This window comes from Solemya pervernicosa gill symbiont, from assembly GCF_002020875.1.
Classification (GTDB): Bacteria; Pseudomonadota; Gammaproteobacteria.
Genome location: NZ_MPRL01000009.1, coordinates 1 through 57,671, shown reverse-complemented (window position 1 = coordinate 57,671; position 57,671 = coordinate 1). Strand labels below are relative to the sequence as shown.

At 50.6% G+C, this 57,671-nt stretch carries 45 protein-coding genes, 3 tRNA genes and 1 pseudogene (1 of these 49 running past the window's edge); 21 read left to right on the top strand and 28 right to left on the bottom strand.

The window, feature by feature from the left end:
• From BOW52_RS03735 to BOW52_RS03710, 6 genes are all read right to left on the bottom strand, one after another.
• Window positions 1-794, bottom strand: partial view of a flagellar hook protein FlgE gene (locus BOW52_RS03735; RefSeq protein ID WP_078482746.1) — the 5' end (the start) only. The gene continues 1,192 nt to the left of window position 1, outside the view; the window shows 794 of its 1,986 coding nt (coding positions 1-794); the start codon lies at window positions 792-794; the stop codon falls past the left edge of the window.
• Between the two features lie 22 nt (window positions 795-816).
• Window positions 817-1,515, bottom strand: a complete 699-nt coding sequence (locus BOW52_RS03730; protein ID WP_078482745.1) for a flagellar hook assembly protein FlgD — start codon at window positions 1,513-1,515, stop codon at window positions 817-819.
• A gap of 14 nt (window positions 1,516-1,529) precedes the next feature.
• Entirely contained in the window at window positions 1,530-1,946 is a 417-nt protein-coding gene (gene flgC / locus BOW52_RS03725) for a flagellar basal body rod protein FlgC (RefSeq protein WP_135622000.1), read from the bottom strand.
• Window positions 1,946-2,350 (bottom strand): flagellar basal body rod protein FlgB, encoded by a 405-nt coding sequence (gene flgB, locus BOW52_RS03720; RefSeq protein ID WP_078482743.1) that lies wholly within the window; start codon window positions 2,348-2,350, stop codon window positions 1,946-1,948. The genes flgC and flgB overlap by 1 nt, the downstream gene beginning before the upstream one ends.
• Window positions 2,351-2,784: 434 nt before the next feature.
• The gene (locus BOW52_RS03715; protein ID WP_078482742.1) at window positions 2,785-3,618 is read right to left on the bottom strand and encodes a CheR family methyltransferase; all 834 of its coding nucleotides are present in this window, start codon (window positions 3,616-3,618) and stop codon (window positions 2,785-2,787) included.
• Window positions 3,619-3,831: 213 nt separating this feature from the next.
• Window positions 3,832-4,764: a chemotaxis protein CheV gene (locus BOW52_RS03710; protein WP_078482741.1), complete on the bottom strand. Its 933-nt coding sequence runs from the start codon at window positions 4,762-4,764 to the stop codon at window positions 3,832-3,834.
• Window positions 4,765-5,009: 245 nt separating this feature from the next.
• Here BOW52_RS03710 and flgA point away from each other — a divergent pair, with 245 nt between their 5' ends.
• The 4 genes from flgA to BOW52_RS03690 all read left to right on the top strand — a co-directional run bounded on the left by flgA (window position 5,010) and on the right by BOW52_RS03690 (window position 7,485).
• Window positions 5,010-5,747 carry a flagellar basal body P-ring formation chaperone FlgA gene (gene flgA, locus BOW52_RS03705; RefSeq protein ID WP_172840127.1) on the top strand — a complete coding sequence of 246 codons (738 nt, stop codon included), beginning with the start codon at window positions 5,010-5,012 and terminating at the stop codon, window positions 5,745-5,747.
• 87 nt (window positions 5,748-5,834) lie between these two features.
• Window positions 5,835-6,146: a flagellar biosynthesis anti-sigma factor FlgM gene (flgM, locus tag BOW52_RS03700; protein WP_078482739.1), complete on the top strand. Its 312-nt coding sequence runs from the start codon at window positions 5,835-5,837 to the stop codon at window positions 6,144-6,146.
• 22 nt (window positions 6,147-6,168) lie between these two features.
• Window positions 6,169-6,651 (top strand): flagella synthesis protein FlgN, encoded by a 483-nt coding sequence (locus BOW52_RS03695; protein ID WP_078482738.1) that lies wholly within the window; start codon window positions 6,169-6,171, stop codon window positions 6,649-6,651.
• A 99-nt stretch (window positions 6,652-6,750) separates the two neighbouring features.
• A complete protein-coding gene (locus tag BOW52_RS03690; RefSeq protein WP_172840125.1) occupies window positions 6,751-7,485 on the top strand; it encodes a flagellar brake protein in 735 nt (244 codons plus the stop codon).
• On the opposite strand, the gene BOW52_RS03685 is transcribed toward BOW52_RS03690, so the two are convergent.
• The 3 genes from BOW52_RS03685 to BOW52_RS03675 are packed head-to-tail and all read right to left on the bottom strand — an operon-like array spanning window position 7,482 to window position 9,743.
• The gene (locus BOW52_RS03685) at window positions 7,482-8,096 is read right to left on the bottom strand and encodes a TIGR04282 family arsenosugar biosynthesis glycosyltransferase (RefSeq protein WP_172840123.1); all 615 of its coding nucleotides are present in this window, start codon (window positions 8,094-8,096) and stop codon (window positions 7,482-7,484) included. The two genes, BOW52_RS03690 and BOW52_RS03685, sit on opposite strands and share 4 nt — an antisense overlap.
• 1 nt (window position 8,097) lies before the next feature.
• A complete protein-coding gene (locus BOW52_RS03680; protein WP_078482735.1) occupies window positions 8,098-8,775 on the bottom strand; it encodes a TIGR04283 family arsenosugar biosynthesis glycosyltransferase in 678 nt (225 codons plus the stop codon).
• Complete coding sequence (locus BOW52_RS03675) at window positions 8,772-9,743, bottom strand: hypothetical protein (RefSeq protein WP_078482734.1); 972 nt, start codon at window positions 9,741-9,743, stop codon at window positions 8,772-8,774. The genes BOW52_RS03680 and BOW52_RS03675 overlap by 4 nt, the downstream gene beginning before the upstream one ends.
• Before the next feature lie 131 nt (window positions 9,744-9,874).
• Here BOW52_RS03675 and BOW52_RS03670 point away from each other — a divergent pair, with 131 nt between their 5' ends.
• From BOW52_RS03670 to BOW52_RS03645, 6 genes are all read left to right on the top strand, one after another.
• Window positions 9,875-10,078: a hypothetical protein gene (locus tag BOW52_RS03670; RefSeq protein WP_078482733.1), complete on the top strand. Its 204-nt coding sequence runs from the start codon at window positions 9,875-9,877 to the stop codon at window positions 10,076-10,078.
• Between the two features lie 158 nt (window positions 10,079-10,236).
• Complete coding sequence (locus tag BOW52_RS03665) at window positions 10,237-11,172, top strand: aKG-HExxH-type peptide beta-hydroxylase (RefSeq protein WP_172840121.1); 936 nt, start codon at window positions 10,237-10,239, stop codon at window positions 11,170-11,172.
• Window positions 11,173-11,257: 85 nt separating this feature from the next.
• Window positions 11,258-11,334: transfer RNA gene (locus tag BOW52_RS03660), tRNA-Arg, on the top strand.
• A 376-nt stretch (window positions 11,335-11,710) separates the two neighbouring features.
• Window positions 11,711-15,010 (top strand): SPOR domain-containing protein, encoded by a 3,300-nt coding sequence (locus BOW52_RS03655; protein WP_172840119.1) that lies wholly within the window; start codon window positions 11,711-11,713, stop codon window positions 15,008-15,010.
• Between the two features lie 89 nt (window positions 15,011-15,099).
• Complete coding sequence (locus tag BOW52_RS03650; protein WP_172840117.1) at window positions 15,100-15,615, top strand: hypothetical protein; 516 nt, start codon at window positions 15,100-15,102, stop codon at window positions 15,613-15,615.
• 250 nt (window positions 15,616-15,865) lie between these two features.
• Window positions 15,866-17,524, top strand: coding sequence for a sensor domain-containing diguanylate cyclase (locus tag BOW52_RS03645; protein ID WP_172840116.1), 1,659 nt, complete (start codon window positions 15,866-15,868; stop codon window positions 17,522-17,524).
• Between the two features lie 31 nt (window positions 17,525-17,555).
• On the opposite strand, the gene BOW52_RS03640 is transcribed toward BOW52_RS03645, so the two are convergent.
• Window positions 17,556-18,527 (bottom strand): flagella assembly protein FlgT middle domain-containing protein, encoded by a 972-nt coding sequence (locus tag BOW52_RS03640; protein WP_172840114.1) that lies wholly within the window; start codon window positions 18,525-18,527, stop codon window positions 17,556-17,558.
• A 479-nt stretch (window positions 18,528-19,006) separates the two neighbouring features.
• Here BOW52_RS03640 and BOW52_RS03635 point away from each other — a divergent pair, with 479 nt between their 5' ends.
• The 8 genes from BOW52_RS03635 (at window position 19,007) to BOW52_RS03600 (ending at window position 34,045) form a co-directional block, all read left to right on the top strand.
• Window positions 19,007-19,636 (top strand): TetR/AcrR family transcriptional regulator, encoded by a 630-nt coding sequence (locus tag BOW52_RS03635; RefSeq protein WP_078482727.1) that lies wholly within the window; start codon window positions 19,007-19,009, stop codon window positions 19,634-19,636.
• A 52-nt stretch (window positions 19,637-19,688) separates the two neighbouring features.
• Window positions 19,689-20,786 (top strand): efflux RND transporter periplasmic adaptor subunit, encoded by a 1,098-nt coding sequence (locus BOW52_RS03630; protein ID WP_078482726.1) that lies wholly within the window; start codon window positions 19,689-19,691, stop codon window positions 20,784-20,786.
• Window positions 20,783-23,911: an efflux RND transporter permease subunit gene (locus tag BOW52_RS03625; protein ID WP_078482725.1), complete on the top strand. Its 3,129-nt coding sequence runs from the start codon at window positions 20,783-20,785 to the stop codon at window positions 23,909-23,911. The genes BOW52_RS03630 and BOW52_RS03625 overlap by 4 nt, the downstream gene beginning before the upstream one ends.
• Window positions 23,912-24,113: 202 nt before the next feature.
• Window positions 24,114-27,278 carry an EAL domain-containing protein gene (locus tag BOW52_RS03620; RefSeq protein WP_078482724.1) on the top strand — a complete coding sequence of 1,055 codons (3,165 nt, stop codon included), beginning with the start codon at window positions 24,114-24,116 and terminating at the stop codon, window positions 27,276-27,278.
• A gap of 372 nt (window positions 27,279-27,650) precedes the next feature.
• A complete protein-coding gene (locus BOW52_RS03615; protein WP_135621998.1) occupies window positions 27,651-28,649 on the top strand; it encodes a hypothetical protein in 999 nt (332 codons plus the stop codon).
• Window positions 28,650-28,667: 18 nt separating this feature from the next.
• A complete protein-coding gene (locus tag BOW52_RS03610; protein ID WP_078482722.1) occupies window positions 28,668-30,245 on the top strand; it encodes a methyl-accepting chemotaxis protein in 1,578 nt (525 codons plus the stop codon).
• Between the two features lie 495 nt (window positions 30,246-30,740).
• Window positions 30,741-32,060, top strand: a complete 1,320-nt coding sequence (locus BOW52_RS03605; RefSeq protein ID WP_078482721.1) for an ECF transporter S component — start codon at window positions 30,741-30,743, stop codon at window positions 32,058-32,060.
• A gap of 89 nt (window positions 32,061-32,149) precedes the next feature.
• Entirely contained in the window at window positions 32,150-34,045 is a 1,896-nt protein-coding gene (locus BOW52_RS03600) for an ATP-binding protein (RefSeq protein ID WP_172840112.1), read from the top strand.
• A 266-nt stretch (window positions 34,046-34,311) separates the two neighbouring features.
• On the opposite strand, the gene BOW52_RS03595 is transcribed toward BOW52_RS03600, so the two are convergent.
• The 11 genes from BOW52_RS03595 to recA all read right to left on the bottom strand — a co-directional run bounded on the left by BOW52_RS03595 (window position 34,312) and on the right by recA (window position 50,580).
• On the bottom strand, window positions 34,312-40,944 hold the full coding sequence (locus BOW52_RS03595) for a beta strand repeat-containing protein (protein WP_172840110.1): 6,633 nt from the start codon (window positions 40,942-40,944) through the stop codon (window positions 34,312-34,314).
• 355 nt (window positions 40,945-41,299) lie between these two features.
• On the bottom strand, window positions 41,300-41,977 hold the full coding sequence (locus BOW52_RS03590; protein ID WP_078482718.1) for a response regulator transcription factor: 678 nt from the start codon (window positions 41,975-41,977) through the stop codon (window positions 41,300-41,302).
• Window positions 41,978-41,999: 22 nt separating this feature from the next.
• A complete protein-coding gene (locus tag BOW52_RS03585; protein ID WP_172840108.1) occupies window positions 42,000-43,262 on the bottom strand; it encodes a sensor histidine kinase in 1,263 nt (420 codons plus the stop codon).
• Between the two features lie 119 nt (window positions 43,263-43,381).
• The gene (locus BOW52_RS03580; protein ID WP_078482716.1) at window positions 43,382-43,921 is read right to left on the bottom strand and encodes a 7TMR-DISMED2 domain-containing protein; all 540 of its coding nucleotides are present in this window, start codon (window positions 43,919-43,921) and stop codon (window positions 43,382-43,384) included.
• 203 nt (window positions 43,922-44,124) lie between these two features.
• Window positions 44,125-44,201 (bottom strand) — tRNA-Arg (locus BOW52_RS03575).
• A 196-nt stretch (window positions 44,202-44,397) separates the two neighbouring features.
• Window positions 44,398-44,487: transfer RNA gene (locus BOW52_RS03570), tRNA-Ser, on the bottom strand.
• 129 nt (window positions 44,488-44,616) lie between these two features.
• Window positions 44,617-44,799, bottom strand: a complete 183-nt coding sequence (gene csrA, locus BOW52_RS03565) for a carbon storage regulator CsrA (protein WP_078482715.1) — start codon at window positions 44,797-44,799, stop codon at window positions 44,617-44,619.
• Window positions 44,800-44,957: 158 nt separating this feature from the next.
• On the bottom strand, window positions 44,958-46,181 hold the full coding sequence (locus BOW52_RS03560; protein ID WP_078482714.1) for an aspartate kinase: 1,224 nt from the start codon (window positions 46,179-46,181) through the stop codon (window positions 44,958-44,960).
• 68 nt (window positions 46,182-46,249) lie between these two features.
• The gene (alaS, locus tag BOW52_RS03555; protein WP_078482713.1) at window positions 46,250-48,883 is read right to left on the bottom strand and encodes an alanine--tRNA ligase; all 2,634 of its coding nucleotides are present in this window, start codon (window positions 48,881-48,883) and stop codon (window positions 46,250-46,252) included.
• A 46-nt stretch (window positions 48,884-48,929) separates the two neighbouring features.
• A complete protein-coding gene (locus BOW52_RS03550; RefSeq protein WP_236725626.1) occupies window positions 48,930-49,406 on the bottom strand; it encodes a regulatory protein RecX in 477 nt (158 codons plus the stop codon).
• Window positions 49,407-49,539: 133 nt separating this feature from the next.
• Window positions 49,540-50,580, bottom strand: a complete 1,041-nt coding sequence (gene recA / locus BOW52_RS03545; RefSeq protein ID WP_078482712.1) for a recombinase RecA — start codon at window positions 50,578-50,580, stop codon at window positions 49,540-49,542.
• A 183-nt stretch (window positions 50,581-50,763) separates the two neighbouring features.
• Between recA and BOW52_RS03540 the strand changes: the two genes are divergently transcribed.
• On the top strand, window positions 50,764-51,666 hold the full coding sequence (locus BOW52_RS03540) for a WYL domain-containing protein (protein WP_078482754.1): 903 nt from the start codon (window positions 50,764-50,766) through the stop codon (window positions 51,664-51,666).
• Between the two features lie 60 nt (window positions 51,667-51,726).
• Here BOW52_RS03540 and thpR read toward each other — a convergent pair whose 3' ends face one another.
• From thpR to BOW52_RS03525, 3 genes are read right to left on the bottom strand one after another with little or no spacing between them, the layout of a single operon-like run.
• A complete protein-coding gene (gene thpR, locus BOW52_RS03535) occupies window positions 51,727-52,260 on the bottom strand; it encodes an RNA 2',3'-cyclic phosphodiesterase (RefSeq protein WP_078482711.1) in 534 nt (177 codons plus the stop codon).
• On the bottom strand, window positions 52,238-52,723 hold the full coding sequence (locus BOW52_RS03530) for a CinA family protein (RefSeq protein ID WP_078482710.1): 486 nt from the start codon (window positions 52,721-52,723) through the stop codon (window positions 52,238-52,240). Before BOW52_RS03530 ends, thpR begins: the two co-directional genes overlap by 23 nt.
• A 42-nt stretch (window positions 52,724-52,765) precedes the next feature.
• Window positions 52,766-53,074: a PilZ domain-containing protein gene (locus BOW52_RS03525; protein WP_078482709.1), complete on the bottom strand. Its 309-nt coding sequence runs from the start codon at window positions 53,072-53,074 to the stop codon at window positions 52,766-52,768.
• A gap of 865 nt (window positions 53,075-53,939) precedes the next feature.
• Between BOW52_RS03525 and BOW52_RS03520 the strand changes: the two genes are divergently transcribed.
• Both BOW52_RS03520 and BOW52_RS03515 read left to right on the top strand, forming a co-directional pair.
• Window positions 53,940-54,632, top strand: coding sequence for an acyltransferase family protein (locus BOW52_RS03520; protein ID WP_078482708.1), 693 nt, complete (start codon window positions 53,940-53,942; stop codon window positions 54,630-54,632).
• Entirely contained in the window at window positions 54,587-55,927 is a 1,341-nt protein-coding gene (locus BOW52_RS03515; RefSeq protein WP_135621995.1) for an acyltransferase family protein, read from the top strand. The genes BOW52_RS03520 and BOW52_RS03515 overlap by 46 nt, the downstream gene beginning before the upstream one ends.
• Window positions 55,928-56,070: 143 nt before the next feature.
• Here BOW52_RS03515 and BOW52_RS03510 read toward each other — a convergent pair whose 3' ends face one another.
• The 4 genes and pseudogenes from BOW52_RS03510 to BOW52_RS03500 form a co-directional block, all read right to left on the bottom strand.
• Window positions 56,071-56,343 carry a hypothetical protein gene (locus BOW52_RS03510; RefSeq protein ID WP_078482706.1) on the bottom strand — a complete coding sequence of 91 codons (273 nt, stop codon included), beginning with the start codon at window positions 56,341-56,343 and terminating at the stop codon, window positions 56,071-56,073.
• 45 nt (window positions 56,344-56,388) lie between these two features.
• Complete coding sequence (locus tag BOW52_RS03505; protein WP_135621993.1) at window positions 56,389-57,132, bottom strand: HEAT repeat domain-containing protein; 744 nt, start codon at window positions 57,130-57,132, stop codon at window positions 56,389-56,391.
• Window positions 57,133-57,217: 85 nt separating this feature from the next.
• On the bottom strand, window positions 57,218-57,343 hold the full coding sequence (locus BOW52_RS17665) for a hypothetical protein (protein ID WP_269087627.1): 126 nt from the start codon (window positions 57,341-57,343) through the stop codon (window positions 57,218-57,220).
• Between the two features lie 55 nt (window positions 57,344-57,398).
• A pseudogene (locus BOW52_RS03500) lies at window positions 57,399-57,572 on the bottom strand (tyrosine-type recombinase/integrase); the annotation flags it as partial.
• Window positions 57,573-57,671: the final 99 nt, after the last annotated feature.

Below are 57,671 nucleotides of genomic sequence, written 5' to 3'. Positions count from 1 at the left end.
ACACCATCATCCGTTGCATAGTTAGCATTCAGGGTTATAGCGGTGGTTGAACCATTGTCGTATGTGAAATCGATCGTCGCAGTTTCACCCGCACCCGAATAATCTGATTTTGTGATCAGCCCGGTAAAATCTGCACTGGTACCTTCAAAGGCCGTCAGCGACAGGTCAAGATCATGCTCATAACCGTAATCATCTATTACGGTCAGGCCCGCAAAGTTGTTGGTTGCGGTTGGGTCGGTATCGAGATCGCCACTACTAATATCGATACCGGTGGTTGCTGTAGGATTACCTGGAACCGCCGCCGCAGAGTCAACGTTCACCGACACATCCACATCCTGAGTTGCATTAGGCTGGATGTTTGAGGTATCGAGCTGCATGTCACCAATCGCACCGGTGATTGCACCGGTCGCATCGGCCTGGAAACCGATCAAACGCTGGCTGAGGTTGTTGACCACATAGCCATCACGGTCAACCTGAAAACTACCGGCACGTGAGTAGAGTCGTGAACCGTTATCCTCAAGGACAAAAAAACCATCACCGTTGATCGCCAGATCAAGGTTGTTATCGGTGTAAGAGATGGTGCCCTGGGTGAACTGCTGCGATACAGCGGCAAGACGCACACCACTACCGATCGCATTGGATGAGGTACCACTGGAGGAAACGGCGTATACATCGGCAAACTCTGCACGAGACTGCTTAAAGCCGTTGGTGCTGGCGTTTGCGATGTTGTTTGAAATGACGCCCAGATCGGCTGCGGCCGCTTTCAAACCTGACAGTGCTGTATTAAATGACATAGTTAATATCTCCTGAAATCGATTACATAATCTGGCGAATGCGAGAGAATTCCGACTCTCCCAGCCCGTTCAGATTGACTTTGAAACCACTTGTACCTGTACCCAGTGATACGCTTCCAACCGAGTCGGCCATCAGCGGTTCCACTGCCTCTACTTCATTACCAAAACGCGCATTAGCGCTTACCAGATAGCGTCCGGGTGGTGCTGCCTCACCCTGCTCATTGAGTCCATCCCAGACGAAATAGCTAATCCCCTTCTCCACACTGCCGTAGTCAATGCTGCGGACGTGTTGACCAAAGGTGTCGTAAATCTCTACGGTGAGTTTTTCACTCGCCTGCGGCAGCTCAACACCACCGGCCAAGCCAGCCTCATTGAGGTTGCCAACCGCTTTGCCATCAGACATTTGCGGTTCGACCAGCACCGTGCGACCGACCATATTCGATGCCTGAAGCACCTGGTTCGATTGCATCCTGCCGGCAAAGTCGTCGAATGAAGTCTGTAGATCCTGCAGACCGGTGACCTGACTGAACTGAGCGATCTGGGTCAGATACTCACCACTCTCCATCGGCTTGAAGGGATCCTGATTTTGTAGCTGAGTCAGCATCAGGGTCAGGAACTGCTCCTGACCGAGTGCATTGGCATCAACCTCAGCATCCTTACTCGCTGTTTTTGTAGATAGCCCAAGGGCTGAGAGGGTCGATTGATCAATCGCGTTTGTCATTATCAGCTACCCCCCTACTGGCCAAGCTGCAGCGTGCGCATTAGCAGCTGTTTGGAGGTGGTCATCACCTCAACATTGTTCTGATAGGAACGAGAGGCGGAGATCATGTTCGACATCTCCTCCACGGTGCTGATATCGGGGCTGTAGACATAGCCCTGCTCATTGGCGAGTGGATTACCGGGGTCATATTTCATTAGTGGGTCGGCCTGACTCTCGACTACACCATCAACCCGCACACCCTTGGCAGCCTGGTTTGGATTCATCGAGTCGAGAATGGCCGAGAAGACAGGCTGGCGCGGCTTGTACACCTCTTCAGGTGTGGTCGCGACGTTATCGGCATTCGCCAGGTTACTGGCAACGGTATTAAGACGCACCGACTGTGCACTTAACGCCGAACCTGACACATCAAATACATTAAATAGCGACATAATTACTCTCCTCGAATGGCGCCGCGAATCGCCTTGATCTTGTCACCCAGGAATCTCAGGCTCGCCTGGTACTGAATGGAGTTCTCAGAAAACTCAGCCTGTTCAACGTGCACATCGACGGTGTTGCCATCAAGTGATGCCTGATTGGGAACTCGATAAGCCGGTTCCATGCCGACACCGCCTGAACTGGCACTGGTGATATGGTTTGAGTGGGTGCGGTTCATACCTTGCATCCCCAACATCTGGTCCTGCGCCTGCCCCAAAGCGGCCTTGAAGTCGATATCGCGCGCCTTGTAGTTGGGGGTATCGGCATTGGCCAGATTGGATGCGATCAACTCGGCACGACGAGCACGAACCCGTAGCGCTTCTGAATGAATCCCCAATGCTGAATCGATATTTATTGGCATCTTGCACCTCACACATTTCTCTTCTGGACAGAGAAAATGCAAAAGATATGCCACTAGCGTTTATTTCATAGATAACAACTGGTTGTAACATTTTGAAGGTAACAAGAGGTACTAAACGGCAAGAATTCGCCGCCATGCGGCAAGGTTTTAAGGATTACGGCAATCGATAGGTGATGGTTTGTTGACGCGCCCGAACTGTGAACAGAGAGTTGCTCTCTTGCACGCATCTATTGAATGTAAGGTGGGTTGAGCGAAAGCGCGATGAACCGTAGGTTCGAGTCCTATTAGGGAAACCCACCAAGGGTGAATGAGTGTAATTACGTTGCTATGTGGTGGGGGTCGCTTTGCTCGACCTACCCTACGTGTATAAGCGTTACGAAGGTGTTGCCGGGTTTCTTTCCACGTTACCCGCCACTGGCACTACAGCCCTCTTCCTATTTAACCTTATATACGACGCCACGCGGCATACGTACCAGTTCAAAATCATCTGAGTAGTTGGCAATTGACTCCGAACCACCGAGAAAGAGATAGCCACCAGGATTGAGCGCCTTGGCCATTCGCGACAGGATGTCACTCTTCGATTCGGCTGAGAAGTAGATCAGGACATTACGGCAGAAGATGATATCGAAACGACCCAACAGGGTGTAGCTCTGCATCAGATTAAGCTCGCGAAAGCTAATCCGACGTTTAACATCCGGATTGATCTGCCACTTATGCTCCTTCTGGGTAAAGAAGCGCTGCGTTCTCTCCGGGGAGAGACCACGAATTACCGCGAGGTTGTCGTAAACACCCTCCTTCGCCTCTGAGAGAATCGCTGGCGAGATATCGGTACCGGTTACCTGCACATCACCGGGGAGCGCACCGGGGTTTTTCTGCTGAAACTCCTGGGTGATCATGCTGATTGAGTAGGGTTCCTGCCCCGAAGAGCAAGCTGCAGACCACACCTTAATCGGCATGTTGCGCTTGGTTTTCGCCAGCTCGGGCAGTAGCGTCTCCATCAACATATCGTAGGGGTAGTTGTCGCGGAACCAGGAGGTCTCGTTGGTTGTCATCGCTTCGATAATCCGCTCGCGCAGACCTCTTACAATGCCGCTATTAAGTTTGGTCAATAGGTCGCCGAGTGAACCGAGACTGTACTCAGTAAAGACCTTAGTCAGGCGACTCGAAACGAGATATTGCTTGTTGTCACCCAGTACGATGCCACAGGTATCCTCCAGATACTTCTGGAAACCCTGATACTCTTGCTGGGTACAAAACGCCTTGGACACTATCGCTACCTTAACTCTCTCAACTACAGACCTTTCCCTATCTGGATGATAATAAATCGTCCCTGAAAGTCTGTTCTAGACCGGACGCCAGATTACCTGCAATTGACCACGTAAGCCACTAAAAAAGCTGCAATGTTTATCTTTGGAAGAGGATTATAAAGAAACAAGCCGTTGGAGTTCACCACTACCAACGGCTCGATATGAGACAAATTGTTAAGCGTTGTCGACCGCTTTAATCCGATCCAGTACGGCCCCAGCCAGCTCATCGGGCTTAAACTTGGCGATGAACTTGTTGGCTCCTACCTTTTCAACCATGGCATTGTTAAAGACGCCACTGAGAGATGAGTGGAGCAGAACATAGAGGCCGGTCAGGCGCGGATCGTTACGGATTGAGGTGGTCAGAGTGTAACCGTCCATCTCTGGCATCTCGATATCGGAGAGCACCATTGCAAGGCGCTTCAGCTTTGGATCCTCATCCTCCGCCCATTTCAGCAGGATATCGAGCGCCTGTTTGCCATCATTGGCAAGCGTTGTCTCCACACCGATCTGGTCGAGGGTACGTTTAACCTGGTTACGTGCCACGCTGGAATCATCGGCAATCAGCACGTGATGTGGCATATCTCCCACCTCATCAACATCGGAGAGAACCTCCTGAGAAATCTCCTCACTGACGGACATTACCTCTGCCAGAACCTTCTCCACGTCGATAATCTCAACCAGCTCATCATCAACACGGGTCACAGCAGTAAGGTAGGTGCCACGACTCATGCCCTTCGGCGGCGGCAGAATATCTTCCCAATTGGTGTTAATAATGCGGTCAACCGAGCTAACCAGAAAACCAATGGTGGTGCGGTTGAACTCGGTGATGATGACAAAGGCCTCTTTGAGATCATCGATCGGTTTCATCTTGATCGCCATACCAAGATCGACCAGGGGAATGGTATTACCACGTAGATTGGCTACGCCGCGTATCACTGGATGGGAGTGAGGCACGCTGGTGAGCGCAGGACACTGAATAACCTCCTGCACCTTAAAAACATTAATGCCAAAACGTTGTCGCGCACCGAGGCGAAACATCAACAGTTCTAATCGGTTGTGTCCAGCTAGCTGTGTACGCTGGTCTACACCATCCATTATGCCCGCCATGGGACCTCCTCAAGCTTCTTGTTGGCTATCTGCCTGAAACTATCGTCCAATTCAGCAGATTCTTGAACCGATATTTTTGGCACGCCTGTTGCAACGTAGTTATTCAGATGAAAAAAACCGTGCTGAAAAGCTAATGTTGTATGCGACTGGTAGAAGCGATTATGTACAGAAGAGTACAATTTAATCAATCTAAACAAAAAGATAATCATTCCAAACTGGGATGCCGTTTCTTTGACGCAGTGACAATGCCCAAGAGTCAAAAAAATGGGCATAACGCTTATCTACGCCTCTTCACCCTGCTGCTCGCCGCCCTGCCGATCTCTAATAAGATCCACGCGGCCGAACCGGTCAAATATCAGGGGCATGAGTCGATATATAGCAGTGTGCAGCAGTATATAAAGGAAAAGACATCGCACTACTCCATTCCAGCTGAAATTGAGGTGGGAAAACTCGATCGACGTCTTCGGTTGATTGCTTGCGATCAACCTCTGGCCACCTTTCTACGACCGGGTGCAAAGATGAGTGGAACAACTTCCATTGGTGTGAAATGTAACAGCGAAACACCCTGGACGGCTTACCTCACGGCCAACATTCACCTCTATGATAAGATCGCGGTCGCTTCACAACCGCTACCCCGTGGCAGATTGATCTCTGCAACTGATTTTGAACTGGTTGATCGTGAGATCTCTACGCTTTCACGCGGCTTTTTCACCGAGGCCAAGGCGCTCTACGGCATGGAGCTGAAACAGACACTCAAGGCCGACACCGTCATCACGCCTGCAATGGTCAAACAGCCCCTGGCGATCAAACGCCGTGAAGGTGTCACCATACTCGCCTCCAGTGGAGGACTGGTGATTCGTGCCCGAGGAGAGGCAATGGGTGATGGTGCTATCGGTGAACGAATCAAGGTCAAGAACAGCAGTTCTAAACGTGTTATCGAGGCGACAATCATCCGCGCGGGTGTGGTTGAGGTTCGTCTTTAAATAGTTAAAATTATTTCTAAAGGTTTCCCGGTTGCTGCCGACAATTAGTGCAGATAACCTAAAAGTATAAAGTGGAGAGATAAGACAATGGGCATCGAAATCAATGGGTTAAACAACAGGGCTACCCAGGGCGCTGGAACCTCTAAGCAGGATAAGGAGGTTCAGGGTGGCAAGGGTGAATCGGCAGACAAGGGTGCTCCGACTACTCAGGGCGACAGTGTCAGCCTGACCGATACCGCTAGCCGTCTCAGCAATCTTAGTGAGGCGTTGGCCGACACACCGGTGGTCAATACCGATAAGGTTGCCGCATTCCGCGAGGCCATCGCGAATGGGAGCTATCAGGTCAATCCGGAGAAGGTTGCGGAGAAGCTGATGGGTCTTGAAGAGAGTCTGGGCTAAACAGCCAACAGTGGAGTCAATCATGGATCAGTCTCGTCATATCGCAATGCTCGTCGATCTGCTCGCCAACCAGCGAGCCAATGTCACAGCATTACTTGAGTTACTGAATCAGGAGCGCTCTGCACTGAGACAGAACGACACCGCCGAACTGGAGGTGTTAGCCGCTGAGAAAGAGACACAAATCGGGAAAATCGATGCCAACGACCAGAGGCGCGTCACCCTTCTCAAGGCAGCAGGTTACGAAAACAATCAGGCAGGCATGCAGCAGCTGATCGCTCGCCTGGGTAATGAACCGGTTCTTCTCGACACCTGGAATGGATTACTAGACGATCTGACCGAGTGTAAAAAGCTGAACGAGATCAATGGTGGTTCGATCGAACTGGTAAAACGTCATCTCCAGCGTGCCATTTCGATCGTCAACGGCCAGAGCCAGAGCCCTAGCCTCTATAACGACAGTGGTATATCTACCTCGCAGCACACCGGTCACACCATCGCCAAGGCTTAGCGCCTCGGATCATCAGCCAAACGTAGAAAAATCGGGTAGTATTGCGTGCTTAGCGAAATATTTAGACCGAAAGAGAAAAATACGGTCATGCAAGCGGTAATGGCTGAAAAAAACACCCCTAAAAAGAGCGAAGCTCAATATCTCAAAGATCCTGCGCAGATACGTTCAATATTGAAACGTATTCAGGAGTCGCACGCCCTGCTCTCGCTCAGCCTGCCCAACAGTAAGGGCACCTATAGCAGCTCATTGATCAATGTCATACACGATGATGAGACAGATGTTGTTGAGCTTGATGAACTCACCCCATCAATCGGTCACGACCACTTCATCAAATCGAGAGAGGCACGTGTCTATGCCAAGTTGAATGGCGTCGATGTCCGTTTTTCCTGTCACCTTAAAGGCATTAAGCGTAGCGACGACGGTTACCTCTCCTACGTCATCGACCTACCGAGACCGGTCGAGTATCACGAGCTGAGAAGTTATTTCCGTGTACCAATCAGCCTGGCCAGCAACATTCAGGTCACCATCGAATTGGAAGCTCATCACGTCACTGCGCTCATTTCCGATATCTCTCAAGGTGGTTTTGGTGCGGTTATTACCGACTCAGTGGTCAACGTATCTATTGGTGACGTCTATCCCTGCACCATTCAGCTTTCTAAAAAAGAGAAGATCGAGTGTTCAATTGAGATCAGAAACTCTCGTATCAATGACTTTACAGATAAACAACACATCGGTGCTCAGTTCCACAAGCTGACCCGTGCCCAGGAGTTACGCATCTCTAACCAAACCGCTCAGTTGCAGCGAGAGATGATTCGCAAAAACCTGTCGGTCTAATCCAAGCGGCGCATTCGCCTCACATCACGCCAGTAATCCACATCCCAGAGTGGCTTAAGCTCCTTCCACTCCATACCAGAGGCACGCATCAATCGGCGTGTCTGCTGCATCACCCGACCACTCCCCCACTCCACTGCAGAAAAAGGGAGTGAGGCGCCGCGACGCAGACCAACCAACACATAGCCGCCATCTTCAGCAGGACCAAAGACAGCGTCAGCTCCCTGCTCCAATACATCGAAGGCCTGCTGCAGATAGGAGGCATCAATCGACGGACAGTCGGTGCCGATCAACAGTGCATAGGGGGCATCGCTTAACATCACCCTAAAAGCAGATGCCATTCGCTCTCCTAGATCCAATCCATGCTGCACACACAGCTCAAATGAGTAGTATTGCTGTAGTCGTTGTGTAAAGGGGTGCCAACGATTCGGGGCAACCCAAAGCGTCACGGGGGCGAGGTCAGATTGTGAAACGGTTGCAACAGTCTGCACCACTAACTTTCGATGAATACGTGCTGCACCGATGGCCCCAGTAGCAGGTATCAGTCTGGTTTTAACACGCCCCGCCAGTGGCTGTTTCGCAAAGACGGCGATTCGACCCTTAGCAAATTTCACCCTACCGATACCAGCTTGAGAGCCGCTGTGGATCGACACCGATGAGATAGCAGAGACGCAGCCACCACATCAACAGGATGGTTCTCACCACACCACGCTGCAACCAGCGTCGCCCAGAGGTAACGACACGCTCGTGTAGAGCTATAGGCCTAGCCACCTGTCGCAGCCGTTTGCTCAACGCCACATCCTCCATCAATGCAATCGAAGGATAGCCACCAACACGCCAGAAGAGCCTGGTGGTCACAAAGATCGCCTGATCCCCCGTTGCCACTCCAGTCTGTTGTGAACGCAGATTCATCATCTTCTCAACCACACCGATCAGCGCTGTTTTAGGTTCGATAGAGACATCAAAACGTCCCCAGACCTCGGGCGAGGACTGCTGATTGATAGCCTGATGAAGCAGTACCAGTGCCGTTGCGGGCAACACCGTATCGGCATGGATAAACCAGAGTATATCTCCCCTTGCAACGTCCGCCCCCGCATTCATCTGGAGCGCACGACCCGATCTGGTGACTACCACCCTATCTGCTAGCTCATGTGCAAGCGCAACAGATTCATCACTGCTGCCACCATCGACAACAATCAGCTCAACCATCTCATCGCGCTGGTCATTAAGTTGCAATAACAGGGAGTGAAGCGCTATGGCATCGTTCAGCACAGGGATCACTACTGAGATCATGGACGCCTCAGATATCGTTTTTTGAACAGGTTTTTATAGGGCCGATAGGGACATAATAGTTTAGAGTCCAAGCTGATTTTATCTTTGTGTTGTCCCATTACATCAATCTCTGCGAAGGCATCCAGAAGACTCTTCTCTCCTATTGCGAGTGCCTCTCGGCGTAGTGGGGAACGGTGTTTCACACCGACCTTGATGTGGGGATTGGTGTTAATCTCATAGACCTGCATTCGTCCACCAACCAGACCATAGTCAGCCCTGCCATACTCAATACCCGCCTGCTGAAAGATCTTCATCAACTGCTCCGCATGTGGATTCTCGCGTACGTAGGCAATCTCATCACGAAAATCATCATCACTGGCAAGTCCAATCTTGCCGTACTTAACGTTCCAGTTATCTTCAATCACAAAGTGGTGAGCGACGATCCGATCACCCACTCTGAATGCACCATATTTTCGATAAACCGACGGTGATGTCTCCTCGGCACAAAATTCAACCACCAGTAGACCTCGCAAGGGGTAACCTGTCTCTCTAAGTTGCGTCAGAGAATTTTCAAGATCAGCCTGGGTGAGCAGCAGATCTGAGAGCGGCTTGCCGTGGTCGCCCTCCCACCTTACAAACACCGGAAACCGGCGAGGAGCAGGATACTCATCGGCACGATAGACGTCGAAATCATTGACTCCTAGACGGTGCAAACCTTTTAACAGTTCAACGCGACTTTGCGCCCTTGCGGGATTGTTTAGCGGTCGACAACCCTCGGCCTTATTCAAGGAGTGGTAAACCTCACTCGCAATACGTAACTCCCACGGCATCAGACGTTCCAGGTCAGAAAAGATATAGCTACCAGCAGTAAGCGATCGCTTGGCAAAAAGTTCATCGTAACTGGATGTTTTCAGATCAAAACCACCATCAGCCTCACTCAATGCCTCAACTGAATAGTCGTGTCCCGTTGCTGTGATGAAATTGATCATCGCTCCATTTATCCCCTCTCTCCTGCAAATACCCTGTATAAATCATTGATAATACTAGAGCTCTACTTTGACAGCAGAGGCTGATCATAGCTAATCTTCACGGGGTATCTTAATCAAATAAAGGAATAGACATGAACGATTCAAATAATAAGGAAGCAAAAGTCTCGATTGATCCCAGCAAACTCCTTGGCAGCCAATGGCTCGAAACCAGTTCAGACACTAGCGACGACGCAACAAACGGCGTCAAGGTCGGAACAGTCAAAACTAAGAACCTTAAAGTTCGTGGTGGCAAGATCGGTGGTGCAAAACCTGGCATAGATAAATTCACAGCCTGATCTCAATCTAATTCTCTCCGCTCCCCATGCTTTTAAGGGGGGTGGTTGGATTGAACGGTAAAGCGTGAACTAAATCTATGGTCACAGCCTTCAATAACAGCACACTTCCTATCGGTTTTCTCCCCGACCGCAGGCGTGCAGACGCACTTTACTGCGAGATGAAAGCACGGCTAATAGATAGCCTCAGCTATCTGCATCAACAGTTATCAGATACAACCAGCCAGCCTCCCCCAATCGACAGTTGGTTAGCAACACTAAACAAAACCACCTTCATCAAGCCCGGCATTTTTGGCTACTACTACGATCTCGCTTCAGCGTTACTGCAAGATGATATCGAACTGGCCAAACAACTATTTACGAAGCTCTCCAGCTTCGAAGCAGCCGCAGGCGGTCTCTCAGTAATCACCCTCTCTGAGACCGACCTCGATAGAGAGAGTATCGATCTCTATATTCGCAACGTTGAGATTGAACCAGACGTCCCCCTGCACCTGACTGCACCCTCCGCCTCATCTGCTGAGCGAGTCTCCCCCCATATCCACGAGGCCCTTGAGATCATCGATCAGGTTCTGCCAGAACTGGGCGAGGAGATCAGAGCACTGACAACCGAGATCGTGATGGCCAGCAGTGCCAGGAATAGCGACGGCATCACCTTCCACGGTGCCTCCTCGGTCTACCTCTGGGGCACGCTCTTTATCAATGCCGACTACCACAAGACGCTGGTACAGGTACTCGACACACTGATCCACGAGTCGGCTCACTGCCTGCTGTTTGGACTCTCAGTCGAAGGTCCACTGGTCGAAAATCCTGAGGAGGAGCGGCACAGCTCACCACTGAGAGAGGATCTACGCCCCATCGATGGCATCTACCACGCCACCTTTGTGCTTTCGCGTATGCACTATGGAATGCAGAAAATTCTCGACTCGAGCCTACTTGATGATGAGAGTAACAAGGAGGTAGAGAGACTCATCGGACACCATGCCAGCTGCTTCAGAGATGGACTCAACACCATCGAGTCTGTCGGTAGACTCACCCAGCTCGGCAGCACCATCATGCAAGGCCCAAAACAGTACATGCAGAGTGTAGGTGCCATATAAACTCTAACGCGGTGCGCCAGAGCCACAGCACACGATCAATCGCTATAGCCAAATAGTCTCTCATTGTTATACTTCGCAACCTTTAGCGCCCGTGGCACAGCTGGATAGCGCAGCCCCCTCCTAAGGGGCAGGTCAGAGGTTCGAATCCTCTCGGGCGCGCCATACAAACAACAAAGGTCCTCGATAGAGGGCCTTTTTTGTTTGTGGGGTACGACCGAAGGCCTTGGTGAGAACCTCCAGGTTCGACGACCGAGCAACGCGAGGGAGAACGTCACTTGCACTCCAGCGACGGCCCGTAGGAGCAGGCAAAATCGAATCACCCTTTCGGCTCCTTAGCTTCGTTCCAATCTATCCGTTAAACACCGGAACAGGCAGAAATCGATACACCAACCTCATTTGTGGCACGCCGCTTGCTATCTCTTTATTGAGAGAAACTACGGCGAACATGCCTATTATGTTTAATTTCATGCAGTTACATACAACTAGAACACTCCCTGATAATAGTAATGACGGGAGTTTGACGCCTATCAAGCAGAAGGTGAGCCCTTCGCTGCCTGAATTCTGTCGTCTGTTATCGCTCATGTTGCTGACACTCCTCATCATTCCAAACGCGAATGCTGAGGTAACAACACAACAGCGGCTTACGCTAGATATGCAGCTTGATGGTGAGCTGATCGCTACCGATGTCATCGGTTATCGACACCAGCAGAGTCTGCTATTACCGCTTGGGGTCGTGGTCGAAAAGCTCGGTTTTCCGATTGAACTCAACCCCGTTGCAGGTAGCGGACGAGGATGGACGATCAGCCGGGAGCGCGACTTTGAACTCGATATCAACAGTGCAGCAGTCACCATTGATGGCAGTCGCAGTGTGATACCTGCAAACAGCGTCTACTCTGCCAACAACGAAATCTATGTTGAGCTCTCACAGCTATCGAACTGGTTCCCGATCGACTTCTCTTTTAACCAGTCTCGCATGAGAGTTGAGCTTGAGGCCCTGGAGACACTACCCATACAGACGCGACACGAAGGGAAGCACCCAGTAACATTCAATCAGACTGCGGTTCATACGAGACAACATGCACTCCCCTATCCAGCCAGGAGCCTTCCAACAACCGATCTAAGCCTCGACTATCGAGTCAGACGTCACGGCACAGAGAACAAGCCAGACTTCAGCGGTGGTTATGCATTGATTACGAATAATGAACTCCCCTTTATCTCCAGTGAGTTCTATCTCCGAGGTGATGAGAGCGATCTATTGGACGGTGCGCGTCTTAGCGTTAGCCGCACCGATGCAAACAAGGGTCTGCTGGGCCCATTACGCGCATCACGCATCAAGGTTGGCGATCTAAATACCGTAGAGATTCCACTCTATGAGGGTGGCAATCAGGAGCTCGGCATCAAGTTTGAGAATAGTGATCTCGAGCATGAATATAGCTTCGACACCACCGATTTTAGAGGCGACCTGCTACCAAACTGGGAAGTGGAGCTCTATCGCAACAATCTACTCATCGGCTATCTGATGACTCCCGAAAATGGGCGCTACGTCTTTAGCAACATTCCGCTCTACTACGGTAACAACGACTTCGAACTTATCTTCTACGGCCCTAACGGCCAGATCCGACGTATCAGCCGTAGTCACTTTGTCGGCCCAGGCATGCTGCAGAAGGGTAAGGCGATCTATCAGTTCTCTCTCAGTGAACAGGGCGAGCAGCTGTTTGATCTACAGGAGGATGAGGTCGCCAGAAACCCTCGTCTTAGCGCAAAAATCGATTACGGCCTGAACGATAAATTCTCACTGGGCGCAGCTCTTCACAGTGTTGAGCTGGGTGATCGCCGCCACCACTATCTCAACCTCGGCCTTCGCGGCGCCCTGCCCGGCATCTTTGCCAGCCTCGACACCACGCAGGACTCACGCGGGGGTGGTAGCTATCGCCTGCTTCTGCAGAAATCGTTACGGGGCATTAATCTACGTGCCAGCCTTGCCCTCTACGACGACTTCATTACTGAAGAGAGCTATACATCAAATAATCACCTAAAGTCGATCACCTCCATCTCAGCCAGCGGTCAGTTCGCCGGGATACCCATCGAATTCACCCTGCAAGATCGCGACTATGAAAATCATCGTGAGAGCATTTTGAGCAACACGCTCACCGCATATATCAACAGCGCCTATCTCAGCCACGACCTTAGATATATTCGCCTTGAATCAACCGCTGACGAATCGGAGATGGTTGAAGGTACGCTGCAACTCAGCAAACATTTAGCCCCCCTCTTTCTACGTGGTCGTCTCGACTACTCAATCTACCCAGATGAGCGTATCGACTCGCTCTTTATTTCAGCCCTGTTGAATCTCGAAGATCGACTAAGCATGAATTTCGACTTTACCCATAACATCGATGGCGATGATCTCAACCACTACTCTGCGGGCATTAACTGGCGCAGCGATGCACTAATAGTCACCCCCTCTATCGCCTTTAGCAGTGACGGTGACTACACCGGCATGGTCTCTGCCAATCTGGCCCTCGGTTATCAGCCGATTCAGGATAGCGAGATAGACAGCCGTGAGCGGAATCACCACGGAACCATTACAGCAACGGTTTTCGAGGACAGCAATAACAACGGCACACTAGACAGCGGAGAACGCGGTGTTGCGGGCGTCTCGATTCGTGGCGCAGCGGGTGAACAGGTCTCTCGAAGCGATCGCAGCGGCCATCTCTATATGACCAACCTGCCGACCGATACCCCAATCGATATCGAACTTGATATAGCAAGCATCAAGGATGCCTACCTGCTACCTCAACACGAATCACATACGATCACGTTAACCGCTGGAAAGCTGACCAGGCTGGACTTCCCGCTCACACCGACGGGGGAGATCGATGGCACCCTCCTGTTGCAGCAGAGTGATGGCAATCGTTCTCCCCTGCCCAATGTTGTCGTCGAGCTATTCGACGCTAACAACCGCCTGGTTCAGCGTCAGCGCAGCGCCTTTGATGGTTTCTACCGTTTCTACATGCTGCCACTTGGAGAGTACAACGTTAAGCTCGTAGCAAACGATGCCATGCAGATTATTAAGCAACCGACAACACTGGCCATTACAGACAAGGGAACGACACTTAATAACAGTGACATCATCCTCGGAGCCAGCCACCCGAAAGCGACTCAAACTCAATCACCAGGCAAGGCTGCTGCAACAACAGAAAAACAGCCCAACCGCTACCGTCCCATCATCACGAGTAAGCAGGAAACAACCCCGATAACCGTGGCAAAACGTGAACCCCAGCCTCTCCAGGTTAAACGCACTGCAGGCAAAATATCACTGCAACTCGGTTCATTCAGTGCACAGGCCCAGGCAGAGCGCAGTTGGAAAGCCATTCAACAGCGTCACCCTACTCTTACCCAGGATCTTCACGCCTCCATCAACAGCGCGCTGATCAACGGTTCACGTTACTACCGTATTACCACTAAAGAGCAGATGAGTCGTGCCAGTGCCGAGCAGTACTGCGCTCGTTTTAAGGCAGCAAAGCAGGCCTGCGTACCTGCTCTCACAGCAGAAAAAGAACCATCTACAGTACGCAAACCCGATTTAGGAGGGTTCACCCTGCAGCTGGGTTCATACACCAGCCATGCCAGAGCTGAGTCGGGCTGGAGTAGCATCAGTGAGAAGGTAAAGGTCACGCTGAAAAACTACAGTCACCGTGTATTAGCTCATACCGAAGGTAGAGTTACCCTCTACCGACTCACTTTAGCTCCGGGAGGCAGTGAGGCCTCAGCCCGTGATCTCTGCAACCGCGTCAAGGGGCTCGGCCAGCCGTGCCTGCCACTGGCGCTTAAATGAGAGAGAAACCGATGAAAAACTTCGCACTCATAATCACACTTCTCATCAGCTGCTTTCCTGTTACCGGCCCATTAGCCGCCGACGAGGGTATGGAAAGTCCTCAACAGGAACAGCACAGCAATACAGACAACGACAGTCGTGTTGGCGTCATCGCAGGGACGGCACTGGGTGGCGCAGCGACTGCCCATCCCGCTGGCCCGGTAATCGGTGGAGTTATTGGTTATCTGTTCGGTAAGAACAAAAACTTTATCGTCGATGCCTTTAACAAACTGCGTTCAGGCGTCACAGAGGAGAATGAGGAGGAGTCAGAGGTCAGCAAAACAGAACCTTCCATGCCTGAAACCGTTAAAACTGCATCCGCTACATCCGCTGAATCAGAGGCGGAGCCCACTCCCCCCACGCCTGTTGAGATGGTCAACAAACCACTACCTATCCCTATTGTCGCAGGTCCACCCCGCTGCTATGGCCATGCAACCAACATCACGACAAAGATGGAGATGGAGTTAGCTGCCCCCTCACTGCAAACGGAAAGCGGCGTGGTTAAAACATCGGTTAATCCCCGTCTTTCGCTGCGCGACCCTCGCTGTTTCTACTATATGGACTAATACGATCCCTCATATGATAACCAGCTTCATTTTAAGTGAATGCCCTCACTGAGCATCAGTGGTGTCTTGCACTCCTTCATCTATTTAGTTAATAACCTAATCGATCACGCTTTTTTTAGGCCCCAAGGGACACAGAATAATAACCCTCTCAACAGAGCATGATTACTACACCCTAAGAGTAGGTTAATGCCGCTCGACAACGCACCATTTACATTGGATGATGGGAACTATGTCTATCCGATATCGATTGGTGATCATCTCCCTTCTTATCTCCATCATTCCTGCTGGAATGATCGGCATTATTGGTTACAGCGAAGCTAAGGGGGCGCTTGAACGCAGCACACTTGCCGGACTCAATGCAGTCTCTGAATTTCGTGAGGGAGAGCTTTTTCTTTTCCTAAATAGCTTCAAAATCGTCACACGCAACTACGCCTCTGACGGCTACATCCGTGATCAACTGCTTATGACCGCAGATGCACGGACACGTATTTCATCACTAACCCGACTCAACAAACACCTCATTTACAATAAGGTCCCCCTCGATAATTCAATTCTCTACATTGACGTGCTCTCTCACGAAGGAATCGTTATCGCATCCAGCGATGAGAGCAAAATCGGTGTAAGCAAAAAAGAGAAGCGTTACTACACTCAGGGCCTGCAGCGAACCTTCATCAGCGATATCCACGCCCATAAAAATGGTCCGCCCGAGCTTGAGGTCGCCTCGCCCATCTATCCTAACGGTATGAATGAGAATCCAATCGGTGTATTGGTCGTCCATTTCAGTGCCGAGGCGTTCAATAATCTGCTTCGCGGCCAACTTATTGTCGACCTCGGTGCTAAATCTCAGATTCGAGGTATTGGCAAGACGGGTGAGACCTATCTGGTCGATAGAAACAGTCGAATGATCACCGACTCACTCTTTCTGGATAACAGTGATCACGAGCTTCAGGTCAACACCTATCCGGTCGAGATCGGAATCAGTGAACAACAAGAGGTGACCGGCCTTTGGGATGACTATCGCGGTGTCCCCGTTGCGGGTTCTTCTATGGTGATCACTATGGATGATTTCTTCTGCATTCTGATTAGCGAACAGGACCAGGATGAGGCCTTTCAGCCGATAACCCAATTACGTGATCGTGCGATCACACTCTCTGTCGCAATGTTTCTCTGTGTCATTGTCATCGCGCTAGCCACGGCAAGAACCATCTTTACACCCCTGAACAAACTGATGCGTGGTATCGAAACGATTGGTGAGGGAGACCTCTCATCACAGGTCACTGGTGTGAATGGCAACCATGAGATAGGCACCCTGGCTCAGGCATTTAACCGGATGTGTCAAAGTTTAGGCCGAACCCAGGCCAGTCTTGAAGAGAAGAATCGTAAGCTCGAAGAGCTTTCAACCAGAGATGGTTTGACCGGACTCTACAACCACCGCTACCTGAAAGAGAAACTCGAGTATGAGTTCAATCGAGCCCAGCGCTACAAGACACCACTCTGCGTCATGATGCTCGATCTCGATCACTTCAAACGAGTCAACGACACCTACGGTCATCTCTTTGGCGATTATGTACTCAAAGAGAGCGCTAAGCTGCTGACACAGGGTCTTCGTAAGACCGATATCATCGGCCGCTATGGTGGTGAAGAGTTCATGGTCATCTCACCCAACACACCGCTCGATAACGCAGAGTTTCTCGCACATAAACTGCGCAAGCTCTTTGATAATCACACCTTTACCAACGATGAGATCAGCAGCAACGTCACCATAAGTATCGGTGCAGCAAAATATTATGAGTCGATAGAAGACTACAACGGTCTAATCAATGTCACTGATCGCGCGCTCTATAGCGCCAAACAGGCAGGACGAAATCGCGTCTGTCTTGACGGGATGCCCTGCGAGACAGGCAGTTAAGGTCGGTTCTGTTTTGGACTGCTCCAATCCTTTACCAGGCACGAACAATATCACCCGGCCTAAGATCCTCTGCCCTACCTCTCTTCAACTTCAGCGTACCTATAGAGCTGTTGGGGAAGAGGCGTTTTATGGTCAAAGTACCGTAAGGGATCTCTTCAGCAACCATCTTGTCATGCAGATCGTGGGCCGCAATACGCTTTCTAAATATCTTTAATTCATCGTTGGGCCGCAATAGAACATTTGCACCGGCATCAATGTAGACCGTATTACCATCCAATTTCAGAATCCTTGCCTGCATCGGCATACAGGCCAGATCGTTAACAATATCTCGCACCTGCAGCTTGAGCATGTGCGCAACTGCCTGACCATACTCTGACTCGTTGAAACGACCATCAAAGGGGGTGATCTGCTTCATGTCGATACGTCCCTTCACCCTATCTCGATAGAGATGACGCGTAATCAGGCTACCGGAATAACCATCAAAAACCTCAATCTCGACCACCAGTTGCCGTACCGGCCACTTCCTTGCCGTATCGATCAGGTTGTCGTAGTAGGTTGAAGAGAGATCCAGAAAGCGTCCAGAGATCACAAACTGCGCCCCCTGCTCTTCTGCAACCTGTCTTGCCTGCTCTGCAGCCGTTCTCGAATAGTTACCCATAAGATCTAGCGCTGCTGGCACCAGTATCGTGTGGCCTCTCTCGGTGAGAACAAAGCGCCCTTCATCATCTAGCAGCTTGGTCAGTTGACTGGGATAACGCTGTTCAATCTCATTAAGATCATTGGCTTGCGCAGGATCACTGAGGCCAAACCCGACCACAACGACCCGTTTAAGCAGACCATACTCAGCGCCAGCTGAAGGACTACACATCTCAGCCATTGTCGGTTCATTAACCGTGCTCTCAGCAGGTGGTTTGTATTTGGCTGGCGGTACCGGTGGTCTCTGAAGACACCCCATCAACAGGGCTGTACTCAGAAGCAGGATCAGTGGCTGGTGTCTAAACATTGACGTCTTTTCCATCTATTAACTATCTACCGGTGATTAAAGCAAAAAATAGACCAACTTGAGGTTCTCTCGTCATCTCGCACAGCTTAGGGAGAGATACACAAAAGCATTACATGCAATGGCGAGTAACCATATCGGTATCACTAAGCGCCAATCTCATACACAACCACGACTCTTAACTCACTATCTTTCTTCAATCGTTGCGACTAGAAACCTTCCAGAAATTAACCGGACTCGATAATGAAATATCACCCTCTACCTGCGCACCACTCAATTTCATCCACTCTAATCTGGCGCCTAACCAGCTCTACATCCGACTCAGTCATTTCTTATACACCTCAAATAACAACAAGTTACACAAATTTTGATATCAAATAGTTGTTTATTAACCGCCAGCGCATATGACCAGCGTTGCGTTTTGTGACTGACAGTCATATATTTACGAGTAGTCACTGATTGGTAAACAACGAGTATTAAATATGGGTATTCAGGAGAGGAAAGAGCGCGAGTTTGCACGCCGTGAAGAGGAGATCCTCGATGCGGCACTGCACCTGCTCGATTGCGACGACTGGCTTTCGGTCACTGTCGAGAAGATCGCCAATGAAGCGGAGATAGGCAAAGGGACCATCTACAAACACTTCCCCAGCAAAAATGCCCTCTACGCCAAGCTGACGCTCAGCTTTTATGGTGGCCTGATGAGCAGCTTTCAGCAGGTCAGTAGTGATCTACCCGCCGATGAGGCGTTTCGTCACACCGCCACCCTCGCTCTGCGCTATCACCTTGAACACCCGCAGTATCGCCGGGTAGTGCAGTACTGCAACCGAGGTGATTTTAAAAACAGCGCGACACCCGAACTACTGGAACAGTTTCATCAAGTGGACGATCAATTCGACCGGTTTGGTGACGAGCTGGTACAGCGCGGCATCGATCAGGGTCTCTTTGCCAACAGGCCCATTGAAGAGATGAAGTACGGCATTCATGCCTGCTTCGATGGCGCGATCAACACCCTCTGGGAGGGTTACTGCTGGGGGCGTGACATCGATAACGATCGTTTTATCGATGCCACCGTCGAATTCATGCTTGCTGGACTACGTCACGTAGATCAGTAACAGGTCAAACCCAGCACAACGAAACACAGCAGTAATTTCTGAGGATTGAAAGATGAGAAAATCGACTATCGCAGCAATGGCTATCGTTGTAGCCCTGTCGCTCTGGCTCTGGAGTGGTAGCGATGCGAAGCAACACGATGTTGAGCAATCCGCCACAGCGCTAAATACAGCCCCAGTGAGCCTGTTGAAGGTGCAGTATCGCCACTCCGTCGCGAGCGATATCGAGCGCGTGGTAAAGATTCAGGGACAACTTGAACCCTTCCGCAGCGCCGTACTGCGCGCCGAGACGGAGGAGACCATCAAGGAGATTCACGTTGAGAAGGGGCAGCAGGTCAGCAAGGGTGACCTACTCTTCTCTCTCGAATTGGGTGATCGAATGGAGCGACTCGCAGAGGCCAAGGCGCAACTTCTGCAGTATCAAGTCAAACTCAAGGGCATCAAGAAGCTGGGGAAGACCAACCTGAGTTCAGAGAACTCACTGCGCGAGGCTGAGACCAATCTGGCTGCGGCAAATACCCAGTTGGCAGCCATCAAGCTCGATATCAAGCATACCCGAATTCGCGCCCCCTTCACCGGCATCGTCAATGATTATCTGATCGAAGTGGGCGAGCTGGTACAGATGGGCGACAACCTTGCGACCCTGGTTGAGTGCAGTCGACTACTGGCCACCGCACAGGTACCACAGCTTACGGCCGGTAAGTTCTCCCTTGGCCAAGCCCTGGAGATTATTACCGCCGCTGATGAGCGCATCAAGGGCACCATCACCTACATCTCAAGTGTTGCCGATGAGGCCACCCGTAGCTTTCGAATTGAGGCGGAGATCGATAACCGCGACAGAGGCGTGGCTGCTGGAATGAGCGCCACGCTAGCAATCCCTGCCGACAATGTCAGCGCGCATTTTATATCACCCGCTCACCTGACCTTGGGTAACGACGGCTCTATTGGTGTCTACATCGTTGCAGAAGAGGATCGTGTGCAGTTTTTCCCCATTCGCATGCTGCGAAATGAATCGGCTGGCACCTGGATTACCGGCCTCCCTGAAAAGGTTCGGATTGTCACCCTGGGACAGGGTTTTGTTATCAACAATCAAAAGATCATTCCCATTGCTGAACCCGACAAAACAGCGGCTGCCGCAGGGGCAGTACTGTGAAAAGCGTGATTGAAGCGGCCTTTGACCGAAGCCGCATCGTTATTCTTGTACTGCTGTTTGTACTGCTTGCTGGATCACTCTCCTGGCAGGCGATACCCAAAGAGGCCGACCCGGATGTAACGATCCCAATCGTCTACGTTTCGATGTCACATGAGGGGATCTCACCTGAAGATGCTGAGCGCCTGCTGGTACGGCCAATGGAGAAGGAGCTGCAGTCGATTGAAGGGATCAAGGAGATGACCAGCAGTGCGGCCGAAGGCCACGCCTCGGTCACGCTTGAATTCGAAGCGAGTGTCGATAACCAGCGTGCACTCGATGATGTACGTGAGAAGGTCGATATCGCCAAGATCGAACTCCCCAACGACACCGACGAACCGGAGGTGCATGAGGTCAACGTCGCCCTCTTCCCGGTGCTTACCGTGGCCCTTTCCGGCACGGTACCGGAAGCAGGCATGTTACGCATCGCGCGTGAACTGAAAGACCGCATCGAATCACTACCACAGGTACTGGAGGCCGATATCGGAGGGGATCGCGAGGATCTCCTGGAGATCATCGTCGACCCGCAGGTGATGGAGAGTTACGACATCCGTTTCAGTGAGGTGTTTGAGCTGATCAGCAACAACAACCTGCTGGTTGCCGCTGGAGCACTCGATACGGGTGCCGGGCGTATGGTGGTGAAGGTGCCGGGTGTGATCGAGGATCTCAATGACATCCTGAAGATGCCGGTCAAGGTGGCAAACAATAATGTGGTCGTATTCGAGGATGTCGCCTCCATCCGTCTAACCTTCAAGGACCCGGAGGGTTTTGCCCGCGTCGGTAGCCAGTCTGCCATCACGCTCGAGATCAAAAAGCGCGTCGGTGCCAACATTATCCAGACCATCGAAAAGGTCAGAGAGATCGTCGCTGCTGAGCAGAAGCACTGGCCGGAGACACTTCAGGTCGCCTACCTGCAGGACAAGTCGGGCGAGATCAAAGATATGCTCAACGATCTGACCAACAACGTCATGAGTGCGATTGTATTAGTCATGATTGTGATCCTGGCCATCCTCGGTGCACGTTCAGCACTGCTGGTCGGTATGGCGATCCCCGCCTCCTTCCTGGCTGGAATATTCATCCTCTACAACCTCGGTTATACCCTCAATATCGTCGTACTCTTCAGCCTGATTCTGGTCGTTGGCATGCTGGTCGATGGCGCTATTGTCGTCTCCGAACTGGCAGACCGTCGACTCGCTGAGGGAATGCGTGCCCACGAGGCCTACGCGGGTGCTTCAAAACGGATGTCGTGGCCGATCATCGCCTCCACCGCAACAACCCTTGCGGTGTTCCTGCCGCTGATGTTCTGGCCGGGTGTGATTGGTGAGTTCATGGGTTATCTACCACTCACGGTAATCATCTGCCTCAGCGCCTCACTGATCATGGCGCTTGTTTTTATCCCAGTGCTCGGTGGCGTCACCACACCACATAACGAAGAGCGTCAGATCAGGAAAAACCCCGAAGGGCGTATGACCCAGATCTATGCCGAGCTACTGGCAAAATTACTGCGTCATCCCGGTAAGGTTCTACTGGTGGCACTAATGGCGATGATCGGCTCCTACACCGCCTACGGCACACACGGTCACGGTGTTGAATTCTTCCCCGATGTGGAACCTGAGTTTGCTCAAGTCCATATCCGTGCACGCGGGGATCTGTCGATCCATGAGAAGGATGCACTGGTACGTGAGGTTGAGTCTCGCATCCTCGATATGAAATCGCTCAAATCGGTCTATGCCCGCTCCTTCAATAACAGCAGCGGCGAAAACCGTGCTGAAGATGTGGTCGGTGTGATCCAGCTACAGTTCACCAACTGGCAACATCGTCCCAAGGCGTCTGTAATCATGGATCGGATCCGTGAACGCACTGCCGACATCTCGGGCATCATCATTGAGGTGCGCAAACAGGCAGGAGGACCTGGTGGTGAGAAAAAACCGGTACAGATTCAGCTCTCCAGTCGTGAGCCTGCACGTCTTGCCGGTGTTGCCAAGCAACTGCGAGCCGTTATTGACGAGGTAGGAGGTTTTGTTGATGTCGAAGACAACCGCCCTCTTCCCGGCATCGAGTGGCGACTTGAGGTGGATCGCGAGAAGGCGGCACGCTACGGCGCCAATGTGCAGATGATCGGCAACACGGTACAGATGATTACCAATGGTATTCGCATCGCCGGTTATCGTCCCGATGATAGCGACGACGAGGTCGACATCCGCGTACGTTACCCCTTTGTTGAGCGCAATCTGGATCATCTGAGCGATCTACGTGTCGCAACCGCTAACGGCATGCAGCCGATCACCAACTTCGTCACCCTGATACCCGCCGCCAAGACCGGCACCCTGTCACGTGCCGACGCCCGTCGGGTGATTACGGTGCAGGCCGATGTTGCTGAGGGTGTATTGCTCGATGAGCGTGTACAGCTGGTCAAACAGCAGCTGGAGAAAAACCCCCTCGATCCTGAGGTAAAGATTACCTTTAAGGGTGAAGATGCCGATCAGCGCGAGGCCGCCACCTTCCTCTCCAACGCCTTCATGATGGCAATATTCCTGATGGTGGTCATTCTGGTCACCCAGTTCAACAGCATCTACCAGGCACTACTGGTACTCTCTGCGATCATCTTCTCAACCGCCGGTGTACTGCTGGGTCTGTTGCTAACGGCCCAGCCATTTGGTGTGGTGATGGTTGGTATCGGAATCATTGCGCTGGCCGGTATTGTGGTGAACAACAATATCGTTCTGATAGATACCTATAACGGCTATCGGCGCGACGGAATGAGTATCTACGATGCGGCATTAAAGACGGGACGGGTTCGTCTGCGCCCAGTTCTGCTCACGGCCATCACCACGGTACTGGGTCTGATGCCGATGGTCTTTGCCCTCAATATCGACCTGATCGAGCGCACCATCACCTTCGGTGCCCCCTCAACCCAGTGGTGGACGCAGCTCTCGACTGCGATCGCCGGAGGACTCACCTTCGCCACTCTGCTGACCCTGATCCTGACACCTTGCCTACTGGTGCTGGGAGAGCAGAGCTCGGCCAGAATCAAGGCGCTGTTCCTGCGTATTGCCAGGATGATGGGCCACCAACCTACAACAGAGTAAGCCTAATTTTGGAGTGAGATTGATCAGACATATGCTCCCAATGTGTTACCTATTCTGAGCACTGGACGAACACATAAAGAGGAGTGAATTCTGCTAATCTTCTAGTTGGAATCCATCTATTCAGTGCCAAGGGAGTGTAAGACACTGTCCGTTAACCCTCGATGAGGCGACAACAGTCGTCTCGTTTCCGGAATAAGCAGGCATGATCAAAGCACTCACGCTCCGAGACAAGCTGACCACACCATTTATCTGTGTCGATTCTGAAAGCTCAATTGGCGAAGTAACGATACAGCTCCGCGCCGATACAGACTCCCTTATCCTGATCCAAAGAGACGCCACACCTATCGGCCTCATCGAAAGTGAATCGGTCATCGGATTCGTCGGTGATCAGCTCGCAGCCATCACCACCCTGCCCCTGATCGAGATCATCGTCATCAGTGAAGATACCGAACTCGATATTGCAACGGATCTATTGGAGCAACATCAGTGCGACTATCTATTGCTTACCCATGAGGGTGGCAAGGTCTCCAGAGTTCTTAGCAAACAGCAGCTCTGCTCTGCAGATGAACAGCGTGAAAAACAACTCGCCATCTCCAATTTCGTCATGGACCACATTACCGAGGCGACCTTTCTTGTCGCTGAGAATGGGCAGATACACGATGTAAATCGTGCAGCCTGCGAGTCACTCAGTTTTAGCCAAGAGGAGCTATTACAGCTCTGCGTGCCCGATATCGACACAGAGTTCACCTGGGAGCGGTGGCAAGAGCTTTGGAAAAAACTAAAAACCGAGGGTTCGATGACCTTCGAATCGACTCACCGTTCCAAACATGGTGAAACCTTTCCCGTTGAGATCAATACCAATTTCTTTCTCTTCAATGGTTCTGAATATAACTGCGCCGTGGTGCGAGAACTATCCAACCGCAAGGCCTACGAGTTTGCCTTAAAAGATAGTGAAGCACGCTTCAAAGCGATGATAGAAAACAGCTCCGAATGGATCTGGGCCATCGATATTAACGGTATTCACACCTATTCAAATCCCGTCATCGAAAAGATTCTGGGCTATCACCCGGATGAGATCATCGGCACCAGCAGCTTTAGTCTGCTGCATGAGCAAGATCAGGCTAAGGTTCTGGAGAGGCTTCCCGAGTTGATCAATAACCAGCAAGGATGGGACGGCTGGTTATTACGTTGGCGTCACAAAGATGGAAGCTATCGCTACATGGAGAGCAATGCTACCCCCGTCTATGACCTCGAACAGCGCCTAGTTGGCTTTCAGGGGGCTGATCGCGACATGACAGATCGTATTCTGGCAGAACGTGATTCCGCCCGTAATACGGCCGAATGGAATTACGCGATGGATTTCTTTGAGGATCCAATCTACCTGCTTGGCCTGGATCGCAAAGTCATCCGCGCCAACCACGCCTTTTACCAATTCACTCACACCACTCCTGATCAGGTGATCGGTAGTCATATCGCCGGCATCATCCACCCCGATGATGAAGAGGAGTTATGCCCGGTCTGCCTTGCACAGGAAGAGCGGCGCGATGCGGTCATCACCATGGAGGCCCACCATCCGGACAATCCTGCGGGTGCACCGATAGAGGTCATCTCACGAATCACCCGTGATGAGCTGGGGGAAGCAAGTTCCATCCTCATGACCATCCGTGATCTAAGCCGTGCACGCCGTACCAAAGAGCAGCTAAGTCAGTCGCAGGTTGTCTTTGAAAGCACCAGCGAGGGGATCATGATTACCGATATGCGGTTACAGATCGTCGCCGTTAATCCAGCCTTCACCACCATCACCGGCTATACAGAACAGGAGGCCATTGGAGAGAAACCGAGCCTGCTCAAATCTGAGCGCCACGATGAGGGTTTCTATCATGAGCTGTGGCAAGCCGTTGAGTCGACCGGTAGCTGGCAGGGAGAGGTCTGGAACCGTCGCAAGAGTGGTGAGATCTACCCTGAGTGGCTAAATATCAGCACCGTTGAAAATGAAAAAGGAGAGATCATTAACTATATCGGGGTCTTCTCCGATATTTCACAACTCAAGCAGTCGCAATCACGACTCGCCTTCCTCGCCCACCACGACCCGCTGACAGGACTCCCCAACCGGCTGCTGTTCCGTGCACGTCTCGACCATGCCATCGACCGCGCTGACCGTGATAAACGACTGGTTGCGGTTCTGTTTCTCGATCTTGACCGTTTTAAACATGTTAACGACAGCCTCGGTCACACTGTAGGCGATGCCCTGCTGGAAGCCGTTGCCAAACGTTTTGAAAACCTGATCCGCAAAGAGGATACCGTCGCTCGTCTCGGCGGCGATGAGTTTGTCATTCTGATGGAGGGGCTTGCTGATCCAGAGAGTGCCGCCCTGCTTGCAGAGAAGATCAGTTCGGCCCTAAGGGATCCATTCTATATTCAGGAGTATGAACTGTTTGTCGGCGTCAGCATCGGCATCAGCATCTATCCACAGGATGGTGACGGTGTAGAGCAACTGCTCATGAATGCCGACTCGGCGATGTATCGTGCCAAAGAGGTCGGACGCAGCACCTACCAGTTCTACACCGAAGAGCTTACAACACAGGCCTTCGAGCATCTGGTTCTCGAGGGCCAACTGAGACGTGCCATCGACGATGAACAACTCCTGCTCCACTATCAACCGCAGGTCGAGATCGAGAGCGGCAGGGTGCTAGGCTTTGAAGCGCTGGTACGCTGGGAGCATCCAGGACAGGGACTCATATCCCCTGCCCATTTCATTCCACTTGCCGAAGAGACCAATCTAATCATTCCACTCGGTGAGTGGGTGCTGCGCAGAGCGGCACAGCAGGGACGAGAGTGGCTCGATAGCGGCTTAGAGTTCGGCACCATATCGGTCAATATTTCAGGCCCACAGATCAGACTCACCGATCTACGTGAAACTGTGCGTACAATTCTGGAAGAGACAGGGCTACCTGCTTCTCGTTTAGAGCTTGAGATCACAGAAACCTTTATTATGGGTCACAGCAAATCGGCCATTGAACAACTTCACTCGTTACGTGAACTTGGCGTTTCGCTAGCCATCGACGACTTTGGTACAGGCTACTCATCACTCGCCTATCTCAAACAGCTCCCAGTCGACAAACTAAAAATCGACCGCAGCTTTGTCCGTGACCTGCCCAACGACGAGAACGATGTGGCCATATCACGCGCTGTTATTGCATTGGGAAATAGTATGCGATTTACCGTTATTGCGGAGGGTGTAGAGACCGAGGAACAACGCGAATTCCTGTTGAAGGAAGGCTGCGCACAGGCACAGGGATTTCTCTTTAGCAAACCCTTGGAGAGCTTTTCAGTAGTGAGCTATCTTGGCCTCCCCAGCAGTAAATAAACCGCTCAACTCTTCTTCAATTAGCCTTAACGTCACCACCAATATGTGCTCAAGAATAGTCTTGCTGAACTATTCAAACGCCTGTGAGCTGGAAAATCTCATAATCGACAACTAGCATCTATTAAACAATAAATAAGATGTCGCATCATTTGTGATGAGAGCAGCACATACCGCACCACAATAGTGCGACCCGCCAAGCCACAGCAAAGAACTATTGATTTCCCCAGTTAATTTGTAAAGTATTGTGAATCGTTGTCGCTAAAAGACCTTGAGACTCTCTCAATGTGATATACAAAAAGCGGGCTGACTGATTGATTTGGCTAGATCAACAATCTTGTTCATTTTATTTCACCACATTTAATGGATATCCATATGCAAACAACAACTTCAAAAAACACGCATTTTCGTTATTTACTTACCGCTCTGCTCATCCCTGTTCTCACCCTGATTGGGAGTGCTAATGCGGCGCAAAAATACTCTCCCAATGATGTCTATGCGGGGGTGGAGTATGCCAACAGCCTGATAGATAGAATCCTCACCGCCAATGGCGTCACTGAGATCAACATCCCAGTCTCTCGTGAAGCCGGTGCCAAGCCGATGCATGTTTACGAGCTGCACGTATCGGCACTTACAGAGCTCTATGCATACGCGCTCGAAGAAGAGCGACGCCCACCTCCACTTGCTGTATCAACACCGATCACATACACGCCAACCGACGTCTACTACCTTACTCAGCTTGTTATCAACAACCTGGAGGAGGTCTATCGCGACTCTGGGGGATACATCGACTTTTCGATGAATAGTCACAGCGGCAAATCACCTGCCGATGTCTATCAGGAGCTGTTTGAGCTCTACTACCGTCTCAACCTACTAAATGGCAAGAGCAAGGTGAGTCCGAATGAAGTGTACTCACACATCTTTCGCGCCAAAGAGGATCTGCAATTTAGTCTTCTAACTCTCTCAAAACATCTCGCCGATAGTGATGAGATAAAGAAAAGACTACTGGTAACCGCAATCTATGGCATGCACCCTGACGGTTCGACAATGACACCATTAGAAGCCGGTAAAAAACCGGGAGACGTCATTGCCAAGTCGATCACCATTCGTGGCAAGCTCAATCTACTGCGTAAACGCAATAAGTTACCTGAGATCCCTCGCCCTAAGCTTGAAGAGTTCGGTGCAGCCAAACCGATCGACGCATTTCTACAGACACAGTTTATTATCGCTGAGTTAAACCTGCTTAAGATCCCAATGGACATCAGTAGTACAACTAACAGCGCCAAGGCGGTAAGTGGAAAAACGCCTTCAGATGTCTATCAAGAGATGAAACACATCGAATACATGATCGATCGACTCATCCAAGCGCTATAAGAGACGGGGAACTACACCATGTTAAATTCAATCAAGAAAAAAATAATTGTTAGCAACGGCGCACTACTCGTCATCCTGCTACTCGTACTAATCTTCGCCCTTATACAGCTTAAGAGTAATCAACAGCTACTCGCACAAGAGGAGGAGAACGTTACTATTCTCACCGAGATCGCTGATATCGAAGAGCATTTCCTTGAGTTTCGTATAGCCGCCACCGAGTTTGCACTGCTGTTACAGAATAGTAGCAAGCAAAAACGCGATGACGACTACAAACAACTTCGTACAATTTTTTCAGAGTCGGTTCACCCTGAGATCGCTGCTGAGACAGCCACGCTAGAAAACTACTATTCACAGATAGAGAAGGCTGCAACTGCATTCATTAATGATGACAAGATGGAAGGCGGCTTGCTACTAAACACCTCTATTGCCACAGCCGATCAGATTCTTACTGTGCTTAAAAACCAGTACGGTGAACACAAATCTGAGGTTGACGTTATAACCGGCGAAATTCACGAATCGAACAGTGCCGTCACCTTCTCACTCTACGCTCTGCTCGTTGCGATGGTCGTAGCTGGTATCGGAATTTCTCTCTTCCTCGCCAATATGATCAGTAGCGGTCTGATCAAGCTTCAAAGGACCGTTGAGGAGATTGAACAGAATGGTGATCTGCGTCTTAGAGCAGATATTCACTCCAATGATGAGGTGGGAAGTCTTGCTGAGGCGTTTAATCGTCTCATCGACAATCTGGCCAACATCGTCAGCCAGGTCATGGCGCAGGCCGATCAGCTCGCTACAGCCGCTGAACAGCTCTCAGCCATTACTGAACAGACCAGCTCGGGTGTACAGCAACAGTCTGATGAGATCAGACAGGTTGCAACCGCCATGAATGAGATGTCCGCAACGGTCCAGGAGGTTTCGAACAATGCCGAACACGCCTCTCAGTCCGCTGAAGAGGGTAACAGCGAGGCAAATAATGGTAGCACTGTTGTACAGAAGACTATCTCTGCTATTAATGAACTGGCTGGCGACGTACAGAGCTCTGCTGATGTTATAGAGAAGCTTAAGGGCAATAGCGAGAACATCGGTACCGTGCTCGACGTGATCAAAGGCATCGCCGAACAGACCAACCTTCTAGCACTCAATGCAGCAATCGAAGCAGCACGCGCCGGTGAACAAGGACGCGGTTTCGCAGTGGTTGCCGATGAGGTTCGTACTCTTGCACAGCGCACACAGGAGTCGACCAAGGAGATTGAGGCACTGGTCGATGCACTCCAGGGTGGTGCACAACAGGCCGTTGATGTCATGGAGCTTAGTCGTGACAAGGCGCAAAACACCGTAAGCCAGGCACAACATGCAGGTGAGTCGCTCACAGCTATTACCACTGCAGTGAGCAACATTCTCAACATGAACACTCAGATTGCCAGCGCGGCTGAAGAGCAGTCGGCAACGACCGAGGAGATCAACCGCAATATCAACAACATTCAGAACATCTCAGAACAGACAGCACAGGGTGCTGAACAGACTGCGGCTGCGAGTAATGAGCTGAGCCAGTTGGGTGAGAGTCTGCGCAGCCAGGTATCGCAGTTCAAGGTTTGATTGATACCTGAGCGTTGCTTAAGAGAGGGATCGCTGATGCGATCCCTCTCTATCCACAGCATAAATATTGATTCCGAAGGATCAACCATGTCGCTACGACAGACGCCTACACATTTAAACGGCTCTACATTTAATTTCACAATTCGGTACAGCTCTTTTCATCTGCCTCATGCCGGACGAAGTGCACAAACAACTACCAACCAGCCAACTTTTCCCTCCAGTTTGTCTTCACCAAAGATGAGAGTATTTTTCTCTCTGCGTTGTACTAATTGACGATGACTGACTACTCTTTAGCGAGGATTGTTCTGTAGTAAACAAGTGCGTTCAGGATCAACCCGGCCAATTTTACAAAGGTAGAGATTTTGGCTGGAGGCGTTAGCAGGCTAACAATGTTGATAAACTGAGGACGACGAAATAACTACACTCCCAAAGAATCTCACTCTATTTCTTGTTCTGAGTAGTCTTGGCGTTGCCGGGAACATCTACAACATTGAGATGTTCTTTGGCGTAAACCAGATATTCGGCAGTATTTTTGTACTACTGGCCGTCTGGTATTTAGGACCGGCTGCCGGCGCACTCTGCGCGATCATCGTTCACAGCTACACAATCTATCTCTGGGGACATCCCTACGCCTTTATCGGCTTCGTACTCGAAGCTCTCATGGTCGGAGTACTGCTCCGCTGGCGGATTAGGAATATCTTCATTGCCGATATTATTTACTGGCTACTGATCGGTGTTTGGCTGGTACCACTCTTTTATGGACACTATATCGGACTACCCGAGACCCAGGTCACATTAATCATGCTCAAGCAGCCCGCCAACGGCCTGCTGAACGCTCTCACGGCATCCTTAATCATCTTTCTCGCCCAACGATGGCTAAAGACCAGTAACAAGGTATCCCTACGATATGCGCTATTTACATTCATAATGGTGACAGTGGCTTTCTCTCTGTACGCCGCCGCCAACCTGATTACCCGGTATACATTTGAAAACTCGCAAAAAGATGTCACGGAAAACCTCCACACCTTCGGTAGTCATATTGACAATGAACTAAGACACTTCCTTAGGGATCTACCTGCTTCAATGCGGCAGCTTGATCGGACTGCGGCGAGTGGAGATCTACCGGTAAATCTCGACAAGCAATATATAATCGACACACTCTGGCGACTGGAACGTAGTAATGAGAGTCAAGTCATTGCATCTAAACATGAAACCGCTGCACCGTTAACCACACCGTTTCCGTGTAACAACTCGACATCCATCACCCTGCAAGAGAACCAGCTCTATGTTAGTTTTTTAACTGGCGACAGATGTCTGATCGGTTCCCTTCCTGCCAGCAGATTAGAGCAATTTCTAAATCTTCAGGCCGTTGAAGAAGGGGTGGTAGTTTTTGCGGTTATCGACAATCACGTAGTGACTTCAAGCCTGGGAAATCAGGTTGATGCACCATTTGAAGGAACCTCTATCCCACTCAGTAAGAACATCTATCATCTACTCCCCTCCGGCGAGATGCCAAAGATGCGACGCTACAAGCTATCACACTACATCTACGAACTTCCCAAAAACGACATTATCAACTGGCAGACCATTATCAAGCTCTCGTTTTCGAAACATGTTGATGAGCTACAGCGTATTTATATCTTCATCTTCAGCGTCATGCTCGGTGTTATTTTGCTCGTCGCGCTGATCGCCTACCTGCTCAGCAACAGCCTGCTCTACGCACTCACTAGACTGACAACTATCACTGCAGACCTGCCGAAAAAGATCGAGCAGCGTGAAACCATCAGCTGGCCGCAGAGCAATATTCAGGGGTAACCAATCTGACGACCAATTTCTCACAGGTCGCAAATAGCCTGAGCACAACCTTTAACGCCATGGAGGAGCGAATCAAAGAGCTAAGATGTATGTACGGAATCACAGAGGCCATTCGCCACCATAATCAAATCGATGAGATCCTGAGCGCCGTTGTTGAAATCATGCCGATGGGCTGGCAACACCCCAAACACACGACCGCCCGTATTACCATCGATGACATGGTCATCATAGATGAATCGTTTCAGATAACGCCCTGGAAGATGAGTAGCGAAATCACCATTGACGAGCGCAGTCGCGGCCGTGTTGAGATCTTCTATACAAAATCATTCCCGGAAATCGATGAAGGCCCCTTCCTCCTGCAGGAGCGAAATCTACTCAATAGCATCGCAAAGACTGTGAGTGAGGCAATTGAACGCAACGAGGCAGAGACAGCCCTGGCCGATAGTGAGCAGCGACTCCGCGAGGCTCAATCAATGGCTCATATCGGCAACTGGCACTCCAATATGACTACTGGAGATTTAAGCTGGTCTGATGAGGTCTTCCACATCTTCGGCAGAGAGGGAACTACCTATATTCCAAGCCTCAGGCAATACCACGAGTCCATTCATCCAGACGATCTCCAGCTGGTTGAGAGTAACGTGCAACTGGCCCGTGAAAGCGGAAGTTACGACGCCACCCACCGTATCGTTCGTCCAGACGGGTCGGTACGTCACGTCCATGAACTGGCACAGGCGAGTTTCAATGCCAGCGGAGAGCCTGTTTCATTAACCGGCACCATTCAGGACATTACTGATCAGATAGAAGCTGAACAGGCCCTGATCATCGCACGCGATGAAGCCGAACAGGCCAACACCGCCAAATCGGATTTTTTATCTCGAATGAGTCATGAACTTAGAACACCGATGAATGCGGTACTGGGCTTTGCACAGCTACTTGAATATGAGAGTACGCTCACTGAAGAGCAACAATCACACATCCACGAGATTATTATTGCGGGTAATCATCTGCTTGCCCTCATTAATGAGGTTCTCGACCTCGCCAAGGTTGAATCGGGCAAGTTGGATATGGAGTTCGAACCGCTTCAGCTGTTTCCCCTCATCAAAGAGTGTTCTGCACTAGTCAGCACCCTTGCAGAAAAACGCCAAATATCGATATCTATAAATGGCGTGAGTGATAGCGTGGTGGTTGCTGATCGCACCCGCTTGAAACAGGCGCTGCTTAATTTGCTCTCAAATGCAATCAAATATAATTCTGAGAAAGGGAACATCATCATTGAAGTCGAGGCCCTTGCCGATCGACGGATTCGTGTTCTTGTCACCGATAACGGAACCGGTATCCCTGCTGATCGCATCTCAGAGCTATTCGAGCCATTCACTCGCCTCAGTGCTGATAAAACCTATATCGAGGGAACCGGAATTGGCCTGACTCTGACACGCAAGATCATCGAGGCGATGAAAGGCAGCATCGGTGTTTCAAGCAATGTGGGTGTTGGCAGTACCTTCTGGTTTGACCTTCCCCAGGGTACTCCTGAACAATCGGAACGCTTCACGAGGAGAAGCAAACACTCTGACGAACCCCAACAGACGATAGATAAAGGGAGAGTGAACGTACTCTACATAGAAGACAATTCAGCCAACATGCGGCTGGTCGCACAATTCATCAGCAAACGTCCTCAAGTTAGACTTCTGGAGGCCGCCACCCCAAGCATTGGCCTTGAACTGGCCACTGCCCACCACCCTGATCTCATCCTGCTTGACATCAACATGCCAGAGATGGACGGCTATCAGGTCTTGAAGCGACTTCAGAAGAGCGACGAACTCAGGCACATCCCGGTCATTGCAGTTACAGCCGATGCGATGCCACACGATATCAAGCGCGGACTCGAGGCCGGTTTTAGCGACTACCTCACAAAGCCTCTCAATATTGAGGATTTTTTTTCACATCATCGATCAACAAATCACCATCAACGAGACCAGGCTTGGTAAGTAGCCTTCCAGGTAACCAAATGAGGGCCTGCGTAATCAGATTACACAGTTAAAAGTTTAATCTGAAGAAGTGGATTAACAAGAGAGGCCGCACATTCGGCCTTTCTTGTTCTTTATTTAATACCGTATCAGCAGACATCTACTGTACAGCACTCCCAACACTACATTTTTTACTATCTCGCCGTATGGCATAGCGACTATCAAGATCCAAAAGCATTCAGGCCTGCATCAACCACGAGATTGAAGGCTCCAGGGTAGCCCTCATGCTAAACCCACTCCCCCCTTCCCTTTCTCCTGGCCATTAGAGACGACAGTCCAGTCAGACCCAGCAGCAGCCACAGCGGATGAAGAGCACCGCCGCCACTACTACTGCCCTCATTGATAGCCAGCTGCTGCGCTACTCCACCGGGGTCGACCACACTATTATTTGCCTCGCTATCGGCATCATTAGGTCCACCATCCTCAATAGTCAGCTCCACGCACCAGTGCCCCTCGTTAAGGCCACTCTGGTAGGCACTATCACCTGGAGGCGGGCAGAAGCCCGCTTCACCTACGGCCGAGGCAAGGCCATTACTGCCCTCTTCTACAAACGCCTGCCACCCCCCTGGCATCCATTTTCTGTAGACCGCATTGGCAGGAATCGTTACAAACTGAGGAATGACCACCTTGATCGACTGGCCTGCAACGGGCAGCTCGGAGACGATAAAATCGAACAGCTCGGAGGTGTAGTCATACTCGGGGCTATCATCAGTGTCGCCACCACCGTTGCTGACATCCTCCATATTGACCTCCGCCTGACCGTTGCCGGTTTGGAATGCGATCGCACCCAGGCTCAATCGCAAACCCGGTTCCGTCTCAATCAGATAACTAGCCGCTTCACCGCTCTGCTCCTGCAGTACATTGGGAATCGATATCGCATCCAGATAGTCTGCAACACCGTCACCATCACTATCTCCGTAGCCCTCACTCTCATCATCGATACCATCACCGTCACTATCGCTCTGATCAAGACGCGGTGCTGCCGCTACAATATTCAGCGTTATCTCGGTCGCATCACTCGCACTGCCATCGCTAACATCCAGCGCTACGGTATAGATCCCTCTACTCAATCCGGAGGGATCGAAGCTAAAGGTATCCGCTTCGCTATCGCCATCGCCATCGACGAGCGCATTGTCACTGGCTACCCAGTTATAACTGTGTGTGTCACCAATATTGGGATCGCTAACACTACTTATAAGGCTAACAACCCCCCCTCCACTAATAACGGTACGTGTATCCCCAAAACCCTGATTCGCGCTCAGTGTGACTATTGGTGCGACGTTGCCCTCAACCAGGCTAATGGTGTGGGTAGTCATACTCCCCTTCACCGCATTTGTTGGACTGCCCATGGTAACGACAATATTTTCTACACCCTCGCCGGCACCATCATCGATGGTGGCGAAACTCACCGCTAACTCCGTTCCCTCTTCCAGAGTGGCAGTGGCACTGATCAGAGAGTGGTCACTCCCATCGGTAGCAGCACTACCGCCCACGCTATAGGGTACGATGACCGGGTAGTTTGCCGCTTCGCCGTTGAGAATCACGTTAAAGGTAACGCTGCTCCCCTCAGCAGTGAGCTGATCCTTGCTGAAATCAACCATGGGATTAACCATCACCATCTGAATGGCAGAGCCACTATTACCCGCACTATCCGTCGCGCTCCAGGTCACCAGATGCACTCCTGGTTTGAAGTGGCTGGGTGCATCTGAGGTAACCGTCAGGTTGCCATCCATCCCATCTATGGCAATAGCACTACCCAGACTCACCGGGGTGAGAAGCCCTGTGGCATCAACCATCACATCATCCGGTGCTGTAACCAGTGGCGGATTATCATCCACGGCAGGATTGGTCTCAGCGATAAACTCCTCGAGGTTACTTAACCCATCACCGTCCAGATCACCCGCCGCATCACTGGGATCATAAGGGTCGAGACCGTTGTCGCTCTCCCAGTCATTTTCTATCCCATCCCCATCAATATCACTATCGATCCTATCGGAGATGTTGTCATTGTCCATGTCGGCAAAGACCCATACCTTAAAGGCCGACAGGCTACTCTCAAACTCGCCATCACTGACACTAATCACGACCCCCCTCGTAGTGCCTATATCACTGCTATCCGGGGTACCGAACAACGCGCCAGAGCTAGTATCAAAGTTCGCCCAGGCAGGTTTGTTCACGATGCTGAAGGTGAGTTTGTCGCCATCATTATCATTGACCGTAGGAATAAAACTGTAATCAACATCATCACCTACCTTTGTGGCCGGATTACCACTAATGGTTGGCGCGACATTGCCGACAGTTCGGGCAACAGAAGTCGCACTGGTAATGCCACCCTTGCTGTCATTTGCAGTAACCACCACGCTGATGGACTTATGTGCCTCAATGCCGGTCAGCGTGTAACTGTTGCTGTCTGTACCGATATTCGTGCCATCGGCCCTCCATTGATAGCTGTAAACCCGGCCGTCCCCGTCAGCATCACTCCAACTACCGCTACTACTGCTGATAGTGTTGCCGACCTCTACCGTGCCGCTGATAATCGGCAGCACTGTGTTGATCGGTGCATCATTGACATTGACCACGGTACTGGTCGCACTACTAGTGACACTCTCGTCCGTATTTTCCAGGTCACGATAACTCGCCGTTACCGTCATGGTTTGCCCCACATCCGCCTGCTGCAGCGGGTAACTATCACTGGTCGCACCCTCGATCACACTCCCCCCACGCTTCCACTGATAGCCAATCCCGCCAAGACCATCAACGTCCGCCAGGTCATTACTGGCACGTAGGATTTGGAATTGAGTGGGTTTGCCGCTGATTGTCACGCCACCAGTCGGAGTCTTATTCACGGAGGTAGCAGAAACCTTGGTTGTCGCATTAGCGCTACCATTAACCGTGCCATCATTGGGTGTCAGGGTGAAGGTTGTAATGACACTATTACCCGTAATCACCTGATCGGTGGTGGGTGTAAAGATCAGCGCCTGCAGGCGGCTGGTCAACGTAGTGAGATCCGTACTCCCTAGGATATAGCCACCCGCACTTCCGCTCAGTCCTGTGCCGCTCAAGGTGCCGTTGGCAGCACTATAGCCAATCGCGACACTGACATCATTGGATTCAATATCGGCTATCGTCACGCCACTGAATGGTGATGTTGTAGCGTTGTCGTTGACAGTACCAGCGGTAGTAAAGGTGCCTCCCAGCATCGGTGCCGTATTGAAGGGCTGCAGTGCAATCTGACTCAACGCAGGGGAACGCGCTGCCGAGAGCGTTTGTAGCTTGGCCTTCCAGCGCAGGTCATCCGTACCGGTATCGGGGAAGGTGAAGAACTCCCCGGAGATGACCTTGTACCAGTTTGTACCGCCATTATTAGATAGGTAGTAGTCGATCGAGGTGTCTGCGCTGCTTGTCTCCGTCGCTGACAGACGAACCGTCAAGATGTCCGTTTCACTGTCATTGACCTTTTTCGATACCGCCAGCCCCGAGAGTTGGTACTGCTTGGTCTGAAGATAGAGCTTATTGGTCACATTATAGTTGGCGGCAATCAGGTCGAGATAACCATTGCCATCAACATCGCCAAGTGCCATGCCTCTTGTGTCATCCGTTTCCGAACCGATAGCTTCACCTGAAACACTAAAGCTACCGCTACCGTTATTCCAATAGAGTCTGTTGCTCCCTGATGGATTACCGGTCACCAGATCGAGATCACCATCCCTATCGAGATCGCCCAGCACCAGATCCCAGTGCTGATCGGCGTCAATGCCGATAGCCACGCCACTCGCATTGAAGAGACCGCTACCGTTATTACGATAGAGCTTATTGATACCGCCATAGGAGCCGGAAACCAGATCGAGGTCGTTATCACCATCTACATCACCGAGCGCAATCGTGGTGGTGTTATCGCTATCGGTATCGATGGCGGTGCCCGTCGCGGGAAAACCGCCACTACCGTTGTTCAGATAGAGTCGATTGGTCTGGTTACCGACGCCCGTCACCACATCCGGGTAGTTATCGCCATTCAGGTCGCCAACGGCAATGCTCCAGGTAGGATTGGTCTCCGATCCGATGTCACTTCCCGTTGCACTAAAGAGACCGCTGCCATTATTGAGGTAGAACTTGCTGGTCTGACCGTTATTACCGGCCACCACATCCAGATCACCGTCTTGATCAATATCGGTCAGCTCTATACCGGAGGTGTAGTTCGTCTCTGAGCCGATGTCTCTACCACTGGAGGGAAAACCTCCGCTGCCATCATTGAGGTAGAGCTTGTTGGTCTGGTTCTGGTTTCCTACGACCAGATCGAGGTCACTATCACCATCAACATCACCCAGCTTAATCGCTCGGGTGCTGTCTGTATCGGATGAGCCGATAGCACTACCCGTTGCAGGATATCCGCCACTGCCGTCATTGAGATAGAGTCTGTTGGTCTGGTTGTAGTTGCCGATGATGAGATCCAGATCACCATCCCCATCCACATCACCTAGCGCCGCCTTGTAACTGCTCTCCGTCTCAGAGCCGATAGCCGTACTGATAGAGAAGCCATCGCCGCTGTTGTTCATATAGAGTTTGTGCGTGTTGCCATCGCTGGCATTCACCATGTCGAAGTCGCCATCGCCATCCAGATCACCCAGAATGATGGCAAAGGTGGCATCTCGATTTGAGCCGAGTTGGGTGCCGGTTGCTGAAAAGCCACCCGACCCATCGCCCAGGTAGAATTTACTGACATTTCCATGCGCACCGGCGACCAGGTCGATATGGCCATCGCCATTGATATCGGCAACCTCTACGGCGGTGGTGTTATCGGTCTCTGATCCGATGGCGGTTCCGGCACCGGTGGTAAAACCACCAGAGCCATCATTGAGGTAGAGCTTAATGATCTGATTGGCATCACCCGAGATCAAATCCAGGTCACCATCCTCATCGACATCGCTCAGGGTTACATCGTAGGTCTCGCCCAGATCGGAACCGACATCCGTACCTGCGCCAGTGGTAAACCCACCGCTACCGTCATTCAGGTAGAGCTTGTTACGCTCTTGAAAGTTGCCCGCGACCAGATCGGGGAAACCGTCTCCATTGAGATCCGCCAGTGCAATCTCCCAGGTGGTATCTGTATCCGAACCGATGTCAGTGCCTGTTGCCGGAAAGCCACCGCTGCCATCATTGAGATAGTACTTGTGGGTATCGCCCGCGTTACCAGCAACGACGTCCAGATCACCATCGTTATCGAGATCGGCCAGTGCGACAGCTCGAGTGTTATCGGTCTCTGAGCCGATAGCTGTGCCCGTGGCAGAGAAACTGCCACTACCGTTATTGAGGTAGAGCTTATTGATGCCTGGTGCAGTTCCGGTTACCAGATCAAGATCGCCATCCCCATCAATGTCACCCAGCTCAACCGCATAGGTGATATCACTCTCTGTGCCGATAGAGGTTCCAGTGCCAGTGGTGAAGCCACCAGAGCCGTCATTGAGGTAGAGTTTATTGGTGGCGCTTTGAACCGCGACTATCACATCCAGATCCCCATCACCGTCCACATCACCGAGAGAGACATCCCAGTTCTTCTCTACCTCAGATCCGATCACGGTTCCGCTGGCATCAAAGCCACCGCCAGTCGAGCTACTGCTACTCATATAGAGTTTGTTGGTGGCGGACTGTCTTCCCGTCACCATATCGAGCGCACCATCACCATTCAGGTCGCCCATGCTGAGAGAGTAAGTAATATCCGATTCAGAACCGATATCCGTGCTTTCAGAAAAAACGCCACTTCCGTCATTTAGATAATATTTATTTCTCGCACCAACATTAGCCACCACCAGATCAAGGTCGCCATCATAATCGAGATCGATTAAGACCCCCTCTAGTGTGTTTTTATAGGTGTCGCTACTAATGGGTGCACCGTTAGAGGGGAAACCACCACTACCATCATTCAGATAGAGGCGATTACCCTCATAACCGAGTGAGAGAAAATCGAGGTCACCATCACTGTCAACATCACCGAGGAGGGTGTCGTAGGTTAACTCATCCTCGCTACCAATCACGGTCCCTGTGGCCGGGAACCCCCCGCTACCGTCATTTAAATAGCGACGGTTAACCTGTCTCTGATTGCCCACAACCAGATCCAGATCTCCATCACCATCGAGATCACCCAGGCGAACGCTTAATGTATCCTCGGTCTCGCTACCAATCGCCACACCCGTAGCCGAAAAACCACCGCTACCATCACCCAAATAGAGCTTATGAGTTCGACCCATGTTGCCCGAGACAAGGTCAAGCTTGCCGTCGCCGTTAACATCACCCAGGGCGATATCTCGGGTGCTATCAGTATCTGAGCCGATATCGACGCCGGTGGCAGAAAAGACTCCACTGCCATCATTAAAATAGAGTTTGTTCGTTGCATTATAATTGGCGGTCAACAGGTCCAGGTCACCATCACCATCAATATCAATCAGGTGAACCTGCCAGGTCGTGTCGGCCTCACTACCAATGGCCGACCCAGAAAGCGGAAAACCCGCACTACCATCATTCAGATAGAGAAGATTGGCTGATGTATTACCGGCCACCAGATCCAGGTCACCATCACCATCAACATCACCAAGGGTGACCCTTGTCGTGAAGTTCACATCACTATCGATAACCGTGCCTGTTTCGGTATCGTCTGGCAGCCCGATCTGACGCTCGCGCCAGGCCAGATAGACGGTCTGCTCAGTCGTTGACCAGTGGGCATTGCTTAAGCTGGTGTCATTAAGAGTGGCAGCTGAGAAATCTTCCGTAAACGGCAGGCCCGTCGTCGCCGCGCACAGTTGTGTAGAGACGATCAACAGCAGCAACAGGGTAATGGCATTTATAAAATGAACGGGCGTTCTGGTCATAACACTCTCTTCTATACTGGTAGAGAATCCTCTATTGCTAACCACTGTCCTGAGATAGCGCCGATCAGTTACGCAAACCGCCATGCTGCCGACAGAGTCCAATTTCTGGTTAACAACCGAAGATATTCCTGAGAAAATCGCTATGCGCCATCACAAGGTGGCACTCTATTTATGAGGCTTAAATGGGCTACGCCTATCGCCAGCAGGATCTAGTAACGACCAGCCCTCCCCCTCTAATCCGGGGGAAATCACCTATATAGACTCACTACTCAAGAGATTAACAAGAGAGAAAAAAGAAACCCTACGAATCCCTACGGCGGGAACGGGTTAGAACAGAAGGGGGGGGGGTAGCGGCCTAAATAACCGCTATGTCGATGCAAAGCTGATAGCCCTCGTTGCGAATGGCCTTAATGGGCTGATTTGGAGTACCGGCCTGCAAAAGCTTTTTTCGCAGGCGAACGATTTGGACCTCTAGTGTACTCTTGGAGATGCTATCGCTCTTAGAAAGTTCCATCAGCTGCCAGTACGCCAGACGGTGTTCTAATGCACGAGCGAAGGCACAAATTATCATGGCCTCTTTTGATGACAGATTCACACTGTGGTCAGGTCCTTGCAGTAGTAACGTGGTGCTATCCAATACAAAATCATGCTGAATTCCTGATTTCAGCCGGCGTGCCAGCGCCTTCACCGCGGCACCAAGCTCTTCAACCGAGGTGGGCTTGGTCAGATAGATATCAGCGCCCGACTCGTAACCGAGCAGCTTGTCGTTAACCTGGCCCCGAGAGGTAACCATGATGATCCCAACCTCGGGCTGCACCGCACGGACGCATTGAGCAAGGCTAATCCCATCTTCACCAGGAAGATTGAGATCGATCACCATCAAATCAACCGAGAGGCTCTTTAACTCATCACTCAGGGCCTCAGCACAGTCCACTCCCTGCACGCCGTAACCCATGCCTCGCAAAGCCTCAACCGTGACCTCACGCAGTGCATCGTGATCTTCCACCACGACAATATTCAGACTGGCAGCCATAGCTCGAACCTTACCTCTGTTTCTAACGGTCTGTATCGCACCCAGCCATCCAGCCATCCAGCAAGCCAACAATGTTTCTCACCAGATAGAGACCGATACCTGAGCCCGTATTTCCGTGAGCAGCCTGATTTCGGTAGTACTTTTCAAACACCTGCTCGGGATCGGGCATCCCTGCTACCCCAGGAACATTGGTAATACCTAGCAACACTCCCTCTCTTCCCTGATATTCATGGGGTTGTGCATCAAGCTGAACGGGAATATCCACATCCCTATATTTGATGGCATTACCGATCAGATTGCCAAGCACAATATTCAACAGCTGAGGATCGCTGTTTATCCTGGGGAGTGGCGACGACTGAAGCGAAATCTGATGTGTGCCGTTACGTTCAAACTCAACAAGCATCGAATTGATGTCACATAGCTGACGTTTAGGTACCAGCTGTCTCTGTTCCATCTGATCCGCCTGCAGACAGCGTTCAATAATGGCATCGATATCCATAGTCGCCTGTATCGCATGCTGCTTGATCGGCTCGGACTGCTGCTCCATCCCCATCGCCATACGAATCACGGAGAGCGGTGTCTTGAGTTCATGATTGAGCATATCCATAAAACGACTCTGCTCTCTGCGCTGTCGCTTCTCGATTTCGAGCTGTTGTTGGCTCATTCTCAAACTCTGCTGTGCCTGTTCGCTTGCGCGCATCATCTCTTTTGAGCGGCTATGCAGCAGACTAAACATCAAACCGGAGGTCACAATACCCTGAAACAGCAGCACGAGAAGATATATCTTTTGAGGTTCAATCCAGCCCAGCAAGATCAGTTGCTCATCGAGCTGTGCAACGGCAATAAGAATATAAAAAAGCCTCAATGTAGCTATCTTGGGAACGGCCTCACGTTTTGCACTAAAGGCCAGATATAGAAACAGTGGTACGAACAGCAGCTTCACCAGGGCGTTAACATGGAGAGCCATTTGTGTATTGCCATAGAACATGATCCCTAATTCGATCAGGATTAATACCGCCAAGAGATCGAGCGCACGCAACGCCGGTTTCGACGGTGCATAGTCAGCAAACATCGTTCGGTGAAACATCAAGGCAGTCAACGGCATGATACAGACCAGATAGTTCGTAACCACATCGGTTGCACCACTGGGTATGAAGCCAATTATTGGTACTAGACGCCCTGTAATAGCGAGATGATAGAGGATGTAACAACTCTGATAGAGAACAAACCAGGCCACCACTCTCTGGCGACCCGCAACATAGTCACTGACCGCCCAAAACAACAACCACAATCGGGGAGTCGCTATTTTTGCTTCTTCGTCGTTCGCTCGCGCTCTCAACTACGAATATGCAGACGGCGTCGACTATCGCTGACTAACCGCCTTCGCTTCGCTATCCATGGCGGTCAGCGTAAGAGCCCTGCATACAGTGCCTGAAACAGGACAAATCTATAATCAAGGTTTCGTGCATCCGCTGGCTGATGAACATCGAGCAACATAAACGAAGAGCTGGTAGTTTGCAGACGAAGATAATAGACCGTCTCAGGCGCGCTAGGATTAACCACGAACTCCAGCGCCACCATCGTAAAATCGTAGTCATCTGTGTAACTGCGATCACCCAGCACCTGAGTTTTCCAACCATTAACTGAAGCAGGGTCTGGTTCATAGAGGACGACCTGATCCAGAATGGTCGGGTTGATACGTACCAGCAGCTCGCCTGTCTTATCTGGCGTTACAACGAATCGAATCCAGTGCACCGATTCGCTAAAGCCCTTAGACAAGAAATCACCCATTGGCTTGAAATCAGCCTTCGCGACTTCATTGATTGACATCGTACCGAAACGATCCTCAATAACTCCGCGCGATGAGACAAGCTCGCTGCCCCACACGGTCGCAGTGAGTCCAAAGCAGCAGAGAAAGATCAGATATATGAGAATCTTTTTCATCAAATTCAGTATTAATAATCCCGCATCACGCTGGAAAATCCTGCGCTTGCCTAATCCAAGACAGGTAAAACTAGATTGCCTTTACGAATTTTGACAATTGAACATATAACCAGAAATTTTACATGGCAAATTGCCCATAGGACTGGGCAAAAAAAAACAGGCAGTACCGAAATACGGTAACTGCCTGTTTGGTCTTTCCAATATGGTGCGCCCGGCACGATTCGAACGTGCGACCGCCTGGTTCGTAGCCAGGTACTCTATCCAGCTGAGCTACGGGCGCTTTTTAGAGCAGCAGATTATGAAGATCTAGCCTGCTGCTGTCAAGATAAATGACTGAGAGTGAAGAATTTTCGGCTCTCTCAGTTCATTCGTTCAGAGGGTTTCCACCCTCTATCGAAACCTCCTATATATTCGAAGGATTCGAAGTACAATCTTGACGGTTATCTGCCGTCAAACATCAACAACAGATAGGAAAATGGCGGAGAGCGAGGGATTCGAACCCTCGATAGAGTTTCCCCTATACACCCTTAGCAGGGGTGCGCCTTCAGCCACTCGGCCAGCTCTCCTTCTCGTCACTCGGAGGCCTTAACCCCCTCGTTTTGAGCAGGCAGTAGAATACCTGCGTCGCACCAATAAATAAACCCCATGATCGAAGATCATGGGGTTTATTTTGGTTTACTACTTCGCGAAACGGTTTAGAACGATTCGGTCTCTTTCTCGCGTTTAATACGCTCGTAGATCTCTTCGCGGTGAACGGCTACATCTTTAGGTGCGTTAACACCAATTCGGACCTGATTACCCTTAACTCCAAGTACGGTCACAGTAACTTCATCACCAACCATGAGGGTTTCACCAACCCTACGCGTTAGAATCAGCATTATTTATCTCCTTGCCTTGTCTCATCATCCTGAATTGCTTCCTTACTGCTCTGCATCCCACAGAGTCACAAGACAATCCAGTATCGCAAAATGTAATTATCTTTATTATTTGTTGCCATTATAGTCGGGCAGTCCTGCTATAAACAGTTCCACTACAGCTACTGTGGGCTTTTCTCCAGCTCGAACGCCTCATGCAGGGCTCGCACACCTAGTTCGAGGTACTTCTCATCTACCACCACAGAGATCTTGATCTCTGAGGTAGAGATCATGCGGATATTGATCCCCTCTCCAGCCAGGGTCTCAAACATCTTGCTGGCGATACCGGCATGCGAACGCATACCGACACCGACCAGCGAAATCTTGATGATCTTGTTATCACCATTTACCTCACGCGCACCGAGCTCATCGGCACTCTGCTTGAGAATATCGAGCGCCTTATCGTAGTCGTTACGATGTACGGTAAAGGTAAAGTCAGTGGTCGAATCCTCGGCGATGTTCTGCACGATCATATCGACCTCGACGTTGGCCTCTGAAATTGGCCCCAGAATCTTGTGAGCAACACCTGGCTGATCGGGCACACCCAGTATGGTAAGCTTGGCCTCGTCGCGATTGAAGGCGATACCTGAGATCAGTGCATCTTCCATCTCTTCATCCTCATAGCTAATCAGCGTGCCTTCACCCTCTTCAAATGAGGAGAGCACGCGAAGTGGTACGTTATATTTTCCGGCAAACTCAACGGCGCGTATCTGCAGCACCTTCGAACCGAGACTGGCCATCTCCAGCATCTCTTCAAAGGTAATCTTGTTCAGACGACGTGCATCACTAACGACACGCGGGTCGGTGGTGTAAACCCCATCGACATCGGTATAGATCTGGCACTCATCGGCCTTCAGCGCAGCAGCCAGCGCTACGGCAGTAGTATCGGAACCACCTCGTCCGAGGGTGGTGATACTGCCGTGCTCATCGACACCCTGAAAACCGGCCACTACCACAACACGACCAGCGGATAGATCCTTCTGCACGTTCTGATTATCGATATCGAGAATACGCGCCTTGCTGAAGGAGCTATCAGTCAGGATATGGACCTGAGAGCCAGTATAGGAGCGCGCAGGATAACCACGCTGCTCCAGCGCCATGCAGAGCAGTGCAATGGTCACCTGCTCGCCTGTGGAGACCAGCACATCCATCTCACGTGGACTGGGCTTATCGGTGATATCACTCGCCAGACCGATCAGGCGATTGGTCTCGCCACTCATGGCGGAGACAACTACAACGACGTCGTTCCCCTTGTCACGCCAACCGGCTACCTTGTCGGCTACATTGCCGATCCGCTCGGTGGTACCAACAGAGGTACCCCCATATTTCTGCACAATCAAACTCATACACTTATCCCAATGAAAAAGCGTTTCACAAATTAGTTAAATAGGGCTTTGCCGTACGGGGCGCTTATCTATGCCAGCTGCTCGCTAACCCAAGCCATTACAGAGGCGATCGCCTGATCGAGATTCTCCGGCTGGCTGCCGCCACCCTGAGCCATATCAGGTCGACCACCACCCTTGCCTCCCACCTGCTCAGCAACCATCTTCAACAGATCACCCGCCTTGAGGCGATCGGTTGTATCGTTGGAGACACCAGCAACCAGCGAAATCTTATCGCCGTTAACCGCTGCCAGCAGCACGGCTGCCGTACCCAGCTTGTTCTTTAGCTGGTCGACGGTATCGCGCAGCCCCTTCGGATCTGCACCATCGAGACGCGCCGCTAGCACCTTGATACCAGCGACATCGACCGCCTGCTCGGCAAGATCGGAGCCCTGACTTGAGGCAAGCTTGCCTTTCAGCTGCTCCAGCTCCTTCTCCAGTTTGCGACTACGCTCGAGTAGCTGCTGAACGCGTCCATCAACATCCTCACGACTCCCCTTCAACATCTCGGCAATTGAGCTAAGCCGTGATTCGTTGGCATCGATCCAGCTCAGCGCCTCGGCACCCGCCACCGCTTCAACGCGGCGTACGCCTGCCGCGACACCACCCTCGGAGACGATCTTCAGCAGACCAATATCACCGGTCCGTGAAATGTGGGTACCGCCACAGAGCTCAACCGAGAACTCGCCCATCGAGAGCACGCGAACCTCATCACCATACTTCTCACCAAAGAGCGCCATCGCACCCGCCTCACGGGCATCATCAATCGCCATGATGCGAGTATCAACACTCAGGTTTTCACGAATTTTGTCGTTGACCATTTTCTCGATCGCCACCAGCTCCTCGGGCTTGATCGCCTCGAAGTGGGAGATATCGAAACGGAGCCGCTCAGCCGTGACCAGCGAGCCCTTCTGCTGCACATGTTCACCCAGCACCTCACGCAGCGCCGAGTGCAGCAGATGAGTCGCCGAATGGTGACAGGCGATAGCGCTACGAAGATCGGCATCAACCTCACCGTTCACCTCAGCACCCACACTCAGCGCTCCACCCTCACGGACCACACCGATATGGATAAAGGCGCTGCCCTGTTTCTGCGTATCTTGGACCTCGAAACAAGTACCGTCGGTGCCACTGAGCAGACCGGCATCACCAATCTGACCACCCGACTCACCGTAAAAGGGGGTCGCGTCGAGAATCACCATTCCCTTCTCACCACCGTTGAGCGTCTCGACCGCCTGGCCGTCACGGTAGATGGCGGTTATTGTTGATTGATTGCTTAGGCCGTCGTAACCGACAAACTCACTGCTTGCATCGGCAAGCTCGGCCATCCCTTCATCGATCTCGAAGTGGCTGGCGGCACGAGCGCGGTCGCGCTGCTCACCCATGGCAGCATCGAAACCCTCCATATCGGCACCTAGCCCACGCTCACGTGCGATATCGGCGGTCAGATCGACCGGGAAGCCGTAGGTATCGTAGAGCAGGAACAGCACATCACCCGCAATCGTCGCACCTTTGGCCAGATCAGCAGTGCGCTCTTCAAAGATACGCATCCCCTTATCGAGGGTCTCAGCAAAACGCTCCTCTTCCTGTTGCAGCACCTGCTCGACACGTGTCTGCAGTTTACTTAGCTCGGGATAGGCCTCGCCCATCTCGGCCACCAGCGGTGCAACCAGCGCATAGAAGAAGGGATCATTTTTACCCAGCTTGTGACCGTGGCGCAGTGCCCGACGGATAATGCGGCGCAGTACATAACCACGCCCTTCATTGGAAGGTATCACTCCATCAACGACGAGGAAGGCGCAGGAGCGAATATGGTCTGCAATGACCTTGAGTGAATCGTTTTCCAGATCATCGGTCGCGGTCAGCTTGGCCACCGCCTTGATCAGGCTCTGGAACAGATCGATTTCGTAGTTGCTGTGGACCTTTTGCATCACCGCCGCAAGACGCTCCAGCCCCATACCGGTATCGACGGAAGGTTTTGTTAGCGGCGTCATCTCGCCCGCCTTGTTACGGTCAAACTGCATGAAGACCAGATTCCAGATCTCGATATAACGATCACCATCCTCTTCCGGGGTGCCGGGGGGACCACCAGCCACATCGGCACCGTGATCGAAGAAGATCTCGGTGCAGGGACCACAGGGACCGGTATCGCCCATCGACCAGAAGTTGTCGCTTTCGTGCGGCTTGCCACCCGGTTTATCACCGATGCGGGTAAAACGATCAGGGGAGACCTTCAGCTCGTTGAGCCAGATATCGGCCGCCTCCTGATCCTCTTCGTAGACAGTAACCCAGAGCTTTTCCGCCGGCAGGCCACAGGTCTCGGTGAGGAACTGCCAGGCGTGCTGAATCGCGTCGCGCTTGAAGTAGTCACCGAAACTGAAGTTGCCGAGCATTTCAAAGAAAGTGTGGTGACGAGCGGTATAACCGACGTTCTCGAGATCGTTATGCTTGCCGCCGGCACGCACGCAGCGCTGCACCGAGGTGGCGCGCGCATAGGAACGTTTGTCCTGCCCGGTGAATACATCCTTGAACTGGACCATACCGGCATTGGTAAAGAGCAGTGTCGGATCGTTTCCTGGCACCAATGGGCTGGAAGCGACAACCTGATGCTCCTTATCGGCAAAAAAGTCGAGAAAGGCCTGGCGAATATCTGCACTGCTGTTCATTCAGATTTCCAACTCATCAATCGTTTGAATCAAACACTGGGAGCGACTATTCGCCCTCCAGCACCACCGCTATATGGTCGTGATCAAAACCGCGATATTGAAGGAAGCGCATCCGTTTTGCCCGCTCCTTCATATCTTCGATCGGTCGATCACCAAATTTTTTGCTATAGACCGAAGCGGCACGTTCGTACCAGTCGATCTCACCCTGCGCCACGGCCTCTCGAAACTGCGCAGAGACCAGCGCATCGTCGACACCCCGTTCACGCAGCTCAGCGACGATACGTCTGGGGCCGTAACCTTTGCCACTTCGTTGCCGCAGATAGGCCTCAGCGAAGCGTTCATCGCTCTGTAAACGCTCATCGACAAGACGGTTTAAGACCGATTCAATCAGCTCGGGCATCACACCGCGCGTCTTCAGTTTGGTCTCAAGTTCGCGCTGCGAGTGTTCACGCCGCGCAAGCAGACCAACCGCCGTAGCGTAGACCTCACTCTCGGTCTGGCAGCCCGTTTCACGCTTTGCCAAAACAGTAGCCCATCGACGAAATCGGGTAGTTTAATCAAAAGGTGGGAAAAAGGGGATAGCGAGACCGAAATTTGTTGGATTTCGGCCTCGCTGCACTACTGCGACCCATTCTCGTGAGTCGTGCTCGGATCAATTATCCCTCTGCAGCCTCCAGCGGCTCTTCCTGTGCATCACCTGCTACCACGTCAGGAAGTAGTTCAGCGCGAATGCGTCCCTCGATATCGGCCGCCATATCGGCGTTCTCCTTGAGGAAGTTACGCACATTGTCCTTACCCTGACCGATTCGATCACCGTTATAGCTGTACCAGGCGCCCGCCTTGTCGACGATATCGAGTTTCACACCCATATCGATGATTTCACCCTCTCGCGAGATACCCTGACCGTAGAGGATATCGAACTCGGTCTGTTTGAAGGGGGGCGCGACCTTGTTCTTCACGACCTTAACGCGTGTCTCGTTACCAACCACCTCGTCACCCCTCTTGATCGCACCGATGCGGCGAATATCGAGACGTACCGAGGAGTAGAATTTGAGCGCGTTACCACCGGTAGTGGTCTCAGGTGAACCGAACATCACACCGATCTTCATGCGAATCTGGTTGATGAAAATCACCAGTGTATTGGAGCGTTTGATATTAGCGGTCAGCTTACGCAGCGCCTGACTCATCAGTCGTGCCTGCAGGCCAACGTGTGAGTCACCCATATCGCCCTCGATCTCAGCCTTAGGCGTCAATGCCGCCACCGAGTCGACGACGACCACATCAACCGCACTGGAGCGGACCAGCATATCGGTGATTTCAAGCGCCTGCTCACCCGTATCGGGCTGAGAAACCAGCAGATCATCAACATTCACACCCAGCTTCTCGGCGTACTGCGGATCGAGTGCATGCTCAGCATCGACGAAGGCACAGGTGCCACCAACCTTCTGCGCCTCAGCAATCACTTGCAGGGTCAGAGTCGTTTTACCCGAAGATTCAGGACCGTAGATCTCAACCACACGCCCCTTGGGCAGACCACCTATACCGAGCGCCACATCGAGCCCCAGCGAACCGGTCGAGATCGCCTCGATATTACGAATGGTGCTCTCATCACCCATACGCATGACTGAGCCTTTACCAAACTGCTTCTCAATCTGACCCAGAGCGGCTGCTAGTGCTTTTTTCTTCTGATCATCCACGGTGTCATCTCCATAGTTTCAAATTCGTTTAACGGTTCGCATCTGCATGCTTGAGATGAAACCTAGACGATATATTTTTGTATGTCAATATTTTTTATTACCTACGTATGTTTTACTTTCTCTCGATATATATGTAATCTCCCCTCAACAATCATAACAACCATATAGATGGAGTTTTGGCCCATGGCTAAACCTGTAAAAAGTGTTGAAGAGCAACTCTCCGAACTAAAGTGGAATACCCGTCAGCGACTTCAATACATTGAAATCATGGTTTTTTATTGCGGCGTTCTGACACGAAACGATGTCGCCAGGGCTTTTGGTATTTCCGATCCCGCCGCCACCAAGGACATCAGCCTCTATGGCCGCCTCGCTCCAGAGAACCTGATCTACAAACAGGCACTGTTCGGTTATGTGCCGGGACCAAACTTCACAGCGATCGTCTCCGATCTCTCCCCGGAAGCGGTATTACCGATGATCGCCGCCAACCTGACCAGCATGAACGGCCCCTATGGTGATAGTTCGATCTTCAGCATTCCCGCCGAGAGACTGCCGATTCCCGCCAGACTTCCACACAGAACCATCACCGCCGAGGTGTTACGTGCCGTGGCGCAGAGACGAAAGGTCGGCATCACCTACCGCTCACTCTCCGACAGCGACCACGACCCAGTTCGCATCATCGAACCGCACGCGCTCTGCCATAACGGGCTGCGCTGGCACATCCGCGCCTATAGTGAACAGAGCTTCGATTTCCGTGACTTCGTACTCTCTCGAATCACCGCCGCCCAACTCCTCGACGAGGAGGCGGAGTCGGATGCTCAGTACGATGAGGATTGGGCAGAGTCGATCACCCTACTACTCACGCCCCACCCAGGACTGAGCGAGAAGAAACGCCAGAGCCTGCTAATCGACTACGGCGCGGAGGATGGAATCATTACCATTGAGGTGCGACGCGCCCTACTCGGCTACCTGCTGCAGCAGCTCTCGGTCGACACCAGCCACGACAGCTCACTCAATCCCGACGCCTATCAGCTGATAGTCGCCAATCGCGACGAGGTAGAACCGTTTGCAGAGTGGGCTTTTAGATAAAAGTAGACAACAGGGGATTATCGGCCATTCACGCTATTTTTCTGCAACCTGCCACCTTTTTTACAGACCCCACCACCTCATCACCCGGTACTCCACCCCTTCAGAGTGGGTGACCGATTCGATCAGAACAAAGCGGTCAACAGACCAGCGGAATGGGTGAAACTGGATCGGTTCGATCGGATCACGAATCTTGCGTGCCAGGGTCATATGGGGATGGTAGGGACGCGGGTCGATCTTATTGCCACAGGCAGCCAACGCTCTATTCAAAGTCTGAACCAATAACGTGAGTGGCTCAGGCGTAACAGTGCAACCGATCCAGGCGACACGCGCTCGTTGAAACTGCCCCACCCTGTCCAGCTCCAGCTCAAACGGCGGTGTCTTTACACCATCTGCAGCTGTACAGAGACAATCGATATCATCGAGCGGCACATTACCTAGAAAAGAGAGCGTGATATGGAGGTTTTCAGATCGGACCTGTTTGCCATGTTCATGCAGCCACCTGCGCCCCTGCTTAAAGAGGAGCGCACGCAACTTAGGCTCAGGCCAGAGAGCGAAGAAGAGACGCTTGGTTCTATTCGTTGGTGTTGAGCACATCGATCAGCCCCGACAGGGCCAGCTCTACTGCCTGCGACCTGACCGCATCGCGATCACCCTCAAATAGCATACTGCGCACTACCGTTGTCCACCCTCGACCCAGCCAGGCAAAACAGACCGTACCGACAGGTTTTCCGGGAACCGCACCGCCGGGACCGGCGATACCACTGATGGCGAGAGCCACATCGGCGTGACTGTTGCGACACGCCCCCTCTGCCATCTCGACTACCGTCTCTTCACTGACGGCACCGTGCCGCTCTAGTGTCGTAGCAGCCACACCAAGCATCTCCTGCTTGGCCTCATTACTGTAGGTTACAAACCCGCGCTCAAACCAGGCCGTACTACCTGGCAGATCGGTCATTAGCTTGGCGACCCAACCGCCGGTACACGACTCCGCCGTAGCCAGTCGTAAACCTCGCGCGGAGAGCAACTCCGCCGCCGTCTCGACCGTTTTATTAATCACTCTGTGATTACCCGGCCAAGGAGGCAGTTCTGCAGCACGCGACTAGCGCATCTCCAGAATCAGGGCACCGATCTCGTAGCTCTTTTCCGCTTCCATCATCTCAACACGAACCACCTCAACCTTTGCATTGAGCGGCGGCACTGCGGAGCCGTCGGGGATTACATGCAGATCGAGCTGCGAACCGAGTTTCAGCTCCTTATCGGAACGGAACAGCACACCCCGGCCACTCAGATTAAGCGCCCGCCCTTCACTACTCGTCCCCGACTCAAGCTCGGTAAACGAGACCTTACAATCGACCGTCATACGGAGGAAATCGCGCTTCTCACCCAATTCACTTTGATCAACCAGCATTGTGTACCTCCAGAAGTAACTGTGCACTAGTTATCAGACTATTTCGGCAGATGCAAGAAGAAACCTTCAAACCACAATATACTGGGCCAATATTTAGGAGCAAACACAACATATGCGCATGGATACAACTACAACCATTTAATCAATCACTAATATTTGACTCGATTATGGTTGCACAACACACCCTTCCATAACCCTCAAGACAGCATGGCCGTGGCGCTATGTTGAACGCTACCAACTTGGTAGAGTATGGCCTCATCTCACACCAACAATAATCAGACACTGTTCATGAGCAAGAACACGGAAAAACCCAAACACACCCCAATGATACATAGGCATTAAACTCTTTTAAAATCAATTAGTTAATGATAAATAAATACACTTACTACACCATTTTCTACACTAAAGTTCTAAAACATCCCTTTTAACGCATAAGGCCCACTCCACTATGTTACAGACTTCTACTCTAGTTGATTTTGTTGATAGCGGACTCTATTGAGCTTCTTAATAACAGCTGAGAATTTATAAATCCGGAAGCAATTTGAAAATAAGGCAATGTCTGCTATGTGTATACAGCTGACGAAATAACAGATTCAAAATTAGGTAAGAAAATCGGAATTAGCCGACATAGCTCGATAGTTATGACTGGCAGCTTTGAAATCTTTGCCGTCACTCAGGGCCAGAATGCTGAACAGCCGATGACGAGAGGTAGAACCGGAATCAAAATGTCGAAGATAATGTATTCCAATGAAATTTCGCTAAATGAAAATTCCCCCTATAATCAATCCATATACTAGTTTGTTAAAACCTCTTCAGCCTAAATATCTGCCGAAGTTCGCTCTAATTACTTAAGAATTGTTTATTTATGCTTGCTTATCGAAAAGAAATTGATGGATTACGCGCCATTGCTGTTATGGCTGTTTTTTTTCACCATCTTGGTTTACAACTATTCTCTGGCGGATACGTTGGCGTAGATGTGTTTTTTGTGATTTCAGGGTATGTGATTTTTCGTTCAATTTTAAATGAACTTAATGAAAACACATTTTCCGTGCGCTTATTCTACGAGAGACGTATTCGGCGAACACTACCTCCTTTGATCTTGGTTATTCTGCTTTGTTTAGTAGCAGGTTTATGGATTTTAACTCCAAAAGAATATATAGAAATGTCAAAAAGTGCTATTGCAGCACTTTTTTCAGTATCGAATTTTTATTTTAACGACAATGCTGGAAATTATTTTTCTGCAGCAGCAAACACAATACCACTTCTGCATACATGGTCACTAGGTGTTGAAGAGCAGTTTTATTTACTAGTACCACTTTTATTTTTAAAGCCGAAAAAGGTTGGTGTTTTAAGCCGTGTTCGCAATACCCTATTAATTGTTATTGCACTTACCTTTAGTTACAACCTGTATGAGATCTATTATAGAGGTGGACTCCATGATGCCTTTTATTTGCCAATAGCACGTTTTTGGGAGATATCGATTGGAGGGTTACTGGCACTAACAGAATCACATTGGAATTCGAAGTCATTTCCACTAAAAAGTTATTTGGTGGATTAGGTTTAATCGGCATTTTTGTTTCTGTAGTTTTTCTAGATGATACAACGTTATTCCCTGGCTTTGCAGCACTAATTCCTGTATTTGCCACCGCTCTTGTAATAATCTCTACGTCTTCTAGCAATGGCTTAATTTACAAACTATTAACATTAAAACCGATGATATATATCGGTAAAATTTCTTACTCACTTTATCTATTTCATTGGCCTTTAATCGTATTTCCTACCCTTTACCTTGGACGTAACCTTGAACTCCCTGAAATGTTATTGGTTTTGTTAACTGCAATCATACTTTCAACATTAAGTTGGAGGTACATAGAACAACCATTACGTCAGAAGCAAAGCCAAATCACATGGAGCAAAGTTAAAATTTATCTTTCTATAGCTGGCATTAGCATATTTTCGGTAGCGATTTATGGTATTCAAACAAATGGAATACCCTCTCGTATAAAACCAGAGGCTTTATCTGTTAATGCTTTACTTGGACAAGTAAAAAAGGATGATCTGACCTGCTTAAAAAAACCGAATACTGAACACCTGCGTAAAGCAAATATTTGTAGCTATTATGATATGCCTGAACCTGTGGATTATTTACTATGGGGTGATTCTCACGCGAGGATGTACTACAAGCTGCTAAGTAAAAATTCTCATGATATAAATCTCTCCAGTACTTACTATGGAATGGCTGATTGCCAACCACTATTCGGGGTGTTTACTAGTAAAGCAAAAAATCGCAAGCAATGCTCGGAACTAGTAGACTACCTTTCTACGCAGTTACAACAAGGGGCTGCTAAAACGATAATATTGGCAGCGCGCTGGGCATCACTTGCTTCATCAGTACCATCTCCAGGAGATAACTCTCTCTTGAGTAAAGATTTGTTTGATTATTTAAATGATGGCAAACCAATTACATTTAAGGCGGCTCTACATCGCACAGTCGCGCAGATTAGGGAAACAGGTGCAAAAGTATTGATTATCGGGCCAACACCTGAAATTGAATTTGATGTACCAAATATGCTCACACGGACATATCACCTGGATTTAAAGATGCCGTTAGTATCGCGTTCGCAGTTTGATCAACGCCAATCACAAGTTATCGCCGCAATGAAAGAGTTTGAAAGTAAATCAGGAGTAAGTGTGGTCTATCCCCATGAATTGCTTTGTGATCAATCACAGTGTGATGTGGCAGATGGGCTAAAGGCGTTATACACTGATGATGATCATCTGAGCGACTTTGGTGTTACTCGAATTATGCCTATTCTGATTTCAGAACTTGAAAACCTTCTTGGCCGTACTTAAGTCTGAACTTGTCGCTTGATTAAAATCATCTATTAGCTAATTGATACCTGGTAGAAGGTTTGACTAGTCAATGTCCGCTTATTGCCAACAGCTGACCAAAGACTTTAATTCTTAACTACCACTTTTCAGCATAAAGAGCCTCTTTAGCTCTCATTTTTCCATTCACCTCTCCCATCCTTTGGTCCAATCAATGAATCTATTCCTTCAGCTAAAATTGTTTTCTTAACCTCAGTTAGGGCTGCTGAATCATTTTCAAAAGTGTCGTCCCAAACAGTTGAATTATTAAATTCATCTTCTACCTCAAGAACCCATGAGGACTCACCTTCAAATCTATAAATTTCGACATTAACAGTACGACCTCCGCTGGAGATGGTCTGCGATAAAGGTGATACTTCTAACTGTTGATTTTCGCTCATCACTCAATTTTACCGTTATACAAATTTTATATAAATATCTTTATTTCAATGAAGACAACATTTTTTATATTTTTTGCCACTTCCACACGGGCATTGATCATTTCGACCTATTTTAGTTTTATTACTTTCATGAGATATTACAGGCGTATATTCAGTTTGTGGTGAAAAAAGATCCGGTCTTGGGGTTGAACGGCTTTCTCTTAGGCCTAACTCAAGCTCAACATCTTCAATATCACCACAATGCACAAGGTCAGCAAGTCCTGCTTCATATATACCCCGAATAGTTCCGATTGCTTCTTTTGCGTCAAGATCAATCAAAGAGCTTACTACCATGGCATTTAGGAGGCGAGCCTCTGAATCTGGTTCTTTTAAATAATCAATCAAGATACTGACAGATTGCTCTCTCGAATCTGAGTGCTTCATGGCAACTTCTTTAATTCCATCAGCAGCCATAGCCCGAGCAAATTCTTTATGAGTTGCTTGCCTTAAATATTCTGATAAGGCATTTAGAGAGGCTTCGCCAAGCATACCCATCACAATAGGTAACTCTTCTAGTGCCCAATCATCATTTTCCAAATAATCAAACATCGAAAGCAATGGCTCAACAGCATCGGGACTACCAATTTGACCTAATGCCCGCCAACTATGCAAAGGGCCCCACACATCGTTACTTTTGCCACTAGCGTTTTGTAAATCTTTATTGAGTACCAAATTAATTAGTTCTGGCACATCAATATCAGACAGCCCATTAGGGGAGTCGCTATTTTTGCGAGAGTTTGTTTTGGGCATCCAAGCCCAAGCAAACAGCAAAAACTTAACGCGACCGTTCGTCGTTCGCTCTCGCTCTCAACTACGAATAGGCAGACGGCGTCGACTATCGCGGACTAACCGCCTTCGCTTCGCTATCCATGGCGGTCAGCGAAAGTAGGTAATCAGGCCAATCTTTAGATCGTTTGGCTTCACCTAAATTAAATAACGATTTAATTTTTTCTTTTTCCAATGGATACGCCTTATTATGTTCACTAAGGCTGACATTAAATGCCAGCCATATTTTGCTAGATTTCCATGTTCTCAGACATTTCTAGAGCATCGTCTACTTCTATACCAAGATACTTGACTGTACTTTCAAGACTTTTATGTCCAAGAAGCAACTGAATTGCTCTGAGATTCTTGGTTTTTCGATAAAGTAGGGATACCTTTGTTCTTCTCAATGAATGAGTCCCATATTCTAACCGGGGAGTCGCTATTTTTGCGGAAGCTTGTTTTGGGCATCCAAGCCCAAGCAAGCGGCAAATACTTAACGCGACCGTTTATGCCTACGGCGCCCC

Bases quoted from the DNA above. Each gene is read 5' to 3' on its own strand.
- BOW52_RS03650 (WP_172840117.1), top strand. From the start codon at position 15,100: ATGGAAAGTCCTCAACAGGAACAGCACAGCAATACAGACAACGACAGT.
- BOW52_RS03505 (WP_135621993.1), bottom strand. From the start codon at position 57,132: ATGCCCAAAACAAACTCTCGCAAAAATAGCGACTCCCCTAATGGGCTG.
- BOW52_RS03510 (WP_078482706.1), bottom strand. From the start codon at position 56,343: ATGAGCGAAAATCAACAGTTAGAAGTATCACCTTTATCGCAGACCATC.
- BOW52_RS03580 (WP_078482716.1), bottom strand. From the start codon at position 43,921: ATGAAAAAGATTCTCATATATCTGATCTTTCTCTGCTGCTTTGGACTC.
- flgB (WP_078482743.1), bottom strand. From the start codon at position 2,350: ATGCCAATAAATATCGATTCAGCATTGGGGATTCATTCAGAAGCGCTA.
- flgM (WP_078482739.1), top strand. From the start codon at position 5,835: ATGGGCATCGAAATCAATGGGTTAAACAACAGGGCTACCCAGGGCGCT.
- flgA (WP_172840127.1), top strand. From the start codon at position 5,010: ATGCCCAAGAGTCAAAAAAATGGGCATAACGCTTATCTACGCCTCTTC.
- BOW52_RS03665 (WP_172840121.1), top strand. From the start codon at position 10,237: ATGAAAGCACGGCTAATAGATAGCCTCAGCTATCTGCATCAACAGTTA.
- BOW52_RS03595 (WP_172840110.1), bottom strand. From the start codon at position 40,944: ATGACCAGAACGCCCGTTCATTTTATAAATGCCATTACCCTGTTGCTG.
- BOW52_RS03610 (WP_078482722.1), top strand. From the start codon at position 28,668: ATGTTAAATTCAATCAAGAAAAAAATAATTGTTAGCAACGGCGCACTA.
- BOW52_RS03600 (WP_172840112.1), top strand. From the start codon at position 32,150: ATGTACGGAATCACAGAGGCCATTCGCCACCATAATCAAATCGATGAG.
- BOW52_RS03635 (WP_078482727.1), top strand. From the start codon at position 19,007: ATGGGTATTCAGGAGAGGAAAGAGCGCGAGTTTGCACGCCGTGAAGAG.
- BOW52_RS03730 (WP_078482745.1), bottom strand. From the start codon at position 1,515: ATGACAAACGCGATTGATCAATCGACCCTCTCAGCCCTTGGGCTATCT.
- BOW52_RS03560 (WP_078482714.1), bottom strand. From the start codon at position 46,181: ATGAGTTTGATTGTGCAGAAATATGGGGGTACCTCTGTTGGTACCACC.
- BOW52_RS03605 (WP_078482721.1), top strand. From the start codon at position 30,741: ATGTTCTTTGGCGTAAACCAGATATTCGGCAGTATTTTTGTACTACTG.
- BOW52_RS03520 (WP_078482708.1), top strand. From the start codon at position 53,940: ATGCTTGCTTATCGAAAAGAAATTGATGGATTACGCGCCATTGCTGTT.
- BOW52_RS03710 (WP_078482741.1), bottom strand. From the start codon at position 4,764: ATGGCGGGCATAATGGATGGTGTAGACCAGCGTACACAGCTAGCTGGA.
- BOW52_RS03670 (WP_078482733.1), top strand. From the start codon at position 9,875: ATGAACGATTCAAATAATAAGGAAGCAAAAGTCTCGATTGATCCCAGC.
- BOW52_RS03690 (WP_172840125.1), top strand. From the start codon at position 6,751: ATGGCTGAAAAAAACACCCCTAAAAAGAGCGAAGCTCAATATCTCAAA.
- BOW52_RS03680 (WP_078482735.1), bottom strand. From the start codon at position 8,775: ATGATCTCAGTAGTGATCCCTGTGCTGAACGATGCCATAGCGCTTCAC.
- BOW52_RS03590 (WP_078482718.1), bottom strand. From the start codon at position 41,977: ATGGCTGCCAGTCTGAATATTGTCGTGGTGGAAGATCACGATGCACTG.
- BOW52_RS03620 (WP_078482724.1), top strand. From the start codon at position 24,114: ATGATCAAAGCACTCACGCTCCGAGACAAGCTGACCACACCATTTATC.
- BOW52_RS03695 (WP_078482738.1), top strand. From the start codon at position 6,169: ATGGATCAGTCTCGTCATATCGCAATGCTCGTCGATCTGCTCGCCAAC.
- csrA (WP_078482715.1), bottom strand. From the start codon at position 44,799: ATGCTGATTCTAACGCGTAGGGTTGGTGAAACCCTCATGGTTGGTGAT.
- BOW52_RS03630 (WP_078482726.1), top strand. From the start codon at position 19,689: ATGAGAAAATCGACTATCGCAGCAATGGCTATCGTTGTAGCCCTGTCG.
- BOW52_RS03640 (WP_172840114.1), bottom strand. From the start codon at position 18,527: ATGTTTAGACACCAGCCACTGATCCTGCTTCTGAGTACAGCCCTGTTG.
- BOW52_RS03525 (WP_078482709.1), bottom strand. From the start codon at position 53,074: ATGCTGGTTGATCAAAGTGAATTGGGTGAGAAGCGCGATTTCCTCCGT.
- BOW52_RS03675 (WP_078482734.1), bottom strand. From the start codon at position 9,743: ATGATCAATTTCATCACAGCAACGGGACACGACTATTCAGTTGAGGCA.
- thpR (WP_078482711.1), bottom strand. From the start codon at position 52,260: ATGTGCTCAACACCAACGAATAGAACCAAGCGTCTCTTCTTCGCTCTC.
- BOW52_RS03615 (WP_135621998.1), top strand. From the start codon at position 27,651: ATGCAAACAACAACTTCAAAAAACACGCATTTTCGTTATTTACTTACC.
- alaS (WP_078482713.1), bottom strand. From the start codon at position 48,883: ATGAACAGCAGTGCAGATATTCGCCAGGCCTTTCTCGACTTTTTTGCC.
- BOW52_RS03540 (WP_078482754.1), top strand. From the start codon at position 50,764: ATGGCTAAACCTGTAAAAAGTGTTGAAGAGCAACTCTCCGAACTAAAG.